The sequence below is a fragment of the Moorena bouillonii PNG genome, assembly GCF_001942495.1.
Classification (GTDB): domain Bacteria; phylum Cyanobacteriota; class Cyanobacteriia; order Cyanobacteriales; family Coleofasciculaceae; genus Moorena; species Moorena bouillonii.
On record NZ_MKZS01000001.1, the window covers coordinates 1,256,571 to 1,299,418 of the forward strand.

Consider the following 42,848-nt stretch of genomic DNA (forward strand, 5'->3'; position numbering starts at 1 on the left):
GCCCTCCGCTACGCGAACGCAAAGCGTGGCCTACGGCCTCAGCTTCCGCGCTTATGCGATCGCAGTATCTTGTTAGTAAGACAAATACCAATTAACGTAGGGTGGGCAAAGCCATCTCATCCTTAATACTCATTGGAACCAAACTGTTTTTGCCCACCCTACAAGTAAGCCCACTAATTAAAGTAGGGTGGGCAAAGCCATCTAATCATTAATACTCATTGGAACCAAACTGTTTTTGCCCACCCTACAAGCTTGCTGCTTACTCTTCCCCCGATTCCCGATTCCCGATTCCCGATTCCCTGTTCAAGACTAATCTGATTCAAGACTAACGACCAAATTCTAATCGTACCATCCTCCCCACCACTAACTAGAGTGTTTCCATCTGGACTAATAGCAACTGACCAAACCCAGCCATCATTTCCAGAGAGAGTGCGCAGCAATTGTCTACTGTCTACATCCCATAGCTTGATAGTTTGATCACTGCCAGCACTAGCGATAGTTTTGCTATCGGAACTAATCGCAATGGAGAGAACTGGTGCGGAGTGACTTTCGAGGATAGCTAATTCTTCGCCACTGTTAATATCCCACAACTTGACGGTTTTATCAACACTAGCAACTAGGATGTTGCTATCTTCACTAATGGCAATATCAGAAATCTGGGTTGTTTTGAGATGGTTTTCCGCAATTCTAGGGTGGACAAATCCCAAATCTTGATAGAACGATCTGACCCTCCACTGGCACTAACCAAATGTTTTCCATCGGGACTAATGGCAACAGCAGTAACCCAGTCGGAATGCTCGGTAATGGTGCCTAAAGTTTTGCCAGTGAGGAGATCCCACACCATAACGGTCTTGTCAGGAGAGCCACTTACTAGGATTTTGCCATCGGGACTAATTGCGATTGATCTGACTATACCCGTATGTCCTTTCAAGGTACGAGGTGGTGCTCCAGTTTCTAGGTTCCAGATATTAATTTGTCTTTCTGTTGCGGCAGCGAGACGTTTACCATCAGCACTGATTACTAGAGAACTGGGCGTTCTGGTAAAGTCTTTGATCGTCCTCTGTAGCCTACCATCCCTGAGATTCCAAAACTTGATGGTTTTGTCTTTACTGCTGCTAATTAGGGTTTGGCTATCTGGACTAATGGCAAGAGAATTAACATCTGACCGATGACCTGAAATTACTTGAGTCAGCTGAGCCTCTTGCCAAGACTGGGCTAGCAATGGTTGTTGAGAATGCGAGCGCCCTATGGTTACCGGATAGACTATCCCTGTAGCCATAGTCAATATAACCGTAGTGCTAGATATATAGGACTTACGAAGTTTATTTGGTTTTGCCCCCCTAACCCCCCAGCGAGCAATCCCTCGCTGGGGGGAACTACTCTTAAAGTCCCCCAAGTTTGGGGGATTTAGGGGGCAATGGGTAAGTCCTGATATAGCCAACAGCGCTATTAATCCTTCCCTAAACATTAGTTGGATTTTTATCACCCCTTCACCCTACCAACGCTAATCCATCACCACGGGGTTCAGATGCCGCTACCAAAACCCCTGACTGACGCCAGATAACTTGACCTTTACCAAAATTTATGCTATCTGCCATAACCTGAATGTTATGACCCATCTCAGCTAGCTCCAGAGCAATATGACGGGGTACAGTCTGTTCCAACAGGACTTGTGACCCATGCACAAATCGCCATCTGGGAGCATCTAGAGCAGCTTGAGGATTCATGCCGTAATCTGCTAGATTAACCACTAACTGTACATGTCCCTGAGGCTGCATCGGACCTCCCATAACTCCAAAGGGCCCTAGAGGTTGACCATTTTGAGTCAGAAAACCGGGAATAATGGTATGATATGACCGCTTACCTGGTGCGACTTGATTAGGATGACCGGATTCTAGGGTAAACCCTAAGGCTCGGTTTTGCAAGGCAATCCCAGTGCCAGGAATAACAATCCCGCTCCCAAAGCCTTCAAAGTTGGATTGGATAAAGGATACCATTAGTTCCCCATCTGCTGCTGCTAGATAAACTGTCCCACCTTTGGGTAAACCGGGTTTTGCTAACGCGATCGCGTTTTCCCCAATTAACTGGCGGCGTTCTGTTGCATACCCATGGTCTAATAGCTTTTCGATTGGGACTTCCATAAACCGGTGGTCAGTGATATGGCGGTGAACATCAGCAAAGGCTAGCTTCATGGCTTCGATTTGTAGATGATAGCTTTGGGCTGATTCACGGGGATAGTGGCTTAAGTCAAAACCTTCGATTATATTCAATGCCATTAAGGCCGCCATCCCTTGGGTGTTGGGGGGAATCTCCCATACGGTCAGGTCACGATAGTTAGTTGAAATCGGGTTTACCCACTCAGCTTGGTGGCTAGCTAGGTCAGCTTTGGTCAGCACGCCACCAGTATTAGCCGCAAAGTTTGCGATCGCATCAGCTATTTCCCCTTGATAAAAGCTTTCACCACCACTGTTTGCCATCGCTTTCAAGGTCTTAGCATGATCCTTACTCCCCCATACCTCTCCAGCTACTGGTGCGCGCTGGTTAGGGAAAAATACCTGTTTAAATGGTTCAAATTCTCGTCCAGTCAGGGGAAGATACAGAGCTTCCGCCCGTTTCCAAGCTCTTGCTGTGACTGGGGAGACCGGAAATCCAGCTTCCGCGTATCGAATGGCTGGGGCAAACAATTGCTCAAAGGGTAGTTTTCCCCACCGTTGCCATAAACTACGCCATGCTGATACCGCTCCTGGCACTGTTACCGATAACCAGCCGATAGCAGGAATTTGACTCATGCCAGCAAAATGCTCAAGGGTCAGGTGTTGAGGGCTTTTGCCAGAGCCATTGATACCATGGAGTGACCCATCCCATACTAAAGCAAAGGCATCAGAACCGATACCATTGCAGGTAGGTTCAACCACTGTCAATGCGATCGCTGTGGCTATAGCAGCATCTACAGCATTGCCTCCAGCCCAAAACATTTCCATACCAGCTAGGGTGGCTAGGGATTGGCTAGTGGCTACGGCAAATCGGTTACCCATGACTACCCGTCGTCTGGAGGGGTAGGGATAATGGGTTAAGTTACCCTTGAGCATAATCTTCGATTATCAAATGTTATGTAGTTATTTTATAGACAAGCTGCATAACCCCTAAGCTTGAGTACTAAGTAAATAATGAGGTTTCCTTCTACTTAGTTAGTTGTTTGACCTATGAATCGATTCAAGTTAGGAGTTAAGGTAAAGCGCTACTAGAAGCTAGGGTAAAGAATCAATGCCTACTAACAACTCAGGTATCAAACCGTTTTCGACATCCATTTATTTCAAAGACCCCCAAGGTGATAGGGGGATCGAGCCGGTTTTTCAATCTAATTCTAGATTAGAGGGTTTCATGGCACATCTAGTCCAGTCTGAGCCAGACAGGAGCGAAGCCGATTGGGCTGCTTGCTTCTTATATCAGTTGAGACAAGCATCTGGTATTTACCGGATTTTATCCATGACTAATCCTGCGATAGTGGTGATCAGAGCTTATCTGTTATTGTTAACCTTATCTGATCAGCTCTTATTCAATTACCTACAGTTTGTTTGTTGGTCTGCATCTCAAGCGATCGCCCATCAGTTGAGTAAATCTCATAATCTTGCCTTACATTATCCTGTAGAGGAATGTTTCATCATTGCTAGTGAAGCAGCCAGCCAGCCAGCTAAACTCCTCAGAGGATTTAATTTTTATGCTAAGTCTTCTATCAATGCCTATGCTTTCAATGCCCTCAAGCGAATTATTAGAAATCAAGTCGCCAAGGAACTCAGGTTAAAATCTATCAAATTTTCTGATTATGGCTTGTTGCGATATTTGGATAAAACCGAACTTGAGCAAGCACTTAATAACTATGGAATCACTAATCAAGATTTCAACTATTATCGTCTGGCTTGGCAATCGTTTAAAGACTACTTTAACGAGATTTATCCTCCCAGCAGCAAGGGAAAGTCTCGCCATCATTCCCCAATTAAATTCCTAAGCCAGCAACAGCTTCAACAAATTGCTATTCGTTACAACCAGCAGTTAAATCGGTTAACTCAAATGGTTAGTTCTGAGTTAAAAATTGCTGATTTTAAGAGGAATAACCCTAAAATAAGTGATTCAGATTGGTTAAGACAAGTAGTACGTTACTCAGCTAATGGGCCACGCCCACGCTACGGGAACAGCAATCAGCAATCAGCAATTAGCAATCAGCAATCAGCAATCAGCAATCAACACTCAGCATATGGGCTACGCCCACGCTACGGGAACAGCAATCAGCATATGGGCTACGCCCACGCTACGGGAACAGCAATCAGCACTCAGCACATTGAAGAAATGCTAGCCATTTGCATCCAAGCGGTGCGGATGTCTCAACACAGGAATTCAGTATCCTTAGATGAGTATGGGGAAATTACTGATATAGCATCTAATCCTTTGGAGGTGGTAATCCAAGAGGAAGAAAAGGATGAGTTGGCTCAAGTCAGGACTATTATCTTAAGAGAATTTACTGCTTTAGATCAGCTAGCTCAAACATCCCTAAGACTTTGGCTTGGTCTAGGCATCAATCAACAAGATTTTATCGAGCTTTTTGGGTTTAAAAAGCAATATCAAATTGCTCGCCAGTTTCAACGTTATTTTAAACGAATTTTGAAGGCAGTCGTCACCTTTTATTTTCAGGATGCTATGAGTACAAGTCTAACCTCTAAAGACATCAAGCAGCGCCTTAATGCAACCACTAAAACTAACTATATTAATAACTATCTAAAAGCTTACTTAAGTGCTGATAGTCAAGACTTATTTTCTAAAGTTATTTATAAAATTTATGATGAAGATATTGCTAACTCAATGACTATTAATTTTAGTAATTTAGAAAAAAATAAACTCAAAAAACTAAACCAGAGTTTACTTGAATTAATTCAACCAAGGTTTGAGGTATTAATTGAAAAAAAAATGTCTATAGAACTGATTGAATTTAGATCAGCTAAACCAGCGATAACTAAATTTATTGAGCGGTGGCTCCAGCAAAATCAGGCACTACTAGAGCAATCTCGATCAGGAAATAGGGCAAAACCAATGTAGCCAAAGTAAAACCTGAAACCTGAAACGTGAAAACACCAAATATCCCAATATCCCAAATACCAATTAACGATTAACCAAAAAGGAGATGAGTCAATGAAATTAAGTTTAGAGGATGTAGCTTTCCTACACCCAGACCAATTGTTGATAGAATTCTCCCCAGAAGAACGAGAACAAGCATGGCACCAAACCCAAGCTCAAGGTTATTCTAATCAAGCTGCTCGTTGGCGAGCGTATCTGAATTGTCTCTGTCTGAATACGTTTTTAAGCTATCTGGACACAGAAGCAAATTTAACAGAAGCAAATTTAACAGAACCAAATTTAACAGAACCAAATTTACTAGAAACAGCACTAGACACAGCACTAAAGAAACCACTAAACAAAGCATTAGTATGGCCAGAGTTGGGGGATTTACCAAGTTTCTGGGAAGTAGTGAATGGTACAGCTGTTGAGCTAAACCAGATGCGACTGGTATTAATTCCTAGTGAAGAAATCAAGTTTACAGCGTTGCGAGTACCGCGAGAGTGGGTTGATATTCCTGAGTGGGCTAGTCATTATTATGTGGCGATGCAACTGAATTTAGAAGAATGCTGGTTACAGGTGTCGGGATACACAACTTATCAACAGTTACGTGATCATGGTAACTATGACATCATCGATGAAACCTACGCTGTGGATGCAGTAGATTTAATTGAAGATTTGAATGTGATGTGGGTAACGGAGGAACTTGCTCCTAGTCCCAAACTGGTCGTAAAGCCAATGGCAAGATTATCCTGTGATGAAGCAACAACGTTAATCAAGCAATTGAGCCAGGAAACTCCTTATTCTCCGAGGCTAGATATTCCTTTTGCTAAGTGGCAGGCACTGGTATCAAATTCTAGATGGCGCAAGGAATTATATAAACAACGTTCCCTAGTTTACTCTCGTAAGCCATCTATAACCTTACTCTCATGGCTGGATAATTTCCTGGAGGCTGGTTGGCAAACTGTTGAGGAAATTCGAGCACGTAATGGTGAACCTACTTTAAGCTTAGCTTACCGGTCTCAACCGACTCGTTTGAAGGATCGTTTTAACGATAATTCTTCAGCATCTTCCCCTTTTTCGGAAAATATCCCTGAAGCTGTGACCGCAATTATTAAACTATTAAAAACCAATAGCAGTAAAGATACTAACTTACCCGCTATAGAATTATTGGGTGAAATTGGTCATAGTAACTTAGAGGCGATCGCATTGCTTGCTGAGATGATCAATACTACTGACGATCATGACTTACGTCGCCAAGCCGCTGTCAGTTTGGGAAAACTTGACCCAAATCATCCCCAAGCTGGGATTAGGCGAGTTAAGATAATTGATTTAGAAATGCAACTGAATGGGAGCAAAGTAGCATTTATGGTTACTTTCATACCTGAAGCAGATGGGGAAATTAATGTTCACTTACGGGTGTATCCTACTAAGAGTAAATATCTAAAACCTAATCTCGAATTGCTAGTACTTGATCAGCAGGAAGAAATTTTCTTGTCGGCTCAGTCGAGAAGTGCTGATAATTGGATTCAATTAGAGTTTAATGGTGAAAAGGGGGATAGGTTTATGGTAAAACTAGTACTGGGAGATGCCAGCTTTTCCAAAGAGTTTGTATTGTAATCTATCTTGGGTTGAAACTTTAGGGTTGAAAGTTGTGAGGTTGAAAGTTGTGAGGTTGAAAGTTAAAGGTTGTGAGGTGGAAGGTTTTCAGATAGCGTTTCTGATACTTATCAGGTACCTTCAAGTTTCTTACCCCGACTCCCGACTCCCGACTCCCGACTCCCGACTCCCGACTCCCGACTCCCGATTCCCCGACTCCCGATTCCCCGACTCCCGACTCCCTACTGCTATGGAACTGCAAGCATTACCCGTAACCTACACTGACATAGAAGCCGCCGCTAAACGCCTATCGGGCAATGCCCATCAAACCCCAGTCCATACCTCCAGGACTGTCAACCAGCTCACCAACGCTGAAGTCTTCTTTAAATGCGAAAACTTCCAACGTATTGGTGCCTTTAAGTTTCGAGGGGCTTATAACGCTCTGTCACAACTATCTGAAGAACAAAAACAGCGAGGGGTTCTCACTTTTTCTTCTGGTAATCATGGCCAAGCGATCGCATTATCGGGCACCCTCCTCGATATCCCCACCACTGTAGTTATGCCCAAAGATGCCCCAGCTGTCAAGCAAGCCGCTACCCGTGGCTACGGTGCTGACGTCATTTTATATGATCGGGCTGAATTGAGACGGGAAGCATTAGCCGAAGAGTTATCACGCGATCGCAAACTCACCATCATTCCTCCCTACGATCACCCCCATATCATTGCTGGACAAGGTACTACTGCCAAAGAACTCCTAGAACAAGTCGGTCCACTGGATCTGTTACTGGTGTGTTGTGGTGGTGGTGGCTTACTCTCAGGATGTGCGATCGCAACCAAAACCCTATATCCTAATTGCCGTGTGATTGGTGTAGAACCAGCACAGGCCGATGATGCCACCCGTTCCTTCCATAGCAAAATCCTCCAAACTGTTGACAATCCCAATACCATTGCTGACGGAGCCAGAACTCCCAGCCTCGGCAAACTTACCTTTCCCCTAGTCCTTGATTACGTTGATGACATGGTAACTGTATCGGAAGCTGCGATTATCCGTACCATGTTTTTCCTCTGGGAACGGCTCAAAATTGTAGTTGAGCCCACTGGTGCCTTAGCTGCTGCTGCCCTACTTGAAGGGGTCATTAAAATGCCCAATGCTCGGATTGGTGTCATTATCAGCGGTGGCAATGTGGATTTGAAACAAATTGCTGAATTGAAATGAATAATGCCAAGATGACATACTTTGAACAAGAAGATATCCTTCACCTTACCCTGTCTGATGAACCAGAAGCAGGTAGTGTCGAAATTAGTCCTAACATTACCGCCGAACTCAATGAAGCAGGAGAATTAATTGGAATAGAGATTATCCAAGCAAGTTGCTTCATCCGAGACGCGATTGTAGAATCAGCCCAGGGAAAGCTCTTGAATCTTTCGGCTAAGCATTCAGCTTAGGGACTTACGTGTAAAAAAAATACCAATTAAAGTAGGGTGGGCAAAGTTATGTTATCTAGAAGACTCATTTTCACCAAAATGTGTCTTGATGCAGTCGCTCATGGGGGAAACCACGGCAGTCGCTCATGGTTAGAAGTTACCGTAAGACAGTTGAGCCTTAATCAATAAGTTTTACCCCTTTTCTGCATAGCCGACCAACCATAAAGGCTCAACTGTCTAAGGTTTCGTCTCCGGGGGAACCCCCAAGACCGCGCTGCCTCCCCAAGACCGCGCTGCATCGCTTTTTGCCCACCCTACAAGCTGATAGCTGATAGCTGATATCTGAATACTGATAGCTGAATGCTTACCAAACCACACCAAGTATAGGAAACTTACTGACTCGCTATCTCAGATTTTTGGTTTAAATCTTCCACTAATTGTACTAGATCAGGATTAGTCTCTGCCCATGAATTCCGCTTATTCCTGATTTTACCGAGGTGGGATTCAACATTTTCTGGTGTCATTATAACACCAAAATCCTCTGGAACAGTCTGAGATTGATAACTGAATAGGCGATTTAGGATTAGATCACCAACTTCCTCGCGATAATGAGAGCTATCCCAATAGTTTTTCATCTCTTCCCTAATCGCTTCTGTGGTAATGCTGTTATAGCCAGAGAAATCCCACACTGGTGTAATCTCCACTAACCGACGTTTCCATTCTTCAAACACTGGCCACAGTCCGGTAACCCGAAGACTTTCCCATTGAGTAGCATGGGATGGTGATATAAATACTTTTAGCTCTATCCCTTTTTCCTTACAGGTATCGACAATGTCTTGAAGATCATTCAAAAAACTAGCGGAAAGTCGATATTCTTTATAATAGCCCTCACTGGTCATTAAGCCCTTGAGCATGTCCTTAAACCTTCCTAGTAAAGGTTGATCGGGCTTATTGTTATAAATAAAACGCCTACCATTGGCATCATAGAGAAAGTAAGCCTTTGAATTGATACTAGAACTTAGAGTGGCTCTACTAGCATTAAGCGCGTTTAGGGATAGGGTCGAATTAATCAACTCTTGCAGGGGAATAGTTTCTTGATTAATCAGACTTTCCTTAAAATCTGGAGCATTAGTTTTCAAGTCATTGAACATGAATAAGTCAATACCAATCACAACGGTTTTTAAATCCGGTTGATTAGTTAGAGCATGGTCAAAATAACGTTTAACTTCATACATATTCGGACCCACTAGTGCCAAATTGTATCCGGAGTTTCCTGGTTTCAGTCCTGGGTGGTTTGGGTTAAGTCCCAGGTCAGTTCGTGATGACCCTAACAAAACGATTTTGGGTTCATTACGAATAACATCTATAGCCTTGAATAGTCTGACATGGTTAAATTGTTCAGGCTTTAACTGATTTAGACCGGGTAACTCTGGGCTATTTATGACTCCGTAAGGGTCAACCGCAGCGTTCAATAAGCCAAACCCGAATAAACTCGGAAAGATAACTGCTGCCAAGGTTAGGTGAAATTGACGATAGGAGTTCATATACATTACGATGGCATTTCTATAGTGCTATTCGCTTTTTAATTTTACCAGTGAAAATATTGGATGAAAAAAAAAAACCTCAGTTGATACTGAGGCTTGTAGACTAGATCTGCTTGAGTCCAAAATCTGGAGTAATTCTAGGGTGCCTTAATAACCACCCTACTACTATAAAAAAGCGTCCGCAGTCTGGTTAGACAACACTAAGACAACACTTAGGCAACAGTTAAGTTAACCTGAGCAACCACATCGTTGAAGTCTTCGTCACCACCACCGAACAGATCCTCGAAACCAAAGGTGTTATCCCCTAGCAGGCGAATGTGGTCAACTCCATCTGGGTTAGCCCCCACGTAAGCAAAGTAGGCATTCAGGTCAGAATCCTCTTGATCTGCATTAGAAGGATTATTAGCTAGGAACTCCGCTACTGTGCCATCGGAAATTAGGAATGGAGCCAGTATTACCCCACCGGATACTCCAACACTTAAGTCTACCCGATTGGAGAGTGCAGCTTCTGCATAACCGGCATCACCAACATTAATACCGTTAACTGAGCCACTGAAATCATCAATCACATACCAGCCAACGGTATTATTGAATTCAGCTTCACTGTTGACCACAAGACTACCAGTTACTGTACCAGTCACGTCGGTCAAATCGATCAATTCCAGAATCCCTTGAATGTCGTTAGGGCCTGTTCCCAGTGGCGCCGTGGAACCTGTACCGTCTGAGACAACCACAGTGGCATCATCGTAGTCAAAGTCATTGCCATCTTCAAAGGCCAAGGTTAACTGACCATTGCCATTGTCAGTGACCTGTAGATGGTTCTGACCATCGCTATTCAATGAAGGATCACTGAAGAATACGTTGGAGGTAGAATCCTGTCCCGCTAGCACCCCATCGACAGAGCCACCTTGAATCACGTAGAATACCACGTTATCGTCGGGGTTAAAACTGTCGATGATGCGGGTGGGTTGAGCACTACCTAAACTGTCAGGGAGAACAGATAAAATCGTCTCAGCTCGGAACAGAGCAGCTTCTACATAACCACTCTGACCAGGGGCAATGCCATCAATTGTACCTTGGGCATCATCAGTAACAAATGCTCCAATTTCACTGACTTCACCAAGTTCGCGACCTGTAAGAGTAAATCGGAGGGTGTCGCCGTTAACCGTAAAACTATTATTGGCATTCTGAGTTAGAGGCGTCCTAGGCGTAGTCTGTTCAATGGTGAAGTTAACAGTGTCTGTGTTAATGCCCCCACTACCATCGCTTACCTCAAAGGTCAAGCTATCAGTGCCAGTGAAGTCGGCATTGGGCGTATAGATAATAAAGTCATCTGTGGCATCATTGGCAGTGCCATTATCATTGACTACTGCTGTCCCGTTGCTTGGATTGCTGACAATTGCAAAAGTTAGCGGATCCCCATCAGGATCAGAGTAGTTAGCGAGAACATCAAGGGTAACTGGAGTGTTTGCCCCAGTAGTAGCACTATTATTATTAGTGTTTGTGACTACTGGAGATTCATTAACACGAGTCACTTCAAGGTTAACCGTAGCTGTGACCGCAGGATTAGTGCCATCATCGATCTGGTAGGTGAAGCGATCAAACCCAATGAAACCATTATTAGGAGTATAGGTAATCGTGCTATCTTGATTAACTGTTACTGTGCCATTAAGTCCTTGCTCGTTAATGGTTACAGTCAGCGCATCACCGTCAGGATCAACGTCATTAGCTAAGACATTGATATCAACCCCAGTGTTTTCTACAGTGGTAGCAGTATCGTCTGCCGCTACTGGAGATTCATTAGCAGCAGTAACATCAACGTTAACCGTAGCTGTGACTGCAGGATTGCTGCCATCATCGATTTGGTAGGTGAAGCTATCAGCCCCAGTGAAGTCGGCATTTGGCGTATAGGTAATAGTGCCATCTTGATTGACTACTGCTGTACCATTACCGCCCTGCTGGCCAATGGCCAAATTGACGGCATCACCTTCAGGATCAGAGTCATTAGCTAAGACATTGATATCAACTGCAGTGTTTTCTACAGTGGTCGCAGTATCGTCTGTGGCTACTGGAGATTGATTAGGAGCAGTGACATCAACGTTAACGGTAGCTGTGACCGCAGGATTGCTGCCATCACTAATCTGGTAGGTGAAGCTATCAACCCCAGTGAAACCATCAACAGGAGTATAGGTAATGGTGCCATCAAAATTGACTACTGCGGTACCATTAGCGCCCTGCTGGTCAATGGCTACATTGAGGGCATCACCCTCAGGATCAAGGTCATTAGTTAGGACATTGATATCAACTGCAGTGTTTGCCGCAGTGGTAGTACTATCGTCTGTGGCTATTGGAGATTCATTAACATTAGTGACATCAACATTAACGGTAGCTGTGACCGCAGGATTGATGCCATCACTGACCTGGTAGGTGAAGCTATCAGCCCCAAGAAAACCATCATTAGGAGTATAGGTAATGGTGCCATCTTGATTGACTACTGCGCTACCATTACCGCCCTGCTGGTCAAGGGTTACAGTCAGGGCATCCCCTTCAGGATCAGAGTCATTAGCTAGGACATTGATATTAACCGCAGTATTTTGCTCAGTGGTAGCAGTATCGTCTGTGGCTACTGGAGAGTCATTAGCAGCAGTAACATCAACGTTAACCGTAGCTGTGACCGGAGCATTGTTGCCATCATCGATCTGATAGGTAAAGCTATCAGCCCCAGTGAAACCATTATTAGGAGTATAGGTAATGGTGCCATCTTGATTGACTACTGCTGTACCATTACCGCCCTGCTGGTCAATGGCTACATTGAGGGCATCACCTTCAGGATCAGTGTCATTAGCTAGGACATTGATATCAACTGCAGTGTTTGCCGCAGTGGTAGCAGTATCGTCTACCGCTACAGGAGATTCATTAACCGCAGTGACATCAACGTTAACCGTAGCTGTGACCGCAGGATTGGTGCCATCATCGATCTGATAGGTAAAGGTATCAGTGCCACTGAAGTCGGCATTGGGCGTATAGGTAATGGTGCCATCTTGATTGACTACTGCTGTACCATTACCGCCCTGCTGGTCAATGGCTACATTGAGGGCATCACCTTCAGGATCAGTGTCATTAGCTAGGACATTGATATCAACTGCAGTGTTTGCCGCAGTGGTAGCAGTATCGTCTACCGCTACAGGAGATTCATTAACCGCAGTGACATCAACGTTAACCGTAGCTGTGACCGCAGGATTGGTGCCATCATCGATCTGATAGGTAAAGGTATCAGTGCCAGTGAAACCATCAACCGGAGTATAGGTAATGGTGCCATCTTGATTGACTACTGCTTCGCCATTACCGCCCTGCTGGTCAATGGCTACATTGAGGGCATCACCTTCAGGATCAGTGTCATTAGCTAGGACATTGATATCAACTGCAGTGTTTGCCGCAGTGGTAGCAGTATCGTCTGTGGCTACTGGAGGTTCATTAACAGCAGTGACATCAACCTCAACCGTAGCTGTGACCGCAGGATTTGTGCCATCATCTATTTGATAGGTGAAGCTATCAGTGCCACTGAAACCATTAACAGGAGTATAGGTAATGGTGCCATCTTGATTGACTACTGCTGTGCCATTACCGCCCTGCTGGTCAATGGTTACAGTCAGGGCATCACCCTCAGTATCAGAGTCATTAGCTAGGACATCAATGGTAACGTCGGGATTGCCACCAGTACTGACAGTGTCATCTACTGCAACAGGAGCTTCATTAATCAGGTTGAAGTCAATATAATCAAGTCTAACAAATTCGCCCTCGTTACTGTCCCCATTAATGGTGATTTGAGTCCCTTCAGGAATAAAGATGCTCTCAGTAACGGTTATATCTTTGAAAGTTTCAGGAGTAGGGAAGAAAGGATGAGCATCAGGATTGGGATTATCCAGAGTGAATGAAAACGTCTGATCACCAATGACGACTTCAACTGTGCTATTCCCGTCTGGCTCATCAGCAACGTTCAGGACAACCTGGTAAGTGCCACTGGGCAGATCAAAGGTTGTAGTAGCAGACCCAGTACTATCACCGTCAGGTAAATTGATGATTCCATTATCTCCAAAGAGATTATCATTACCATTAAGACGTATAAAATTAGTTAGAGTAAAGCGGCTTTCGTCTTCAAATTCAAATCTTGGCATAATATTTCGTATTAAAAAACTCCTCGGTTGCTAAGGCTGTGGGCACTTAACGTTGACAATTATTCTAAGCCTTCAGCTATTAGCTAAAGGCCTTTGGCCACGCTACGCGAACAGCCTTCAGCGGTCAGCTGATAGCTGATAGCTGATAGCCTTGTATATCAATAGAGTAAGTCCATTAAGCATTCAGCGGTCAGCGGTCAGCGGTCAGCCATTCGCTTAGCGTGGCCAACGGCCAAGGCTTACGCTACGGGAATAGCTTATTTTATTCACAAGCACCTCAATTAGGGTGGGCATAGGTCTTTAGCTGATAGCTGATAGCAAAATTGCTGTTGAACTCATCATTAATAGCTGATAGCATAGAGTGGATAGCAGGCCCCTGAATGCTTATCTAATGATCTACCAATAAATAAATACCTACTAACGTCCAGATATCCGGATTTATTTTCCAGATTAATGGCAAAATGTAAGATGCCATAATACAGCTTTACTGATGCTATTAGCAAATATTAAACTATATTTTGTAATCAAAAGTATTAAGTAATTGTTGGTTTAGTATTATTTATGTTGTGAGAGTATATTATTACTGACAATGAAGCGATGACCCGAAAAATTTTATAACGTAATATTCCTTATAAAAAGGAAAGATATTTGCCATCCATGCTCTTTCCTTGATATAGAAAAATACCTTATTCATTGATGTCATGAGTTTTGTTTAATGTCACTAGTATTCGGTTAAGTTTATCAAGTCTTTATAGTAGTAATTTTCTATTTATGCTAAATAAGGCAATAGGGAATAGGGAGTAGGGAGTAGGGAGTAGGGAGTAGGGAATCGGGAATCGGGAATCGGGAACGGAGAAGATTTAGGGTTGTGGAACGGGCATCTTGCCTGTTTCAGCTGAAAATTCTGTTTTGGTTATGCGATCGCTAATCCCCCAGCTCAACCCCAACTGGAGATCCCCCCTAACCCCCCTTAACAAGGGGGGAACACTCACCATGTTTACCACACTTACCACACTCCCTGCTCCCTGCTCCCTGCTCCCTGCTCCCTACTCCCTACTCCCTCAAAAAAAGTTTGTTACAAAATCTTAAAAATATGCTATAATATAATATTTTTTGTGGTAAACTAAAAATGTGGACAAAATAAAGTCCATGGGAAGAGCCAGCCTAGAGTTTTCGTCAGGCTGGAAGGCTGGCTCTTGGTCCCCCTTACAGGAGATAACTTAATTTTATGTCTGATAGACGCCTATACCCATGGGTGATGGTGAGGTTGTTACCACCGATGCCACCAGTGGTTTTCGCTCGGTTCGACAACCCTGCTGATGCCAAGGGCTATGTGCAGGTGCTGAAACTGCTGATGCCTGGTGCCAAGTTTCTAATTTTTCTTGATCACGGAGTAATTCCGTAGCACAGGCATCTTGCCTGTGACATAGGGAATCGGGAATCGGGAATCGGGAATCGGGAGTAGTTGTGTAGAATAGGCTTCGATGCTGTGAGGAAAATATTGATCACAGGCAAGATGCCTGTTCTACCAAGAACCTAATTTCACCCACTGGGTCAAACAGGTGGGGATCCCCCCTAACCCCCCTTAACAAGGGGGGGACACTTCCCACACCTCCCATAAACTCCATGCTTCCCACACTCCCGATTCCCGATTCCCGACTCCCGATTCCCGACTCCCGACTCCCGATTCCCCCAAGACTTTGTTACAAAAATTTGCAAAAAAATATGTTATAATTAAAGTTTTTTATGTTATAAGAGAATCCTAAGACGCGAAAGCGTTAAGAGCCAGCCTGAAGTTTTCCCAAGGCCGAAGGCTGGCTCTAGACCCCCAGTTAAGGAGATACCTAAAGTATGACTTACTCTGAACGCCTATACCCATGGGCGGTCATCCGTTTATTGCCACAAATGCAACGAGTCGTTGTTGGTCGGTACCGGAACCGGTCTGATGCGGAGGGGCATTTGCGGGTGCTTAAACGCTTAATGCCTGATGGGGAATTTGTGATTATTTTTGATTTGCCTGAGCTTATGGATGAAGAACCTGAGGGAAGTGGGGAGTAGGATTTAGAAGTTGCTCAAGTTAGCTCGATTGACATGCAGTTAATCGCACTCTTATCCCAAATCGCTGGAATTTCCGATAGTAACGGATTTTCACCCTTTATTGCTGTTGCTAGCGCTATCCCATGATTATCGAAAATTGCTGTAATTTACGATAACTACTGAAATTGCTGTTGCTAGCGCGATTGACATGCAGTCACGCTACGCGATGGGACCTAGGAGCCGCTAAAAGCGATTGACCGTAGGTCACGCTAAGTGATCGCAGATTTCCCAAATTGCTGAAATTACCAACAGTAAAGGATTTTCAGCGAAGTTGCTGTTGCTAGTGCTATCCCATGATTTTCCAGAATTGCTGGAATTTTCGATAACTACTGAAATTGCTATTGCTAGTGCTATCCCATGATTTTCCAGAATTGCTGGAATTTTCGATAACTACTGAAATTGCTGTTGCTAGTACTATTCCATGATTTCTCAAATTGCTGGAATTTCCAACAGTAACGGATTTTAACCGAAGTTACTCAATAAGGCGCTATCTCATGATTTTCCAAATTGTTGGAATTTCCAACAGTAACGGATTTTCAGCGAAGTTGCTGTTGCTAGCATTATCATGATTTACCCAAATTGCGGGAATTTACGATAACTACCCAAATTGATTAAGCTAACGCGATTGACATGCAGTCACGCTACGCGATCGCATGATTTCCCCAAATTGCTGGAATTTCCGACAATAACGGATTTTCACCCAATGTTTATCCAGCTAGCGCGATCGCATGATTTCCCAAATTGCTGGAATTTCCGACAGTAACGGATTTTCACGCCTTGTTGATTCAGCTAGCTCTATCGTGATTATCCCCAATTGCTGGAATTTTCGATAACTAGCTCTATCGTGATTATCCCCAATTGCTGGAATTTACGATAACTCACGAAATTGCTCAAGCTAGCATTATCATGATTATCCCAAATTGCTGGAATTTTCGATAACTACCGTGCATTGATTAACCAACGCACTATCGTGATTATTCCAAATTGCTGAAATATCCAATAGTCAAGGATTTTCACGTTTTGTTGCTCAACCAACGTGCTATCGTGATTTCCCCAAATTGCTGGAATTTCCGAGAGTAAAGGATTTTCACCCAATGTTTATCCAGCTAACTCTATCGTGATGATCCCAAATTGCTGGAATTTCCGACAGTAACGGATTTTCACGCCTTGTTGATTCAGCTAGCTCTATCGTGATTATCCCCAATTGCTGGAATTTTCGATAACTACTGAAATTGATTAAGTAGCGCGATCGCGATTACCGAAAATTGTTGAAATCTTCGATAACTACCGAAGTTGCTCAACAAGGCGCTATCATGATTTCCCCAAATTGCTGGAATTTCCGACAGTAACGGATTTTCACCCAATGTTTATCCAGCTAGCGCGATCGCATGATTTCCCAAATTGCTAAAATTACCAACAGTAAAGGGTTTTCAGCGAAGTTGCTGTTGCTAGCGCTATCCCATGATTTTCCAGAATTGCTGGAATTTCCGATAATCGCGATAGAGCTCGCCCTATCCTATAATTTCTAAAATTGCTGGAATTTCCAACAGTAAACGAATTTCACGCTTTGTTACTCAACCAACGCATTATCCCGATTAGCCCAAATTGCTAGAATTTACGATAACTACTGAAATTGCTGTTGCTGGCTCTATCGCAATTATCCAAAATTGTTGGAATTTTCCGTAATAAGCAAGTTGCTGTTGCTAGCACTATGGTGATTATCCACAATTGTTGAAATTTTCGATAGCAAACTCATTGAGCCAAACCAGTTAACTAGCGCTATAGTTAAAACGCGATTGGCCTAAGGCCAATCGCATAAGCGCGGAAGCTTTGCTTCATCGCGTAGCGTGACTTTCAGTCAATCGCACTATAATCCAAAATTGCTATAATTTCCGACAGTAAAGGATTTTCAGGCTTTGTTGCTCAACCAACACACTATTGGGATTATCCGAAATTGATCGAATTTTCGATAACTCAGCAAGTTGCTGTTGCTAGTGCTATCCCATGATTTTCCAAAATTGTTGGAAATTCCAACAATAACCGATTTTCACCCTTTGTTGCTGTTGCTAGCATTATCGTGATTATCCCAAATTGCTGGAATTTACGATAACTCAGCAAGTTGCTGTTGCTAGCGCGATCACATGATTTTCCAAAATTGTTGGAAATTCCAACAATAACCGATTTTCACCCAATGTTTATCCAGCTAGCGCGATCGCATGATTTCCCAAATTGCTGGAATTTCCGACAGTAACGGATTTTCACGCCTTGTTGATTCAGCTAGCTCTATCGTGATTATCCCCAATTGCTGGAATTTTCGATAACTAGCTCTATCGTGATTATCCCCAATTGCTGGAATTTACGATAACTCACGAAATTGCTCAAGCTAGCATTATCATGATTATCCCAAATTGCTGGAATTTTCGATAACTACCGTGCATTGATTAACCAACGCACTATCGTGATTATTCCAAATTGCTGAAATATCCAATAGTCAAGGATTTTCACGTTTTGTTGCTCAACCAACGTGCTATCGTGATTTCCCCAAATTGCTGGAAATTTCGATAACTCAGCAAGTTGCTGTTGCTAGCGCGATCACATGATTTCCCCAAATTGCTGGAATTTCCGACAATAACGGATTTTCACCCAATGTTTATCCAGCTAGCGCGATCGCATGATTTCCCCAAATTGCTGGAATTTCCGACAATAACGGATTTTCACCCAATGTTTATCCAGCTAGCGCGATCGCATTCTCTCCAAATTGCTCAAATCAGCAACAGTAGCTGGATTAAGCTGAAGGCACTTAACCTAGCGCTAGTCTTATACATTGCGATCGCATAAGCGCGGAAGCTTTGCTTCATCGCGTAGCGTGACTGCATGTCAATCGCGTTATTCCCGAAATTGCTGAAATTCTCGATAGTGACAGGATTCCCATGAAGCTAGTTAAGCTAGCGCTAGACTTATCCACCACCACTATAAATGCTGAAAATTGCTGCAATTTCCAACATTTCGCTCAACCCTTGCTACCACAAGACCTAGGGTTATACCAATTACTCTTAGGAGTACCAGTATTCGGTTCAGCTGTCAAGATAATTGTACCATCCTCGCCCACTGTCCAACCCTGAGCTTCCACTATTTTCTTCTTGGGACGAGCAGGAGTAGGAGTATTGGCAACACGACGTTTCCCTCTCATTGGTAAGTAACTGACATCAGGGGTAGGAGTAGAGGTAGCTTCTTCGATGTTCTCTTCTTCAGTATCAAGGGTAATCCAATCTACCAGTACAGACCGTTGAGTAATTGGGTCTAGGGGACTTGGGGGTAAGCCACCCCGTCCAGTAACAATGAATTCACCCAGTTCATCTACAGCTACTTTTCCACTCCTGGGACAGTTAGCAAGAATTAATGCTGAAGGGTCAACTAGTGATGTTGGTAAGATCTCAGGATCATTTAGTGGATTGATGCCCTCAAGGTTTATAGACCCATCGGTAGCACCTTGAAGAAGACCCAGAGCTGCTATTTCACTAATATTATTATTGAAAACTAAGGATCGGTCTATATTTTCAGATGAGTCAAGAAACGCACTTCTATCTTCAATTACGTTCAGATTGAATAAGCCCTGGAGGGTGATTTTGATGTCTCCACCCTGGCCTTTTTCAGCATTAGCAAATATATCGCTACCTTTGTCATCATTAGTTAAAGGCAGCGCTACTAATACTCCACCAGAAATCTCGATCTTTCCACCATTGGCATCACCTATAGCGCTAGCTAAAATTAGGCTATTGTTATCGAGTATGATCACTCCTGGTACCTTGATTTCGATAGTTCCTGTGGCTTCGTTGTTGGTGGTATTTTTTCCAGTAGCAGCTATAAGTTGGCCGTTGTCTAGGGTGAGTGACTCAGCCTTAATTTCCAGTTTGCCAGCTTCTCCTCGCTTGCTCTGCTTCACGTCACTATCTGGAAAACCACTATCTGTTAATGGGACACCGCTTACTGCTATTCGTGCTCCATCTTTGACAGTTAGCTCATCTGTTTTTATAGTCACATCTTGAGCAGTACCACCTTTGGTTGCTTGAGCGAATATTCCTGCGGGAGATTTAGACTTATTTGGTAGAGTTCCAGTTAACAATACTGAGTCTTTAGCTTTGACTTCCACATTTCCTGCGGTTCCTCTTTCGGTAGAAGCCGAAATTTCGCTGTTACTTACTGTCAAGGTGTCTAAATCTAATTTGATATCACCACCACGAAAGTCAGTTGTGCTTCGAGCATTCAAAACTGCACCATCTGATAGACGCAAGCTCGGTGTTGTAATCTGAATAAGCCCTCCCTCAGCCTTGGCTCCGTTTCGAGTTTGGGTGAATATGCCACTTTCTTCGGTTTTTATTTCTTTTTTTTCTTTTTTTTCTCCAATCCCAGAAATTTCTACAAAATCTTTGGCATCGACTGTAATATCACCTGCTTTAATTTTGCCTTGAGTAAAAGCTTCTAATCTTCCTCCATCTTTGAGAGATAGAGAGCGAGCTTTAATGGTAATATTACCAGCATCTTCTTCTCGGGTTTGATTGTTTCCCGCATCCTTAGTTACCTGAGTTCTGATTCCGCTATCAAAGCCTATAATCTCAATCTTATCCTTAACCGTTATCTGGATCTTTCCCGGATTTCCAACATTCTTAATTTTACTTTTAGGTTTATTTTTCTTAGTCTCAGTCGTGATAAAGCTCGTATTACTTAAGGAAAGTGAGCCAGCGTCAATGATTATGTCGTTACCATCGCCTGTAGCGCCCTGTTGAGATTTCGCTTCAATTTTGGCTCGATCTTCCATGATGAAGTCTCCTTCAACTATGATGGTGATGTCTCCCGCTTTTCCAGCTCCTGATGTATTAGCAGTTATACCACTAGAGCCTGATCTATTTGGTCCAATCATCGTCAGTGACCCCACACGGATGTCTATCGGACCACCGTTACCTTTAGTGTTTGGGTCGGTCTTAGCCGTAATTTGGACTTGACCTCTCTTAGATTCAGGATCGCTCGGATTGCGAGCATCAACCAATAGGGACTTAGCTGTGATCTCAATGCCCCCGCTCGATCCTATAGATTTTTTTTTAGCGACATTCTCAATTTTGCTTTTGAATCTGACTTCAACTGCTCCCCCAGCCAAGATGGTAATTCTACCTCCATCTGCTGCCCCTCCATTAAATATCTGAAGTCGGCTATTATCGTTGAGGATAACATTGCCCAAGGCATTTAATAAGACATCTCCGGGACGGCCTTTTTTATCATTTTCATCTACGTTTTTGTCTTCAACTTGTTCTGTTCTAATGGTGCCTTTATTTTTGAGTTCTACATCACCACTCACATTGATGGTAATGCTGCCGCTATCACCATCTCCCTTTGTTCTTGTCGAAATCCCTGGTGTTTCTTTCTTCGATTCCACCATCAGGGAGCCAGCAGTAATTTGAATACTTCCCCCTGTGCCACCTTCAGTATCAGTTAAGGTAAAGATTCCATGCTGGTTTCCGTCACGAGAAGCAATTATGGAAACTGAGTCATCAGCGGTGATGATAATATCACCTCCTTTCTGACCATTGACCTTAGTCATGGTGAAGATTCCCTGCTCTTTTCGAGCCGTCTCTACTGTCACCGAGCCAGTGTCGATGGTAATTTTTCCACTTTCTCCACCTTCTTTCTGTGTTCTAGTAAAGATTCCCTGGCGCTCTGTTCTAGCAGTAGACTTAATCAATACTGAGTTATCAGCGCTTATACTAATATCACCGCTTTTCCTACCATTCCTCTCAGTCTTGGTAAAAATCCCTCGGTCTTTCTTCTTTTCGGTGTTTTCTACTTCCAAAGAATCAGCAATAATCCTAATGTCGCCACCATCAACATCGCTATCTTTAGCTACGGAAGTTTCTATAGCGCTATCCTTAATAACAACATCCGCTTTCTTGACGCCATCGGGAAATTCTAAACCCAGCTTGTCACCCTCTTGAGTCAAAGCTACTTCTCCTGGTGCGCCCAATCCCGCTAATAGAATATTCCCACCTTGATTGGTGCTAATCTTACTATCTTTTTTACTATCTTTCTTGCTAACCTCAATATCACCACCAAGCAACAATAGGTTATCAACCGCTAGCTTTTCCAACTTAGCTTGACTGGTAATCTTACCCGGAATTTGATTAAAGAAGAATACATTAGGATTAACCGTCAGCAATGGCGATGGCGGCTCTGGATTAGAGGCACTAAACACTCCTCGATTGCCAAACCCAATCCCATCAGCAGTGGTGCCTACAAAAGAACCGGATACATCCAGCTTCGCCTTATCCCCAAAGAAAATCCCATTGGGATTAATCAAGAACAAATTCGCTCCACCATCGACACCCAAGGTGCCAAGAATATTAGAGGGATTAGCACCAGTTACCCGAGACAGAATATTTTCAATCCCAGCTGGATTAGCAAAATAAACCCTTTGTCCTTCTGAGACATTAAACTCTAGGAAACTGTGGAACAAATTGATATCCCGGATTGCTCCTCCTTTAATTAGATCAACAATTTTCCCATTTACCTCACCAGAGCCCAGGTCTAGCTGTGACGTTTCTCCCTGGGGCAAAGTAGCATCAGGAGTAATCTGAGCATTAGCTTGGCCAGCTAGGAATGCGATCGCTCCACTAATGGCTAAGCATAGCGCTAATCCAAACTGAGTGTTATAGCGTTTCAACACATCTAATGCCATGGGATTCGTCTCCTGAGCCTGGGGAGGGGGTAGTTTATTTAAGCTATCAGCTATCACCTATGAGCGATTAGCGCTACATCACAGGCTAGAAGCCTGTGCCACGCACGCTACTTGAGGTGCTATCAGCTATCAGCTTGCCAATTGACGCACGCTACGTGGGGTTTATTTTAAGCTGACGGCTGATTGCTGACCTTTGATTAATAGTGGCTTGAGGCCGTTATTGTTACTAGCAATACTAATTATTACTGCCGGAAATAATAACAGAAATTATTATACCTATACTTCCTAGTGAGTGATGTAAATTTTTGTTAAATAATGTTAGCCAGGGCTACAGAGATGGGTAATGGCTCGAAGAGATAGGCAACGGATATAGGGAACCGTGTAGAAATTGTCAGAATTTTTGTTATCTCCGGATTCCCGATTCCCGATTCCCGATTCCCGATTCCCGATTCCCGATTCCCTTTGCTATACACAGTTTGCTTTTGTAATAAAATGTAAATAAAATTAAAAACTATTTATACAATAATCTGGCTAAGGACTTGATAAAAGATGGAAAATGTGTTAAGCAACAAAGAAGCCAATGGGGTTTCTAATCCTGGTGTGTCCTATAGCCAGGAAGATTGGGCAAGAGGTTATGAGTCCCAACGCCATGAAGAGGATTATTGGATTGATCAAGTAGAAGGGGAAATCCCTAAGGAGTTGCAAGGGACTTGGTTACGGAATGGTCCTGGTTTGCTGGATATTAATGGTTACCGGGTGCATCATCCATTTGATGGGGATGGGATGATTTGTGCGATCGCATTTGATCACGGTCGAGCCCATTTTCGCAATCGCTTTGTGCGCACAGAGGGCTTCTTAGCGGAACAAAAAGCGGGGAAACCGGTATATCGAGGAGTGTTTGGCACTCAGAAGCCTGGGGGTTGGTTAGCGAATCTATTTGATGTCCAACTTAAAAATATTGCGAATACCAATGTAATCTACTGGGGTGGCAAACTCTTAGCTTTATGGGAAGCTGCTAAACCTTACAGTCTAGACCCCCATACTCTTGAAACCTTGGGTGAAGATAACTTGGATGGAGTGTTATTAGGGGGTGAATCCTTTGCTGCTCATCCTTGGATTGACCCTAGTAGTAAGCTTGATGGTGGTCAACCCTGTCTGGTGAATTTCGCGATTCAGCCAGGTCTGTCTAGCAAAATTACTATTTACGAATTGAACCTGACCGGTAAACTATTACGACGTCAGGCTTATAGTGTTCCTGGTTTTGCCTTTATCCACGATTTTGCGATTACCCCAAATTACTGTATTTTCTTCCAAAATCCTGTTAGCTATAATCCCTTTCCGTTCCTGTTGGGATACCGAGGAGCTGGTGAGTGTGTGGCATATCAGCCTGAACAACCGACCCGGATTATAGTGATTCCTCGTAAACAGAACACAGAGGAAGTCAAAATCCTAGAAACCCAATCGGGCTTTATTTTCCATCACGCTAATGCTTTTGAGGAAGATGGCAAGATTTATGTCGATTCTATTTGCTACGAGTCATTATCAGCAGTAGACGTAGGTAGTGATTTCCGGGAGGTTGATTTTGATGCGATCGCACCAGGACAACTCTGGCGCTTTACGTTGAACTTAACTGACAAAACCGTAGGGAGTAAGTTATTAGAAGAGCGCTGTTGCGAGTTTCCCATCATTCACCCTAATCATGTAGGAAATCCCTATCGCTACTTATTTATCGGAGCTGCTGATCGTCCCAGCGGTAATGCGCCATTACAAGGGATTCTAAAAATAGATATGGAAACAAAGACACAACAATTCTGGAGTGCTGCGCCAAAGGGTTTTGTAAATGAACCAATGTTTGTGCCACGACCCAATGCTGAACGAGAAGATGATGGTTGGGTATTGACCTTAGTATATGATGCTAGTCATCACCGGTCGGATCTAGTAATTTTAGATGGTTGTGATTTAACTAGTGGACCGGTAGCACGACTGCACTTGAAGCATCATATCCCTTACGGTTTACATGGTAGCTGGACTTCTGAGTTGTTGGGACTGGGGTTGAATCAGGTTGAAGGTTGAAGGTTTAAGAAGGTTGAAGGTTTAAGGTTTAAGGTTACAGGTTGAAGGTTACAGGTTGTTCGCGTAGCGTGGCCAAAAGGCCAAGGTTGAAGGTTACAGGTTGAGGGTTTAGACTTTAACAAGATAGGGGGAGTTTGAGGGGGCGAAATTCCCCCACCTGGCCGTAGGCCACGCTACGCGAACGTTCAGGTGGGGGATGGATAGCCCCTTCAAATACCAGAGATCTGTTTTCTGACCCAGCTCTCTATGTATTCTCCAACGCTTACCCCAGAGTCTTTAGCTGCTAGCTGCAACCATTTCCAAGTGCTGTCTGTAAGCCAAATTCCGTGTTGTCTTTTTAGTTCGTCATAATGAGCGGGTGCTCCCCTCATTCTTTTCTGAGGATTTTTCCTTTTTGTGCTTGACATTTATATTTATCATCAACTATACTAATAATATAGCAGGTAAAGAGCACGGAGTTAAAGGATGTGATTTAATTTATGGCGAATCTTAGGCAGACATTTCGTATTTATCCCAATCAAACAGCTAATTCAAAGATGTTTTATGCGAGAAAACTGCATCAGTTACTCTATAACGCTGGGATAGCCGATCGTCGCTATGAATGGAAGGCTAACAAAAAATCCATAGGATACTTTGATCAGCAGAATTGCTTGCCTGATTTCAAGAAGTGCTGGCCGGAGTACAAGGAGTTATACAGTACTTCTTTGCAGGCCACTCTTAAAAGAGTAGATTTGGCATATAATCGGTTCTTCCAAGGGTTGAGTGAAATTCCAAAGTATAAACCAATTCGGAAATACTCTGGATGGACTTATCCTAGTAAAGCTGGTTGGAAGGTTAACACTGACGGGAAGAATGGCACTTTGACGTTAAACGACCTTGGCATCACTATAAAGATGCGTGGTCAAACAAAATCTTGGGGAACTCCAACAACCTTAACTATTACTTACAAGCCTAGTGTTAATGCTTGGTATGCTTCAATAACTGTCAAAATAGAATCCCAAACAGCTAAATACGGATCAGGATCTGACTTGACGTATGAAAAAATCGTAGCTTATGACTTGGGAACTGAAACAGCAATTACAGCTTTCAATGGCAGAGAGTTTGAGGAGATAGCTAACCAGCGCTTTACGAAGACCTTAGAATCCAAGGTTAAAGCCGCTGGTAAGGAAAAGCGCAGCAAACAGGCTCCTAATTTCAAAAAAGGCATAAAAGCGTCTAAGCGTTGGAAGAAGGCGAACAAAAAAGAATCCAAATTAAAAAGAAAAGTTGGGTTAGCGCGCAAGGATTGGCAACACAAAGTTACGTCAGATTTATCTAGTCGTTATGACATCGGCGTAACTGAAAAGCTAAATACAAAAGGGATGACCCTAAAAGCTAAGAAAGGGTCAAAAAGGAAAAAACAAAAAGCTGGATTAAACAAGGCTATTTTGGATGTGGGATTCGGCACTCTTAATAAAATGCTGACCTACAAAATCGAACTCAAAGGCGGAATTGTCCTTCAACTACCGACTAGACAATTAAAACCATCTCAGCGTTGTCCAGAATGTGGGAAAGTTCACAAAAGTTGGGCTGAACTATCGAATAGATACCATGTCTGTGATGCTTGCGGCTTTGAGTTCGATAGAGACAAGACAAGCGCAATGGTAATGTTCAATGCAGCTAATGGAAAACAGCCGGGGTACGGGACTGACCTCGATAAACGTGGATTTTCTAGCTCTACCTCAAAGACTAGTAAGCACACTGGCTCGATGAGGCAACTAGGAAAGATGAAGCGTCAAAAATCACGTTCTAAGGACGGGTCTGCTGACACCCCGTCCTGGCCTACGGCCACGCCAAAGGCGAACGACCAGGACGGGGTAGTTCATATAGAAACGTTTAACCAAAATGGGGAGATAATTACGCTTTACTTATTGCTAAACTTATTAGTTATTAAACTTGTGGGGGAATTATAGGGTTGGAGCTTCATGATTAAACCTAAGCTAATCACAGCATTTTCCTCAGGGGTGCCGGATGAAATTCAGCGTTGTTATCACGACTTATAATCGCCTAGATCTACTCAAGCGCGCCATTGAAAGCGCACTTGCTCAGACATTTCCCTGTGAGATTGTTATCGTTGACAACGGTTCGTCTGATGGAACCGAAGATTATGTCCAAGAGCGCAGTGAAGCCTTGACACGTGCTGGTGAGCAGAGCCTGGTTTATCACCGAAATTCCGATAATAGGGGCCACTCGAAAGCGGTAAATAAAGGGGTAGAGCTGGCAACTGGTGATTGGATCAAGCTGTTGGATGATGATGACTACTTAGCCAGGAACTGCATTGAAGAAATGGCTAATGCGATCGCATTACATCCGAAAGCCGTGATTTGCTCTTGCCAATCGGCTCAAGTAGATACCTTAGGAGCAGAACTAAGTGTAACACGGCAAGTAGGTTCACCGCAAAGGTTATATATAGCCCAAGAAGACATTCATTATGGAATGCTTCTAGAAATGGTACCGTTTGGGACCCCAGCGCAAGTGGCGTTTTCCCGTGATGGTTTTCTGAGTTCCGGTGGTTGGGATTCTAGCTTAGATACCAACTTTGATGATATTGATTCCTGGATTCAAATCGCTCAGTTTGGGGATGCTATATTTATCAATAAGTGTTTAGCTTACCGGACGATTTGGTCTGGTGCTTATAATCATAAGTTTTCGTTCCAGAAACGTCTTAAAACCCATATTTCCATTAAGGAAAAAATCTATGCACTAGTCAGTGAAAAATACCAAGGTCAACTCCCCTTACTCTGGGAGCTGGTAGCTTATTTGAGATTACATTGGGGTTTAGTAGCCCTTAAACGAGGTAAGTTGATCAGTGCTGCCAAGTTATTGTTTCCTGAGTGTTTTTCACCGATTGCTTTTTCACCAATTGCTTGGAAGTTGCTGTTACTTAGAAATACTCTAGGGTGCCATATTAAATTGTACCACAAGTTACCCCTTTAATTGGCAATTTTAATCATTTAACCATTTTAATTAACACAAAGTAATTAATTAGTCAATTAAAAATTGAAAATTGAAAATTGGCTAGTAACCAATTAGTTAGTAACCAATTAGTTAGTAACCAATTAACCAATTAACAATTAAAAATTAACAATTAACGTAAGCTATCAGCTATCAGCTCTCAGCTCTCAGGTTTTGAATAAAACAAGTAAGCATTGGTTTAATCGTTAGTTACGTCAGCACCTCAAGTAGCGTGAGCCTTGGCCATTCGCGAATGGCTGACGGCTGTTCGCGTAGCGTGGCCTTTGGCCAACGGCTGACCGCTGAATGCTTACCAATTAAAGATTATCAATTTGTTTGCGAAGGTCTTCCAACTCTTTGTCAACGGGTGAATCTGAGGAAGTCGATTTTTTCTCCTCTGAAGCTGGTAAAGCTTCTTGAGATACAGAACCACCAGCCAACTGAGCTTTCATCGTGGCCAACTCATCATCAACATCATTACCTTCCAAGAGTCTAAATTGACTTTCCAAGTCAGCACCACCCAGCTCATGGGCAGCTTCAGAACGAGCCTCCATTTCCAAGACTTTCTGTTCCATACGCTCAAAGGCGGCTAGGGAGCCACTAGTATTAATAGACCCCATGGTTTGTTGTAACTTTTCATTCGCCTTAGCCGCCTGAGCTCGTGCTTTGAGCATATTCTTTTTGGTTTTGGCTTCGGAAATTTTGCCTTCGAGAGCCACCAGATTACGCTTAAGAGTATTGACCTGATTAGTTTGCTGATCCAACTGAGTTTTGAGGGTAGCAGCAGTATCAGAATTGGTCTTCTTACGCACCAGAGCCTCACGAGCCAGGTTTTCATCCCCTTTGCTCAGAGCCAGCTGAGCTCTTTTCTGCCAGTTGTTAGCTTCTGTTTGGTTTTTGTTGTATTGCTGCTCTGTGCGTTTTTGTTCAGCAATTGACCTGGCAACTGCTTGACGCAATTGAACCAGATCCTCTTGCATATCAACAATAGCTTGATCCAGAATCTTTTCTGGATCCTCAGCCTTGCTAACCATATCGTTCAGATTAGCTCTGACCACTCTGCTCAGGCGATCAAATAATCCCATAACACTGTTTATCCTCTAGGAGTGTACATTGTAGTTAGAAAACTGGCTTGCTGGTGCGTAAGCCTAGTTAAGTTGTCTTGAGGGACAAGCAATTGTTGCTGTCGAGTCTCAAGTCTGGTTGGGTAGCTGAAAAATTCGCGGGCTTGACCCATACCCTAGCCATTAAGACAGGGAGCCTTTGATCCAGTGTAAAAACTTCTTGGGAAAAAGTGCTAGACAACAAGCTAAGGTTTGAACTCTCTCGCGGCTGAACCATGGGGGATTCTAAGGGATTGCTGTTGGAGGGGTTAAAAATTGGGTTCCAGAGGCGCTTATGATATACTATAATAGTTCCATATTGCAGAAAACGTCTTTATCTTATCGAAGAGGGGAGTTTGAGGACACTACTTACTTTTTCCAAGTATTTATCGGATTTTTCCGGATTTTTCGGTTATTCTGCCTGAGTTGAGGGTAATTGAGGAGTGTTGGTTCCTTGAATTAGATTAGCTTTCATGGCGGCTAACTCAGCTTCTACATCATGGTTAACTTCAAGAGCGGCAAATTTCTGATCCAGTTGATTGCTACCTAACTCAGCCATTGCCTCAGACCGGGCTTCAAGCTCCATTACCTTATCTTCCATCTTTTCAAAAGCCCTCAAGGCACTACTGGTACCTACATTAGCGAGCATCTCATTAATTTTCATGGATGCCTTAGCTGATTGAGCCCGAGCAATATACAAGTTCTTTTTAGTTTTCGCCTCTGAGATTTTCTGTTCTAGGGTACGCAGCTCTTCCTTGAGCTTGGACACAAGCTCAGCTTGCTGGGAAAGCTGAGCGTTCATGGTTGTGACGGTCACCTGATGAGATTTCCGCCGTGTCAGGGCATCCCGTGCCAAGTTGTCGTCTCCTGCTGACAAGGCTAACTGAGCGCGACGGTACCATTGCTCAGCAGCCGCTTGAGCCTGAGAGGCTTGTCGTTCGGTGCGTTTTTGGGTAGCGATCGCTTGAGCTACAGCCTGACGCATGTGAATCAAATCCTGCTGCATATCATCGACAGCCTGTTCCAGGATTTTCTCAGGATCTTCAGCTTGGCTAATCAGACTATTAAGGCTAGCACGAATGATTCTCAACATACGATCTAATAATGCCATGGCAGGTTTCCATACATGATCAGGGCTTAGGGAATCTTTACTGATATTATTGAGATTGATAATCCTTAACACTTAAGTCAAGGACGATAAATCGAAGCAGAAATTCCCTGTTGCTGGAGTTTTTCTACCAAACCTTGTGCTTCATGTTCAAATTTGAACGCTCCCATCTGAATGCGGGTACCTTGAGATAATTTGCGCACATAGGCATCAGGAACAATTGTCCTAGCTTGCTGTAGGGAACGTTTACCATCGTAGTTGATCACCACATAGTAGAAAGGATCGGGCGCAGGTAAAGACTCCTCTACCACTGTTCTTAGAGATGCGGCTTGATTCTGGAGTGTTTCAGATATAGCTGGTTGAAGTAATCCTGACTGTGCCCGTCTTCCTGGGGGTACTAAAGAGCCTGAGCTTGTTGGTAATGATGACAGGGGAACCTTTTGGAGTGGTTGAACAGAAGGCAAAAGTACTGAAGATAAGGAAGACCCTTTAGGAGGCATCGGTCTAGTTACCACCTTAGGAGCTGATTCAACCACCTTTGGTATTGGGACATCTTTTGTATAAAAAGGTTTTTGCTGCGGTCCTGGAGTAGCTTCCACTTGAGAAAGGGTATGTAAGTTCAAGTCTACAAATTCCTCAGAAGCCAAATTAGGACCACCCTGTAGGGGAGAATTAGGAACCGACTCAGTCTGTTGTGGTTGATCTGGTTTAATTTCCTGGGGGGTTTTGGAGATCTTGGGAATGATGGAGCTAATCAGCTGGGACAGATCCAGATTACTTAACACCGAGGGATTGGAGAAGATATAGGGTAGGGTAGCGCTTAACAACAGCAAAAGTACCATGAAACCGACATTTAACGGAGTCAGCAGTTGGTAAGACACCTGCTTTTGGTTGTCAAATTTTTCTTCATCTTCTGCCAGACTCTGTAGTAGTTTTTCTGATGATTCGAGATAATCTTCTGGCTGGGTTTGGTTAGCCCCTAACTTGATCAAACTACCTGATTTTTCAGGCAATTTTTCAGGAGGCTTAAGTTGCTCCGTAGCCTCTTTCTGAATACCTAAGCTAGCACTTTCACCATGATTATACTGGGAGGCAACTGGTGGCTGAGTAGGTTTCGGGGACTGTGATAACAGGGAATCTAGGGATTCAGTCTGCTCAACCAATGGCTCTTGTGGTTGTTTGAGAGAAGTTGTCCCCTTGGCTGTTAGGTTTGGCAGTGGAATGGTTGATGGCTGCTTTAGTTGAGGGATGGTCTTGTTTGTCTGCGATGGTGAGGATTTCTGTTGTACCTCACCCACAGAAATTAACTCTAGGGGTTTACGCGCCCGGTTACGACCAAGACTACGGTTAGTCATGACTGGGCGTCCTACTCTTCGACGTCGGTAGCGCGCTAATTCTTCCTCTAGTTGTACATCAAGGCTACTCAGAGCAGCTTGTAAAACTGAGTTGAGGTTGTAGTTACCCGTCGAGCTAGGGGATGAATTAACTGAGGAGTTTTGGCTCATGGCGGACTAGATCGGTCGTTTGTGCTATAGAACAAGCAACAGGACTTACGCAGCCATTCTATCTCTAGGGTCACCCTACTAACTCTAAGCTAGTTTATCTAAGCTAGTTTATCTAAGCTAGTTTATCTAAGCTAGTTTATTTAAGCTAGTTTGTAGCCTAGTGTGGCACAGGCTTCTAGCCTGTGACGTCAGTCCTGAAGCCATCAAAACTATTGTGAAATCAATTAATTATAGTAAGGCGATATGCTTAAATCACTCAATCAGATCTTAGATAGGATTACAAATCAGCCGGAGTGGGAAGGTATACAACGCTTGTCATACCTAATTAAGTCTTGGTCTGAAATAGTAGGAGTGAACATAGCTAATCATACCAGACCCTATGCTATCTCTAGGGATATCTTATATGTGGCTACCTCTAGCTCTGTTTGGGCACAAGAACTAAAATTTAAGCGCCGGATGTTGTTGAAACGGCTTAATGCTAGTTGGTCTGAACCCCTAGTTGACATCCACTTTTCTCCAGCTCAGTGGCGGAAAACACAAGTTTTGGGCAATGGCTATTCACAATCTGAGTTGACCCCAAACCATAGACATCCTAGCACCATCTTGCCAATGTCTTCATCACTGGTTTCTGAGGAATTGGAGTACAGAGAAAACAGAGAAAGTAGTGAAGCCACTGACACAACTACTGACACAACTACTGACACAACTACTGACACAACTACTGACACAACTCTGGCCAATAGGCTACGCTACGCGAACAGACCCGAAGCAGCGTTTAAACATTGGGCAAAGATGATGCAGATGCGATCGCAAAATTTACCACTTTGTCCTCAGTGTCAGTGTCCGACTCCACCAGGAGAACTTCAGCGTTGGGATGTCTGTGGTCTTTGTGCTATTAAGCAATGGCAAATTTAGACCAAGGCTTTAGAAGGGAGAAGGGAGTAGGGAGAAGGGAGTCGGGAGTCGGGAGTCGGGAGTCGGGAGTAACGAGTAACGAGTAACGAGTAACGAGTAACGAGTAGGCAGTAGGTAGGGGGGTGTGGGGCGCTCACAGGGGTAGGTTTTTTACATTAAGGTCAAACATGGGGCGACCCAGAGGGAGAGGAAAAGCAAAACAACGAAGAAATGATGCAGCGCCTTAATGCGGGGGAAACCCCCTGTTCCCTTGCTCCATCGCTTTCTTATCCCCCACACCCCACACCCCACACCCCACACCCCACACCTGACGTCAAAGTAAAAAACCTACCCTTATCAGGATGGGGAGATGGGGGAGATTTGATATCCAGATAATATTACTATTGTCACGCTTTGGTAATGGGTAAGGTAATTATGATTACTTTGGTACCATTACCCATTACCAAAAATAATACCAATGGTTCAAAGTATAACTACACAGAGATTCCTAAGGCTATGAGACATAATTGTTATTTTTATGTCCTCTTATTTTTTTAATTCTTAAGTGTAGAATCAATTTAGCTTGCTAAGATGTAAGCATTCAGCTATCAGCTATCAGCTATCAGTTATCAGCATTCAGCTATCAGCTATCAGCATTCAGCTATCAGCATTCAGCTATCAGTTATCAGCTATCAGTTATCAGTTATCAGCTATTAGCTATCAGCTATTAGCTATCAGCTATTAGCTTATGGTTAGGTCACAGGCTAGAAGCCTGTGCCACGGTACTGTTCGCGCAGCACCTCAAGTAGCGCAATCGGTGCTTTTGAATAAAATAAGCTGACCGCTGACCACTGAGCACTGAGCACTGAGCACTGAGCACTGACCGCTGACCGCTGTTCGCGTAGCGTGCGCGTAGCGCATATGCTTACTTGTATTGAAAATTTTCTGCATAATGGTTGCTGCTTCGCCCGATAAGTATATAGATACTTAAAAATCAGCTATTAGCACTCAGCATTCAGCAGGTAGTGCCTTAGCTGAATGCTTACAGTTTAACTAGCAAGTAAGTTCAATCAATTATCTAGGAGTAATTTTACGATGTCAGACATGAACAATCCAGAAGAAAATTCCCAAGCAGTTCCCTTCTTTGCCCGCTACTTGGAGGGACAATTTCTTGAAGACTTATCTAAGGAAGAAATGGAAGCTGTAAAAGGGGGTAGTCAATTTCCTATTCGCAGTGTTACCAGAAAGTACCCATCTGATCGGGAAGATTGGTTGCCTGTAACCCTGAAGTTCCCCTCTGATCGCGAAGAGGGTGGCGGTGGTCCAATTGTGACTCTGAAGTACCCATCGGATAATGATGAAATATAGCAATCCGTGTAATATTTGTGAGACGGAGGATATGTGGAAGATGGGGAAGAATATACCCAGAACATAACTTATTTATTTTAGGTTTAAATTTACTTTATTGATGAGTAATTAGTCATTGGTATTTGGGGAAGTAACACCCAGATTTATGGTAGTACTATGAACTAATTAAACGGTTGCTACAACTACCAAAAATTGGTAAGTCTAAGTTCCCTATTTACTGTCCCATTTTACTACAATTAATCTTTAGAACACTTTTTTAGAGTTCAGATTACTAATCTCCAATGACCAATTACCAATGACTTGTGAAAATTTTCGCCAATTTGGCGTTACAGCTAGGGAGGCATGGCTTTTAATAGATTTATAGGGAAATAGTTGTGTCTATTCATGTATTCATAGTTAGGAACATGAGTTAGCCACATCCTATCTCCTATTTCCCCACATCTTATTTATCCACTAGGAGTTTAAAGCCATGTCTAATATGGACAAACCAGAAGAAAATTCCCAAGCAGTTCCCTTTTTTGCCCGCTACCTAGAAGGGCAATGGTGCGAAGAGCTATCTGAAGAGGAAATGGATGATGTTAGAGGCGGTCGCGGATTTGCGATGACAGAGAAGTTCCCCTCTGATTTTGAAGATGGTGCCGGATGCTTTACCCGCAAGTATCCCTCAGATCACGAAGAGGGTGGTGGTGGTCCAGCCTTGACTAAGAAGTATCCCTCAGATCACGAAGAGGGTGGCGGTGGTCCAATTGCGATGACCCGGAAGTACCCATCGGATCAAGAAGATGGTGGCGGTGGTCCAATTGTGACCCTGAAGTTCCCTTCTGATGACGAAGATGTTCACCAGAAATAATATCGTGTCTGGTTGACTATAGCGTTATTTATAACTGCTATAACACAATTAATAAAGGTCAAGAATTCGATGCAGCAGGTAATTACAGCAAAGCTGAAGTTGAACTGCACACCGGAGCAAAAAGAAAAGCTTCGTGCAGTTACTTTAGCCTATCGTGATGCCTTAAACTATACATCGAAATTGGCCTTTGAAAACGGCAAAATTTCCTATGCGGCTAAGTTACAAAAGCAGGTTTACTACGACATTCGATAACGCTTTAGGTTACCAGCCCAAATGGCATGTAACGTACCTCGACAGGTAGCTGCAATCTATAAAAATCTCTGGATGAAAGTAGAGCGTAATGCTACTCACTTAAAATCTGGCATTACCAACAAGCGTTACAAAGGGTTAGACACCCCTCCTAAATTCATAGCTCGAACCTGTACGTTTAGTTACAAGCGTGACTACTCGTTTGTTAAAGGTAAAGCTAGCCTAGTTACCTTAGAAGGTCGCATAAAAGTTGACTACTCCGGATATAAAAAACACTTAGACTTGATTCATTCAGGTATAGCCAAAATAGGTGCAGCAATAATTTGCTATGCTGAAAAAACCAAGACTTACTATTTACTAGTAAGCTTAGAGTTGGAGCTACCCGAACTTAAACCTGAAGCGATTAAACGTGTTGTTGGTGTGGATGTAGGTCAGCGCTATCTAGCCGTAACCTTTGATACGAATAAAACAGCTGGTTTCTTTTCTGGCAAGTCAGTAATTCATAGAGCTAATCGTTACTATAAAACGAAACAAACTCTACAGCGAAAAGGCACTCGTTCGGCTACCAGACGGTTGATAGTCTTGTCAAAACGAGAGAGACGGTTTAACGCTGATATTAATCACTGTATTGCCAAACGTGTCGTGATTTTTGGCTCATTGATTGGTCTAGAAAATATTACCCATAATCCTGATCAAATTAAGCTAATACAACTAGGCCATGAACCATCTATAAAACTGTGTAAACCCCATATAAATAAAAGGATTTGGGAGTTTACTAAGTTACATGACTTCATTGACTATAAAGCTGTTTTGGGTGGCGCTTTAGCGATTAGAGTTGATGCTGATTTTACCTCCCAGTCATGTCCCCGTTGTGGTCACACCAGTAAAGCCAATCGACCTAATCAGGGCTTAGATTTTGATTGCATGGCTTGTGGATACAAACTACATGCTGATTTAGTCGGAGCCAAGAATATCGCACTGAGAACGCTCCTCTTGAGGCAAGACTTTGAGAGGACGGGGCGACTTTCAACCGTCCCTGATGTGTCCCAGGATGAAACCAAAACTCTAGACTGAGGGGATTGCCAAAGGCTATACCTATCTCGGTACTTAGATTGGAGGTGGACTGTAGACACAATCCCTTTGCCAACACCAGGTGTACTCGATGAGAGTACTCGATCAGGCAGGGGTAGTTGAAATAATTACCGATACTATTTCTCCCTTTGCGTCAACTGAGCTTTTAAAACCCGCGATCAGCCCTCAGCGATTAGCTTTGGGCTGAGTGTTATCTATTTAACCGTTATTTATTCGTTATCATTTAGGTATATGAACCGATCTCGTGATCTAATTGTCTTGATCACTCACAGTGGTGATTATTTCACTATTGATAGAGTCGCCGAAGCCCTATCAAAACGAGGAGCTAAACCCTTTCGCTTTGATACCGATCAATTTCCCAGTAAGGTGCAACTAGCAGCCGGGATCACTAGCGAAGGACTTAGTTACCAGTTAGACTATAATGGAAACTCCATTAAAACCGAAGACGTGCAGGGGGTATGGATGCGCCGACTCTGGCATCCACAAGTCAGCCCAGATTTAGCTCCCCAATTCCAAGACGCTTGCGTTAGGGAATCATTAGCAACCATTGATGGTTTCTTAGATAATCTCAACCATGCTCGTTGGGTAGATAAGTTAGAACGAATCCGAGAAGCAGAAAACAAACCACGTCAACTCAGAATTGCTAATGAAGTTGGTCTGCTCGTTCCCCGCACTCTGGTCACGAATAATCCAGATCGGATGCGGGGTTTTTTCGGGGAGGTTGAAGGAAAGATGGTGGCTAAGTTGCTTACTCCTCTTTCTTACGGTATGGAAGCTTCTTCTTTTTTCCTATATACCAGCGTTGTGAAAGAAGAAGACCTCCAAGAGGCAGAAATGTTGCGCTATAGTCCGATGGTATTCCAAGAGGAAATTCCTAAACAGCGGGAGTTGCGAATAGCATTCGTGGCGGGAAATCTATATGTAGGAGCTCTCGATGCTTATCGGTATTCTGCAACAACGATGGATTGGCGCTCTGCTAAACCAGAAGACTGTCCTTGGGAACCTGATCAATTGCCCAGTGAAGTTGCCCATGGCCTGAATGCTTTGATGGCAAGGTTAGGACTAACCTATGGCGCTATTGATATGATTGTCACCCCAGACGGTGAGTATGTCTTCCTAGAAGTTAACCCCACTGGCGAATGGGGCATGCTAGAGCGAGATTTGGGTTACCCCATTTCTGATGCGATCGCAGATGCCTTATTGTCTGACGTTGCTAATTAAGGCAAAAGGCAAAAGGCAAGAGGCAAGAGGCAAGAGGCAAGAGGCAAGAGGCAAGAGGCAAGAGGCAAGAGGCAAGAGGCAAGAGGCAAGAGGCAAGAGGCAAGAGGCAAGAGGCAAAAGGCAAAAGGCAAAAGGCAAAAGGCAAGAGGCAAAAGGCAATAATAAAGATGTTTTTAAGGCAATAATATCTCCCCTTATTAAGGATATATAGTCAAAAAATACTGTACATCATAAGTGCTATCAACGCTATAAAATAAAAAAAATTACTATAAATCATGATTTATTTATGTTTGGAATTACCTAGTTTAATCTATCATAAATTAGATGTTGAATACTGCAATATATAACTAATTTATTTTTTTTGATTGTAGGGTATTAATTAGGAATAATTAACTTGGGAAATTTGTGATTTTTACTTTTGGAGCGATACTTAACAATTTTATTCTCCCGACTCCCGACTCCCTATTCCCTATTCCCTATTCCCTACTCCCTACTCCCTACTCCCTATTCCCTATTCCCTTTATTATTAACAATGACAGTTTTAATTATTACCCATAGCCAAGACAACGAAAGCATTCCCCTAGTGGTAAAAGCCATTCAAGAAAAAGGGGGGAAAGCCTTTCGATTTGATACTGACCGATTTCCCACGGAAGTCCAACTAGATATTTACTACGGTAAGAATACAGATGGTAAGAATAAAGAAAGACTAATCCTGAAGTCTGAGGAAGAAAAGCTAGATTTGCAGGATGTCTCAGCAGTTTGGTATCGGCGCATTGCCATGGGTGCAAGAATTCCGAGCACCATGGATCCGCAAATGCGGCAAGCCTCTGTACAAGAATCTCGTGTAACTATCCAAGGTATGATTGCCAGTATTGATGGCTTCCACTTGGATCGGGGCTCTGTGATTGAGCAAGCTAAGAATAAGCAGTTACAGCTAAAAGTAGCACGGGAACTCGGGATAGATACTCCCCTTAACCTGACCACTAATAATCCAGCCGCAGTGGTGGAATTTGCCAAAGAATGTGAGTCTGGCATAATTACCAAAATGCTTTCATCCTTTGCCATCTATGATCAGCAGGGACAGGAGCAAGTAGTGTTTACCAATCCTGTCAAACCAGAGGATTTGCACAACTTGGATGGATTAAGGTTCTGTCCAATGACGTTTCAGGAACATCTCCCTAAGACCCTAGAGTTACGAACCACAATTGTCGGAAAGCAAGTGTTTACTGCTTCGATAGACTCTCAACAGTTTCCAGGTGCTCGTTATGACTGGCGGCGACGGGGCGTTGATTCCCTAAACGCTTGGCAGCCCTATCAGCTGCCCCAAGATCTGGAAGAAAAGTTGCTGAAGCTAATGGATTACTTTGGCTTGAACTATGGCGCGATTGATATTATTCTAACTCCCGATGGTCGCCATGTATTTCTTGAGGTCAATCCAGTGGGAGAATTCTTCTGGCTTGAGCTTTGCCCTGGCTTACCAATTTCCCAGGCTATTGCTGATGTTTTGCTGAACTTAGTGCCACGGCGTTCTTAGTATAGCAAAGGGAGCAGGCAATAGGGAGAATATAGCGCTACGGGCAAGGCAATTCCTGTGTTCACCCAGATACAAACGCTATCTATCATAGTAACATAGGTAAAATAGTTTGTTTATAGTCTGGGTTTAACTTCAGGATAATATGAGCATGAAAAAGCAATTATTTTATCTAATTAAAATAACATCTACTAGTTTAATTACTTGCGCTTTAGGTCTAGAAATTTGGTATATTTATTTACGGCTAACCCATGGCTATCTACCAAGTAACCTCTATTATGTATTGTGGCTAGGAAGTATCGCTTTAATATCCCATTTCATTGAAGGTGTAATCGCTGCTTTTAAAGCTGACAGTTGTGATAAAAATCCTATAACCTATGGCATTTATACGTTTTTTGTGGGGTTTGTTGGATTGTGGGAATTATTGAATCCAAGTTCAGAAAGTTCTAGCTATAAATAAACCGTTGTACTGGATTATTTCCCGATATCAAGCAAAAAATGATTAGTGTAACTGACCAATTAGAATTGAGCGACCCTATTTTAGCAAGAGCCATATCCACAGGGCAAACGCATCTTAAGATTATGGTGTGGATGCACCTTAGCTGCATCATCCCATTTCTTCCTAACTAGGGCGCTCTAGCAGATGCGATCGCTAATAGTTCGCTTTTTCCCGACAGGTGGTGCTCGCGCCGCTAAGCTTGAGGCCGTTATAGGTAAAGATCGGACTATACTAGAATAGTCAATAGCTTTTAGAGAATCATGCTCCAAGAACTTGAAGCGGTATTTGATGGGACAGCTCTTCAACTGGAAGTGCCTTTAAACTTAGCTGCAGGTACAAGGGTACGGATTATTGTTGAAAGTGTTTTGTCTGATTAAGTAAGGCAACCTACAACATTCCTTCAAACTGCTCAGTGTTTAAAATTACATGGTGACCCAGATTGGTCAGACAAAATTGACCAATATTTGTATGGGGAAACTGTTTCTGAGAATGACTGAAGTTTTTTTAGATACTTCTTTTGCGATCGCATTATCTTCGGTCACCGATCATAATCATCAACGGGCTGTCAATCTTGCCAATCAAATTCAAACTAACAAAACTTGTTTGGTAATGTTGTAGTTATCAATTAGGCTTCTTATTTATTATTGAAAATTTATTATTGAAAATTTCAGGAAATTCCCCTTTCTGGTTAAACCATTTTGCTATTCAGCAACGCCAACCCAAAAGCTATAATTGCTTCAAATAGCTAATTGCCTAACACCTATGAGTCAGCAGCTAACTCTAGAAATCAGCGATGAAGTCTACGCCGACCTACAGCGTAAGGCCAATGCAGTAGGAATATCCATAACGGATTGGATAGTCGCCGTTCTCAGCAGACAAGACGGAACTGTTAGCACTACGATGCTGTCTCCAGAGCAGCAAGAGCAGGCACGACAGAAGTTCAAAAGCCATGCAGGTGCAGTCAGTCTAGGACACGCAACGGGTGTAGATAACCTAGAGATTGATGCTGACCTAGCCAGAGCTTATAGTGATGAGTATTAGAAGCGGAGTTATTTTGTGCTTCTAGACACATCAGGTTTGTTGTGCTATATCCATCGGGACGAACCACAGCATAAAAAGGCGGTGCAGTTAGTCGATGATGCGGGCAGTAAACTCTTGACTCATAGCCATGTCTTAGCTGAGTTGGTTGCTCTTGCACTGATCCGCCGGTTCCCTCGGGCTAAAGTTTTGGAGTTTGTGGTTGACTTGGTTGATAATCCAGACATTGAAACAGTCTGGGTTGATGAACAACTACACCGAGAAGCCATGCAGCTTTTAGCTGATCGGCAGGACAAGACCTATTCCTTGTGCGATGCGGTCAGTTTTATTCTGATGCGCCAACGTAGCATAACCGATGCATTAACCACAGATCGGCACTTTGAGCAAGAGGGATTTTTGACACTCCCCGCCCTGGAAGGACGGGGATTCTTGCTTCCACGGGGTGACTTGTTTAACCAGGCCGGAGCCAGGAAAAATAGAGGTCTCCTCTCCACAAGCGTATTTAGTCTTCGGACTTGGGTTCCGGTGTGCCCCACCGTACCTTTTCAAAATCTATGTCTTGATGCAAAGCGCGAGTGGGGGAAACCCCCATGACCGCGCTGCATCGCTTTAACTAGATACTTTTTTATCTAAATCTTTCATAAACATTTAAGTCGTTAGACCCAATTACGCAATATGTAAGCTCTACATATTTTTTACGTTGCCTACTTATGTTTAGACAGTATCTAGCTACACCAAAAGAAAGATTGATTATACTTTTATAGTAGCACACAAAGTGCCAACTTTCAATCCCATTGTCTCTTAGAATTGCCGTCGAACGAAGGACGGGGCGCGATTACCCAATTTTTTTGGTAAGACTATTGCCGCCAGCCAGCTAAAACTGCGTGGAATAGGCATGTTGGTGGAACAGGCATGTTGGTGGAACGGGCATCATGCCAGTTTCATTCCCGGGCGGGCAGGATGCGCACCCTACTCATATTCATCCGAAGATTCAGCAATGCCGGATTTTTTCCCGATTCCCGATTCCCGATTCCCTACTCCCTACTCCCTACTCCCTACTCCCTTCTTCTTAATACTCACCTACCGTCCCCGTAATTCTGTTTCTAGTTTGCCTAAATCCTCTTTCAAGAAAACCGTAAGTTGCCCAATGAAAGCCTTACCGCTATCATTTTGAGTTATTTCTATCCAATAGCCGTATTTTTCTCCTAACAAGAGTTGACCCTGCTCAGCTGACCACAGTGGTAGGTTTTTTCGTCGTGATAACTCTAAGATTTCTCGAGAGGGATAGGTGTATACAAACTGGGCGCTATTGTAATCTCGATAAATCTGTGGGCCATAGACAGTGCGTAGGGATTCCTCCAGGCGTTCGAGGGTTACCCCATTAACTTGGTCATGGATAGCAATGCGTTCACTGCGAATTGTACTCCGGTCTTTTGGATAAGAGATGCTACCAGGAGGCAAGACAGTGGCTTGAAAAGTAAATCGTTCCCCAGCTGTATCACTTTTGCGCACTACTAAGCCATCTCCAATACCAGGCCGTAGGGTGGGGTGACCGTTAATCCATGCAGCAACTTGATCAGTTCTCTGACCAGGCAGGGCATTAACCGGATTGCCAGTTAGTGCGAATATAATGCCCAGTGATAGAAATGATCCTATTTTTATGACATTCATAGCAGAGCACCTGTTAGCTGAGTTTTGGGTAAATCCTAGCATTTTTATACCCAAGCACAAAAACCCCGACTAGTCAGCTATCAGCTGATAACTAACAGCTAATAGCTAATAGCAACACCTAGAATTTTTATAGGACTTACGAAGTTTAGTTGGTTTTGCCCCCCTGCCCCCCAATTTTGGGCAGGGCTGTTTCAAACTTTAGTAAGTTAACGATTATTGGAGATAGGGGGATAGGGGGATAGGGGGATAGGGAAATCAACTAAAATTTCCCGAAAAATGCCCAAATTTAGTCATTAAAATCTGACGAATTAACCGCCTTCAATCAACTCAAATCACTAACAATTTGTTAACGGCCTTCGAGGAAGGTTAGATAAATTTGCCCAAAATCCCGAGTATTAGTCCAAAATTCTCCCCATCTCCCCATCTCCCCATCTCCCCATCTCCCCATCTATTTTTTGCGAGAATGAAACAGCCCTACCAATTTTGGGGGGTAATGATGTCAAAGTCCCCCAGAATTGATACCGCTGGCCAAATTAATATTTGTTTACACATAGGTCAACCGGTCGGCGCAAGAGCAGCAAAACGAGAACATCGGGTAGCTGCAAATGGAACTCCCTGGCACCAATTAACCAAACGCACAATATTCATGGCAGAAGCTGTGATGATGTGCTGCAAGTGGGTTTTAGTCAAACCGATATAGCGACATCGACGTAAGCCAAACGCTTTAATGCCCTGAGCTAAGGTACCTTCAATACCTGCACGCTGAGCATAGCGATGCTGGAAAGCCTCTGTTGTTTGGGTCTGACGAGCCTGTTGCAGGGCATTATGTTGGCGTTGAGGACGCAGGGTAATGGTGCGCCCTTGCTTTTTGGTACGAGTACACAAGGGACGATGGGGACAGAGCTTACAAGTGGAGCTAGCAAAGCCTACTTTAATGATGTCATGACCACGACGGTCAGAACCAGGCTTCCAACTCATACAG

38 protein-coding genes and 1 pseudogene are annotated in these 42,848 nt (G+C 43.4%); 25 read left to right on the forward strand and 14 right to left on the reverse strand.

Translation table 11 applies throughout. From position 1 onward, the window contains the following. Positions 1-215: 215 nt before the first annotated feature. The 3 genes from BJP37_RS05160 to BJP37_RS05170 form a co-directional block, all read right to left on the reverse strand. Positions 216-707, reverse strand: a complete 492-nt coding sequence (locus tag BJP37_RS05160) for a WD40 repeat domain-containing protein (protein ID WP_075897013.1) — start codon at positions 705-707, stop codon at positions 216-218. Then, positions 617-1,279: a WD40 repeat domain-containing protein gene (locus BJP37_RS05165; RefSeq protein WP_158069431.1), complete on the reverse strand. Its 663-nt coding sequence runs from the start codon at positions 1,277-1,279 to the stop codon at positions 617-619. The genes BJP37_RS05160 and BJP37_RS05165 overlap by 91 nt, the downstream gene beginning before the upstream one ends. Before the next feature lie 211 nt (positions 1,280-1,490). After that, positions 1,491-3,089: a gamma-glutamyltransferase family protein gene (locus tag BJP37_RS05170; protein WP_075897017.1), complete on the reverse strand. Its 1,599-nt coding sequence runs from the start codon at positions 3,087-3,089 to the stop codon at positions 1,491-1,493. A 292-nt stretch (positions 3,090-3,381) separates the two neighbouring features. On the opposite strand from BJP37_RS05170, the gene BJP37_RS38530 reads away from it, so the two are divergent. The 4 genes from BJP37_RS38530 (at position 3,382) to BJP37_RS05195 (ending at position 8,151) form a co-directional block, all read left to right on the forward strand. After that, positions 3,382-5,088: a RusA family crossover junction endodeoxyribonuclease gene (locus tag BJP37_RS38530; RefSeq protein WP_158069432.1), complete on the forward strand. Its 1,707-nt coding sequence runs from the start codon at positions 3,382-3,384 to the stop codon at positions 5,086-5,088. 93 nt (positions 5,089-5,181) lie between these two features. Next, positions 5,182-6,726 carry a DUF1822 family protein gene (locus tag BJP37_RS05180; RefSeq protein ID WP_075897021.1) on the forward strand — a complete coding sequence of 515 codons (1,545 nt, stop codon included), beginning with the start codon at positions 5,182-5,184 and terminating at the stop codon, positions 6,724-6,726. Between the two features lie 229 nt (positions 6,727-6,955). Then, positions 6,956-7,921, forward strand: a complete 966-nt coding sequence (locus BJP37_RS05190; protein WP_075897025.1) for a threo-3-hydroxy-L-aspartate ammonia-lyase — start codon at positions 6,956-6,958, stop codon at positions 7,919-7,921. Further along, positions 7,918-8,151 (forward strand): DUF2283 domain-containing protein, encoded by a 234-nt coding sequence (locus tag BJP37_RS05195; RefSeq protein WP_075897027.1) that lies wholly within the window; start codon positions 7,918-7,920, stop codon positions 8,149-8,151. The genes BJP37_RS05190 and BJP37_RS05195 overlap by 4 nt, the downstream gene beginning before the upstream one ends. A 371-nt stretch (positions 8,152-8,522) precedes the next feature. Here BJP37_RS05195 and BJP37_RS05200 read toward each other — a convergent pair whose 3' ends face one another. Further along, entirely contained in the window at positions 8,523-9,674 is a 1,152-nt protein-coding gene (locus BJP37_RS05200; protein WP_075897029.1) for a hypothetical protein, read from the reverse strand. Positions 9,675-9,886: 212 nt separating this feature from the next. Next, positions 9,887-13,849 (reverse strand): DUF4114 domain-containing protein, encoded by a 3,963-nt coding sequence (locus tag BJP37_RS05205; protein ID WP_075897031.1) that lies wholly within the window; start codon positions 13,847-13,849, stop codon positions 9,887-9,889. Between the two features lie 882 nt (positions 13,850-14,731). On the opposite strand from BJP37_RS05205, the gene BJP37_RS40765 reads away from it, so the two are divergent. Together BJP37_RS40765 and BJP37_RS38535 are read left to right on the forward strand one after the other, a co-directional pair. Continuing rightward, entirely contained in the window at positions 14,732-14,938 is a 207-nt protein-coding gene (locus tag BJP37_RS40765) for a hypothetical protein (RefSeq protein ID WP_143727479.1), read from the forward strand. A 139-nt stretch (positions 14,939-15,077) separates the two neighbouring features. Further along, entirely contained in the window at positions 15,078-15,254 is a 177-nt protein-coding gene (locus BJP37_RS38535; RefSeq protein ID WP_158069433.1) for a hypothetical protein, read from the forward strand. Here BJP37_RS38535 and BJP37_RS43275 read toward each other — a convergent pair. Beyond that, positions 15,236-15,364 carry a hypothetical protein gene (locus BJP37_RS43275; RefSeq protein ID WP_269086948.1) on the reverse strand — a complete coding sequence of 43 codons (129 nt, stop codon included), beginning with the start codon at positions 15,362-15,364 and terminating at the stop codon, positions 15,236-15,238. The two genes, BJP37_RS38535 and BJP37_RS43275, sit on opposite strands and share 19 nt — an antisense overlap. Before the next feature lie 336 nt (positions 15,365-15,700). Here BJP37_RS43275 and BJP37_RS05210 point away from each other — a divergent pair, with 336 nt between their 5' ends. Both BJP37_RS05210 and BJP37_RS05215 read left to right on the forward strand, forming a co-directional pair. Continuing rightward, positions 15,701-15,907 carry a hypothetical protein gene (locus tag BJP37_RS05210; RefSeq protein WP_075897033.1) on the forward strand — a complete coding sequence of 69 codons (207 nt, stop codon included), beginning with the start codon at positions 15,701-15,703 and terminating at the stop codon, positions 15,905-15,907. 2,685 nt (positions 15,908-18,592) lie between these two features. Beyond that, positions 18,593-18,784 (forward strand): hypothetical protein, encoded by a 192-nt coding sequence (locus BJP37_RS05215; RefSeq protein WP_075897035.1) that lies wholly within the window; start codon positions 18,593-18,595, stop codon positions 18,782-18,784. A gap of 172 nt (positions 18,785-18,956) precedes the next feature. Here BJP37_RS05215 and BJP37_RS05220 read toward each other — a convergent pair whose 3' ends face one another. After that, the gene (locus tag BJP37_RS05220; protein ID WP_075897037.1) at positions 18,957-22,670 is read right to left on the reverse strand and encodes a filamentous hemagglutinin N-terminal domain-containing protein; all 3,714 of its coding nucleotides are present in this window, start codon (positions 22,668-22,670) and stop codon (positions 18,957-18,959) included. Positions 22,671-23,219: 549 nt separating this feature from the next. Between BJP37_RS05220 and BJP37_RS05225 the strand changes: the two genes are divergently transcribed. After that, on the forward strand, positions 23,220-24,743 hold the full coding sequence (locus BJP37_RS05225) for a carotenoid oxygenase family protein (RefSeq protein WP_075897039.1): 1,524 nt from the start codon (positions 23,220-23,222) through the stop codon (positions 24,741-24,743). On the opposite strand, the gene BJP37_RS40770 is transcribed toward BJP37_RS05225, so the two are convergent. Next, complete coding sequence (locus BJP37_RS40770; RefSeq protein ID WP_198953963.1) at positions 24,728-24,865, reverse strand: hypothetical protein; 138 nt, start codon at positions 24,863-24,865, stop codon at positions 24,728-24,730. The genes BJP37_RS05225 and BJP37_RS40770 overlap by 16 nt on opposite strands. A gap of 357 nt (positions 24,866-25,222) precedes the next feature. Here BJP37_RS40770 and BJP37_RS05235 point away from each other — a divergent pair, with 357 nt between their 5' ends. Both BJP37_RS05235 and BJP37_RS05240 read left to right on the forward strand, forming a co-directional pair. Next, positions 25,223-26,695: an RNA-guided endonuclease InsQ/TnpB family protein gene (locus BJP37_RS05235; RefSeq protein ID WP_269086949.1), complete on the forward strand. Its 1,473-nt coding sequence runs from the start codon at positions 25,223-25,225 to the stop codon at positions 26,693-26,695. A 58-nt stretch (positions 26,696-26,753) separates the two neighbouring features. Beyond that, positions 26,754-27,719, forward strand: a complete 966-nt coding sequence (locus tag BJP37_RS05240; protein ID WP_075897043.1) for a glycosyltransferase family 2 protein — start codon at positions 26,754-26,756, stop codon at positions 27,717-27,719. A 335-nt stretch (positions 27,720-28,054) separates the two neighbouring features. On the opposite strand, the gene BJP37_RS05245 is transcribed toward BJP37_RS05240, so the two are convergent. From BJP37_RS05245 to BJP37_RS05255, 3 genes are all read right to left on the reverse strand, one after another. Continuing rightward, on the reverse strand, positions 28,055-28,822 hold the full coding sequence (locus tag BJP37_RS05245) for a PspA/IM30 family protein (RefSeq protein ID WP_070392366.1): 768 nt from the start codon (positions 28,820-28,822) through the stop codon (positions 28,055-28,057). 430 nt (positions 28,823-29,252) lie between these two features. Continuing rightward, a complete protein-coding gene (locus tag BJP37_RS05250) occupies positions 29,253-29,951 on the reverse strand; it encodes a PspA/IM30 family protein (RefSeq protein ID WP_075897045.1) in 699 nt (232 codons plus the stop codon). Positions 29,952-30,028: 77 nt separating this feature from the next. Continuing rightward, positions 30,029-31,453: an SPOR domain-containing protein gene (locus BJP37_RS05255; protein ID WP_075897047.1), complete on the reverse strand. Its 1,425-nt coding sequence runs from the start codon at positions 31,451-31,453 to the stop codon at positions 30,029-30,031. A gap of 243 nt (positions 31,454-31,696) precedes the next feature. Between BJP37_RS05255 and BJP37_RS34215 the strand changes: the two genes are divergently transcribed. Beyond that, positions 31,697-32,368, forward strand: a complete 672-nt coding sequence (locus tag BJP37_RS34215; RefSeq protein WP_081431079.1) for a DciA family protein — start codon at positions 31,697-31,699, stop codon at positions 32,366-32,368. Here the strand turns inward: BJP37_RS34215 and BJP37_RS38540 are convergent. After that, entirely contained in the window at positions 32,365-32,505 is a 141-nt protein-coding gene (locus BJP37_RS38540) for a hypothetical protein (protein ID WP_158069434.1), read from the reverse strand. The genes BJP37_RS34215 and BJP37_RS38540 overlap by 4 nt on opposite strands. A 425-nt stretch (positions 32,506-32,930) precedes the next feature. On the opposite strand from BJP37_RS38540, the gene BJP37_RS38550 reads away from it, so the two are divergent. From BJP37_RS38550 to BJP37_RS38560, 13 genes and pseudogenes are all read left to right on the forward strand, one after another. After that, entirely contained in the window at positions 32,931-33,092 is a 162-nt protein-coding gene (locus BJP37_RS38550) for a hypothetical protein (RefSeq protein WP_158069436.1), read from the forward strand. Between the two features lie 350 nt (positions 33,093-33,442). Next, a complete protein-coding gene (locus tag BJP37_RS05275; protein WP_075897049.1) occupies positions 33,443-33,715 on the forward strand; it encodes a microviridin/marinostatin family tricyclic proteinase inhibitor in 273 nt (90 codons plus the stop codon). A 469-nt stretch (positions 33,716-34,184) separates the two neighbouring features. Then, positions 34,185-34,565: a microviridin/marinostatin family tricyclic proteinase inhibitor gene (locus BJP37_RS05280; RefSeq protein ID WP_075897051.1), complete on the forward strand. Its 381-nt coding sequence runs from the start codon at positions 34,185-34,187 to the stop codon at positions 34,563-34,565. A gap of 69 nt (positions 34,566-34,634) precedes the next feature. Continuing rightward, the gene (locus BJP37_RS42170) at positions 34,635-34,817 is read left to right on the forward strand and encodes a hypothetical protein (protein ID WP_229415206.1); all 183 of its coding nucleotides are present in this window, start codon (positions 34,635-34,637) and stop codon (positions 34,815-34,817) included. Between the two features lie 21 nt (positions 34,818-34,838). After that, positions 34,839-35,888, forward strand: a complete 1,050-nt coding sequence (locus BJP37_RS05285) for an RNA-guided endonuclease InsQ/TnpB family protein (protein WP_229415207.1) — start codon at positions 34,839-34,841, stop codon at positions 35,886-35,888. A 249-nt stretch (positions 35,889-36,137) separates the two neighbouring features. Next, positions 36,138-37,127, forward strand: coding sequence for an MvdC family ATP-grasp ribosomal peptide maturase (locus BJP37_RS05290; RefSeq protein WP_075897053.1), 990 nt, complete (start codon positions 36,138-36,140; stop codon positions 37,125-37,127). Further along, entirely contained in the window at positions 37,099-37,338 is a 240-nt protein-coding gene (locus BJP37_RS38555; RefSeq protein ID WP_158069437.1) for a hypothetical protein, read from the forward strand. Before BJP37_RS05290 ends, BJP37_RS38555 begins: the two co-directional genes overlap by 29 nt. Before the next feature lie 321 nt (positions 37,339-37,659). Continuing rightward, complete coding sequence (locus BJP37_RS05295) at positions 37,660-38,661, forward strand: MvdD family ATP-grasp ribosomal peptide maturase (RefSeq protein WP_075905777.1); 1,002 nt, start codon at positions 37,660-37,662, stop codon at positions 38,659-38,661. 148 nt (positions 38,662-38,809) lie between these two features. After that, entirely contained in the window at positions 38,810-39,118 is a 309-nt protein-coding gene (locus BJP37_RS05300; RefSeq protein ID WP_075897055.1) for a hypothetical protein, read from the forward strand. A gap of 528 nt (positions 39,119-39,646) precedes the next feature. Further along, positions 39,647-39,775, forward strand: a complete 129-nt coding sequence (locus BJP37_RS43280; RefSeq protein WP_269086950.1) for a hypothetical protein — start codon at positions 39,647-39,649, stop codon at positions 39,773-39,775. Positions 39,776-39,919: 144 nt separating this feature from the next. Next, positions 39,920-40,198 (forward strand): hypothetical protein, encoded by a 279-nt coding sequence (locus BJP37_RS05310; protein ID WP_075897057.1) that lies wholly within the window; start codon positions 39,920-39,922, stop codon positions 40,196-40,198. Between the two features lie 15 nt (positions 40,199-40,213). Further along, positions 40,214-40,591, forward strand: a pseudogene (locus BJP37_RS05315) (type II toxin-antitoxin system VapC family toxin); the annotation flags it as partial. A 536-nt stretch (positions 40,592-41,127) separates the two neighbouring features. Further along, on the forward strand, positions 41,128-41,268 hold the full coding sequence (locus BJP37_RS38560; protein WP_158069438.1) for a hypothetical protein: 141 nt from the start codon (positions 41,128-41,130) through the stop codon (positions 41,266-41,268). Between the two features lie 7 nt (positions 41,269-41,275). On the opposite strand, the gene BJP37_RS05320 is transcribed toward BJP37_RS38560, so the two are convergent. Continuing rightward, on the reverse strand, positions 41,276-41,866 hold the full coding sequence (locus BJP37_RS05320; protein WP_075905779.1) for a hypothetical protein: 591 nt from the start codon (positions 41,864-41,866) through the stop codon (positions 41,276-41,278). Between the two features lie 555 nt (positions 41,867-42,421). Next, on the reverse strand, positions 42,422-42,848 hold a 427-nt coding region (locus tag BJP37_RS05325; RefSeq protein ID WP_158069439.1), incomplete at its 5' end, for a transposase.

What these genes read in the sequence shown, in the direction of transcription:
- BJP37_RS05295 (WP_075905777.1), top strand. Translation starts at nt 37,660, where the DNA reads ATGACAGTTTTAATTATTACCCATAGCCAAGACAACGAAAGCATTCCC.
- BJP37_RS05300 (WP_075897055.1), top strand. Translation starts at nt 38,810, where the DNA reads ATGAAAAAGCAATTATTTTATCTAATTAAAATAACATCTACTAGTTTA.
- BJP37_RS38555 (WP_158069437.1), top strand. Translation starts at nt 37,099, where the DNA reads ATGCCTTATTGTCTGACGTTGCTAATTAAGGCAAAAGGCAAAAGGCAA.
- BJP37_RS05275 (WP_075897049.1), top strand. Translation starts at nt 33,443, where the DNA reads ATGTCAGACATGAACAATCCAGAAGAAAATTCCCAAGCAGTTCCCTTC.
- BJP37_RS05285 (WP_229415207.1), top strand. Translation starts at nt 34,839, where the DNA reads ATGGCATGTAACGTACCTCGACAGGTAGCTGCAATCTATAAAAATCTC.
- BJP37_RS05190 (WP_075897025.1), top strand. Translation starts at nt 6,956, where the DNA reads ATGGAACTGCAAGCATTACCCGTAACCTACACTGACATAGAAGCCGCC.
- BJP37_RS05245 (WP_070392366.1), bottom strand. Translation starts at nt 28,822, where the DNA reads ATGGGATTATTTGATCGCCTGAGCAGAGTGGTCAGAGCTAATCTGAAC.
- BJP37_RS38535 (WP_158069433.1), top strand. Translation starts at nt 15,078, where the DNA reads ATGTCTGATAGACGCCTATACCCATGGGTGATGGTGAGGTTGTTACCA.
- BJP37_RS05235 (WP_269086949.1), top strand. Translation starts at nt 25,223, where the DNA reads ATGGCGAATCTTAGGCAGACATTTCGTATTTATCCCAATCAAACAGCT.
- BJP37_RS05170 (WP_075897017.1), bottom strand. Translation starts at nt 3,089, where the DNA reads ATGCTCAAGGGTAACTTAACCCATTATCCCTACCCCTCCAGACGACGG.
- BJP37_RS05180 (WP_075897021.1), top strand. Translation starts at nt 5,182, where the DNA reads ATGAAATTAAGTTTAGAGGATGTAGCTTTCCTACACCCAGACCAATTG.
- BJP37_RS42170 (WP_229415206.1), top strand. Translation starts at nt 34,635, where the DNA reads ATGCAGCAGGTAATTACAGCAAAGCTGAAGTTGAACTGCACACCGGAG.
- BJP37_RS34215 (WP_081431079.1), top strand. Translation starts at nt 31,697, where the DNA reads ATGCTTAAATCACTCAATCAGATCTTAGATAGGATTACAAATCAGCCG.
- BJP37_RS05215 (WP_075897035.1), top strand. Translation starts at nt 18,593, where the DNA reads ATGTTTATCCAGCTAGCGCGATCGCATGATTTCCCCAAATTGCTGGAA.
- BJP37_RS05280 (WP_075897051.1), top strand. Translation starts at nt 34,185, where the DNA reads ATGTCTAATATGGACAAACCAGAAGAAAATTCCCAAGCAGTTCCCTTT.
- BJP37_RS43280 (WP_269086950.1), top strand. Translation starts at nt 39,647, where the DNA reads ATGACTGAAGTTTTTTTAGATACTTCTTTTGCGATCGCATTATCTTCG.
- BJP37_RS05165 (WP_158069431.1), bottom strand. Translation starts at nt 1,279, where the DNA reads ATGGCTACAGGGATAGTCTATCCGGTAACCATAGGGCGCTCGCATTCT.
- BJP37_RS05225 (WP_075897039.1), top strand. Translation starts at nt 23,220, where the DNA reads ATGGAAAATGTGTTAAGCAACAAAGAAGCCAATGGGGTTTCTAATCCT.
- BJP37_RS05200 (WP_075897029.1), bottom strand. Translation starts at nt 9,674, where the DNA reads ATGAACTCCTATCGTCAATTTCACCTAACCTTGGCAGCAGTTATCTTT.
- BJP37_RS05255 (WP_075897047.1), bottom strand. Translation starts at nt 31,453, where the DNA reads ATGAGCCAAAACTCCTCAGTTAATTCATCCCCTAGCTCGACGGGTAAC.
- BJP37_RS05240 (WP_075897043.1), top strand. Translation starts at nt 26,754, where the DNA reads ATGAAATTCAGCGTTGTTATCACGACTTATAATCGCCTAGATCTACTC.
- BJP37_RS05310 (WP_075897057.1), top strand. Translation starts at nt 39,920, where the DNA reads ATGAGTCAGCAGCTAACTCTAGAAATCAGCGATGAAGTCTACGCCGAC.
- BJP37_RS05320 (WP_075905779.1), bottom strand. Translation starts at nt 41,866, where the DNA reads ATGAATGTCATAAAAATAGGATCATTTCTATCACTGGGCATTATATTC.
- BJP37_RS05210 (WP_075897033.1), top strand. Translation starts at nt 15,701, where the DNA reads ATGACTTACTCTGAACGCCTATACCCATGGGCGGTCATCCGTTTATTG.
- BJP37_RS38530 (WP_158069432.1), top strand. Translation starts at nt 3,382, where the DNA reads ATGGCACATCTAGTCCAGTCTGAGCCAGACAGGAGCGAAGCCGATTGG.
- BJP37_RS05220 (WP_075897037.1), bottom strand. Translation starts at nt 22,670, where the DNA reads ATGGCATTAGATGTGTTGAAACGCTATAACACTCAGTTTGGATTAGCG.
- BJP37_RS38560 (WP_158069438.1), top strand. Translation starts at nt 41,128, where the DNA reads ATGCCAGTTTCATTCCCGGGCGGGCAGGATGCGCACCCTACTCATATT.
- BJP37_RS05195 (WP_075897027.1), top strand. Translation starts at nt 7,918, where the DNA reads ATGAATAATGCCAAGATGACATACTTTGAACAAGAAGATATCCTTCAC.
- BJP37_RS05290 (WP_075897053.1), top strand. Translation starts at nt 36,138, where the DNA reads ATGAACCGATCTCGTGATCTAATTGTCTTGATCACTCACAGTGGTGAT.
- BJP37_RS05205 (WP_075897031.1), bottom strand. Translation starts at nt 13,849, where the DNA reads ATGCCAAGATTTGAATTTGAAGACGAAAGCCGCTTTACTCTAACTAAT.
- BJP37_RS05250 (WP_075897045.1), bottom strand. Translation starts at nt 29,951, where the DNA reads ATGGCATTATTAGATCGTATGTTGAGAATCATTCGTGCTAGCCTTAAT.